The organism is Novosphingobium sp. Leaf2, from assembly GCF_001421325.1.
In the GTDB taxonomy this organism is placed as follows: domain Bacteria; phylum Pseudomonadota; class Alphaproteobacteria; order Sphingomonadales; family Sphingomonadaceae; genus Novosphingobium.
The window spans coordinates 7,501-62,288 of sequence record NZ_LMJY01000001.1 but is presented as its reverse complement, the minus strand read 5'-3'; the positions used below and the strand labels follow the sequence as shown (position 1 = coordinate 62,288).

The following is a 54,788-nucleotide window of genomic DNA, read 5'->3' as shown; positions in this document are numbered from 1 at the left end:
ATTTTCGAACTCGCGCCGTGCGAGGTCGATCTGGTGACGACGATGGAGTTTGATGGATAATGCTAGGGAACATGCACAGTAGGACCGCCGCTGAATCGGGCGATCCGCTACGGCTGTTTCACCTCAGCGATATTCATTTCGGCCTGGAAGATACCCGGGCGCTGGACTGGGCCAAGGCCTGCATTGAGCAGGAACGCCCTGATGCAGTTGCGATCACTGGCGACCTGACGATGCGTGCGCGCCACCCGGAATTTCGCGCCGCCTGCGCATGGATCATGGCGCTGGATATCCCGGTGACGGTCGAAGTGGGCAACCACGACATCCCGTATTTCAATTTGTATGAGCGGTTCTTCGCGCCGTATAAGCGTTTCAAGGTGATTGAACGCGTACTGGAAACGCAGCTGGATCTGCCGGCGCTGGCGATCGTGCCGCTGCGCACTACCACCCGCGCGCAGTACCAGCGTTTTCCCTGGTCCAATGGCTGGGTGACGGATCATGCCCTGCACCAGACCTTGCGGGCGATCGATGCGCTGCCGGCGGGTACGCGCGTGCTGGTTGCCGCGCATCATCCGCTGACCGAGCGGCGCGCGGATGGCAAGTTGCTGACCATCAACGGAACGCACGCGATGGAGCAATTGGCGAAACGCCGGGTGCTGGGCATCCTGAGCGGTCATATTCATGACCCGTTCGATCTGACCGCGCAAACGCCGTCCGGCCCTCTACGCATGATCGGGGCGGGCACGTTGTCTTTGCGCATCCGCTCCACCCCGCCCAGTTTTAACGAGATCGTCGTTTCGGGCGATCAAGTAAAAGTCACCGCGCGCAATCTCGATGAATTACCTAGCGAGGCGCTGCAGATCGACCGGGTTCCCGAAAATGCGCTGCCGCCCCGGGCGCCGGGCGAACCGGTTGCGCCCGTTGGCAATGTGCCAGCTACCGATCCGCCGGTGCATTGATTTGGGTAATAAAAAAAGGCCGCACCGTCGGATGACGGCGCGGCCTTTGTTGGTGTTCCACGTGTAACTTAGTAATCGTGATCGACGCTGCCGATGCCGTTCATCCGGCTGCGCAGCACTTGCGGCTTCCGCACCAGCGAGACGTTGCCCGCACCGTTCACTTCCACGTCCACAGTGCCGGTGGCGCCGATGGTGACGTCGCCCACGCCATCGATGCGGATGGTGGCATCGCGGCCCTGCACTTTGCCCAAGTCCAGGTTGCCGGCCCCGGCGGAGGTCACGAACATGCGATCCACCTTGCCGTCCGCGTCCAGATCGATCGCGCCGCGTGCATCGATCCGCAAGGACTGCTGGTTGAGGTTGTGCAGGTTGACGTCACCGGGCGCATCCATGTCGAGCCCCGCTATTTCCGGCGCAGTGATCCGGACTTTCAGGGTCTTGTGAAACCGGGTGTTACCGTTGAGGGACAAGCGACTGCCATCCCACACCAGCCGGTCCACGACCTCGGACGGACCTTCCACGGTCATCTGGGTTGTGTCGCCGCGAACAAATTCCAGGTCCACCGGAACGGCCATGGCGAGCTGGCTGCCGGATTGCAGCGCGAAGCTGCGGGTCTTGCGGGGGCCGTGAGCGACGGCGGCGTCATCATCGTCGAACGCCCACGACCAGTTCTTGCCGTTGGTAATGTCCTGGCGCAGACGATCGCCGCCGGCCAGCCATGCTCCGCTGAACGCGACGATCGAGAGGATCACGCCGCTGGCGAATACGATGAGCAGTTTCCTGAGCATCTTAAGGGTCCTTCTTTCTTGGCGTTCAATTGTCGGAATGAATGGCAGGTTCGAGCACCCGGTAGTGCAGGCGACCGAACCACATCAGGGCGTTGACGATCCAGATGCTGACCAGGGTCAGCAGGGCAGCGACGGCAACCGACGCACTCATCAGGCCAAGGCCGCCCAGGATCGCAACCAGCGGTCCACCCGGGAACCCGCTGAACGGCCCGGCGATCAGCACGAAGCCGCCGCCGATGAAGCAGGCCAGCACGGCCACGAACAAGCCGAACATGACGCCCAGTATCGGCAGCACGATCGGCAGCAGGATCAGGATGTCGATCGTGGCCAAGCCCATGAAAGCCAGGATCGCGGCCCACGCCGAGGAGGGCGAGGCTTCAGTTTTCCAGTTGCGAAGGCCTGCCTCGAAGCGCAGTTCGCGCGCCAGCCGGCTGGGATTGCCCAGGGCGGCGGCTACTTCGTCCTCACTGCGCCCTTCGGCGGCGCCGGCTTCGAAATGCTCCTGATAATCGGCGACGATCTCGTCGACGACGTCGGTCGGCATGCCTTTCAGCCCGGCTTTCAGGCGCCGGATGAATTCATTACGCTTCATGGCTTGTTTCCCCTTCCTGCGCTTGCGTGTCGGTAGTCTGGGCGGTGGCGATCAAAGCTTCGACGGCCTCGGTGAAGCTGCGCCATTCCCCGATCTGCCCAGCCAGACGGGCACGTCCGGTTTGCGTGATGCGATAATACTTGCGCGACGGGCCCGAGGGCGATTCCTCAAGATACGTCGCCACCAGCCCTTCGGACTGCATGCGGCGCATCAGCGGGTAGATCGTCCCTTCGCCCATATCCACGGCATCTGCCATGCGACTGGCTATCTCGTATGCGTAACTGTCACCCTTGGACAGCAGGGCGAGCACGCACAGCCCGAGCACCCCTTTCTTCAACTGGATTTCGATTTCAGACATCGAATCACCTCCTGCGATGACCCAGTGTATATGGACAGCTACTGTGTAACGCAAGATACCATGCACAAAATAATACATGCCGCCGCAAGGTACCTTGCGGTGCGCTTGTGCCGCAAGATTAAAGGCTGGCGGATGTGGGCTTTCGAAAGGACAGAACGCGCTTGCACGGTGGGCGGCCAACGGTAGGTTCGGCGCCATGCCGACGCCGTATCACCCGCCCGTAAAGCGCTCCGTCGAGATTGCCGGGCACAAAACGTCGATCAGCCTGGAACCGATTTTCTGGGATATGCTGTGCGAAGCCGCGCTGGCCGAGAGCGTGCCGATCAACGCGCTGGTCGCGCGGATCGACGTGGAAAGGCTGGAGGTGGACCCGCTTCCCGGATTGGCGGGCGCAATCAGGGTGTGGCTGGCGGCGCGGCTGCTACGGTAGCGGTCAGGCGGCTTGGCGAAGGGCGACGCCGGTGCGGGTCAGGTCATCCAGGCTGATCGGACCCCACTCATTGCGGGACGCGCAGACACACACGATTCCCGCGCGCTGCCACGCCGCGTCAGCACGTCCGTGCAGCACGCCAACACCGTCTTCTATCAAAGCACGTACAGGATCGCTCACCAGATCGAACCGTCCGGCAGGCGTTTCCAGTCGCGTAAATTCACATACGGATGCATAGCGACCGGTGGACAGGCAGTCCCAAGGGCGCGGATCGTTTGCAGAGCGGACCAGATGCTTGATGCCCGGCAGCCCCGCAAGATGCACGGGATTGCCGACGTTCCCCAGGATCCACACGGTGTCTGCCGCATCTACACGGCGGTGCCAGGTTTCGCAGATGCGGCGAGTAAGTTCGGCAGTGTGGGAAACGCCGGCGGCAGCTTCGCGGCGTGCATCTTCGCAATCGAAATGCAGATTCGCCACGAAATGTATCGCCATCACCAACTCCCAACGCGGCACAGCACCCGTCCCAAGCGTTTCAACGACTTACTTGCGGGATTCGTTCCACTGGGATCAACGGTTCAGCCGATTTGCGGTGTCTGACGCGCACAAAAAAGGAGGGAGCAGCGCCCCCTCCTTTCGTAACTCATTTTCTTTGCGTCAGTACGTCGACGGGGGATCGCTAGCTGGGAAGCTTTCGTCGATCGCCTCGTCGGTCTTGCTCCAGGACTTGGGCGGCGTGGTCATATGCTCCGGCCCGGAATCGCGCACGGTAGCCCGATCGCCCGCCGTCACTGTTTCCGGCTGGTTCTGCGTGGCGTACTTGTACAGCGCGTAGCCTATCGCCCCTGCGGCCGCCAATTTGATCAGGCCCATGTCGATTCTCCTCTCGGTGGTTCGATGGGGGCAACGCGCGATGGGCAAGTAAGGTTTCGCGCTCCTATCAATCGCCCACACGTTCGATCTGGGCGCCGACGAGGGCCAGCTTTTCCTCCAGCCGCTCGTACCCGCGATCCAGATGGTACAGGCGGTGCACCTGGGTCTGGCCTTGCGCGGCCAGGCCCGCGATCACCAAGCTCATCGAGGCGCGCAAGTCGGTCGCCATCACGTCGGCGCCAGTGAGGCCGGACACCCCGTGGACGATGGCTGTTCGGCCCTTGGTTTCGATGTGCGCGCCCATGCGGTTGAGTTCGGGAACGTGCATGTAGCGGTTCTCGAAGATCGTCTCGGTCAGCACGCTTGATCCTTCGGCCATGCACAAAAGCGCCATCAACTGCGCCTGCATGTCGGTGGCAAAACCGGGATAGGGCGCGGTGGACAAGGTGACCGGGCGCAGCTTGCCGTCGGCCGCCACGTGTAGCCCTTCGGCGCGCGGTTCGACATGGACGCCGGCATCGCGCAGCGCCTGCACGGTGGCTTCCATGTCCTCGATCCGGGCGCCTTTCAGCACCACTTCGCCACCGGTGATTGCGGCCGCGCAGGCATAGGAGCCGGCCTCGATACGATCGGGCATCACCATGTAGGTGGCCCCGTGCAGCCGCTGCACGCCGTGAATGGTGATGTCGCTGGTGCCGATGCCTTCGATCTGCGCGCCCATGGCGACCAGCAGATTGCACAGATCGACGATCTCCGGCTCACGCGCGGCATTGTGCAAGGTGGACTTGCCGTTGCACAAGGCTGCCGTCATCAGCGCGTTCTCGGTCGCGCCGACGGAGACCACCGGGAAGGAATAGCGTCCGCCCGGCAGGCCGCCATCGGGCGCAATGGCCTTTACGTAGCCCGCCGCCAGCTCGATCGTCGCGCCCAGGGCTTCCAGGGCTTTGAGATGCAGGTCGATCGGGCGGTTGCCGATGGCGCAGCCGCCGGGCAGCGACACCGTCGCCTCGCCCATGCGGGCCAGCATCGGGCCCAGCACCAGGATCGAAGCGCGCATCTTGCGCACCAGATCATACGGCGCGACCGAACTGGTGATGCGCGTGGCCTGCAGGGTCATAACCCGGCCGAAATCTTCGGGGCGCGACCCGGCGATGGCGGTGGATATGCCAAACTGGTTCATCAGGTGCTGGAACCCGTCGATATCGGCCAGACGCGGCAGGTTGCGCAGCGTCAGCGGCTCGTCCGTCAGCAGCGCGCACGGCAGCAGGGTGAGCGCCGCGTTTTTCGCGCCGGATACGGGAATGGTGCCGGAAAGGCGCTTGCCGCCTTCGATGATGATCTTGTCCATCGCGTCGCTTTAACGCGAAAAAGCACGCGGGCAACGCCAGCAGGGTGAAAATCACGACGGATTAAACGAACAGTAAGGTTAATATGGTGCTGTTGCGTGGGTAGCGGTTAGACGCTTTAACGCAGTTGCAACATGAGGGAGGCAGTTTCGCGCGTATGAGTGACCACCAGTTCAGAAAGCCGGTCCGCAAGGCCGTGTTTCCCGTCGCCGGCCTCGGCACCCGTTTCCTGCCAGCCACCAAGGCGATCCCCAAGGAGCTGCTGCCCGTCGTCGACCGCCCGCTGATACAGTATGCAGTGGACGAAGCGCGCGAGGCGGGGATCGAGGAATTCGTGTTCGTCACCGGGCGCGGCAAGACTGCCATCGTCGAGCATTTCGACACCGCTTACGAGCTGGAAGCGACGATGACCGGGCGCGGCAAGTCGCTCGACCCGCTGGAGCCTACGCGCATCCAGCCGGGCAATCTGGTCACCGTGCGCCAGCAGGTGCCGCTGGGGCTGGGCCACGCGGTGTGGTGCGCGCGCGCGGTGGTGGGCGATGAGCCTTTCGCCATCTTCCTGCCGGACGAGCTGATGTATGGCACGCCAGGCTGCATGAAGCAGATGATCGACGCATACAACGAAGTGGGCGGCAATCTGGTGTCGGTGCTGGAAGTGCCGAACGAGGAAGTGTCCAGCTACGGCGTAATCGCGCCGGGCGAGAGCCGGGGCAACCTGACCGAGGTCAAGGGCCTGGTCGAAAAGCCGAAGGCGAGCGAGGCGCCTTCCAACAAGATCGTGTCAGGCCGCTACATCCTCCAGCCCGAAGTGATGGGCCTGCTCGAAACGCAGGGCAAGGGCGCGGGCGGCGAGATCCAGCTGACCGATTCGATGGCCAAGCTGATCGGCCAGCAGCCGTTCCATGCCGTGACGTTCAACGGGCGGCGTTTCGATTGCGGCTCGAAAGTGGGCTTCGTGGAAGCAACGCTGGCGATCGCGCTGGACCGCGAGGACATGCGCGACGACGTGCGCGCAATTGCCCAGCGCTTGCTGGGGTGATGGGGCAGGGGGCCTTGCGGGGCCCCCTTACTGCCGCACAGGGTCCGTCAGACGGGCCATGATGGCGGCCACGTAGGCTTTGGTTTCCCGGATTTCCGGCACGCCGCGCGCGCGGGTGACTCGGCCCGGACCCGCATTGTAAGCTGCCAGGGCATTCTCGATATTGCCGCCGAACGCGTCCAGCTGCATGCGCAGATAGCGCGCGCCGCCTTCCAGATTGGCGAGCGGGTCCGCCGCGTTCACGCCCATCTGCGTGGCGGTGCCGGGCATCAACTGAGCAAGACCGCGCGCGCCCACGGGCGATACCGCGCGTTCGTTCCAGCGGCTTTCCTGCCACACCACCGCTTCGAGTAGCGCCGGGCTGATATCGTACTTGCGCGCCAGCAGCGCCACGCTGGCGCGCCACTGCGCCGGCCCTGCCGCGTCCAGCGCATCGGTGACCGATTGCGGATGCAGCCCGGCGTCGATCTGGAGAGGTTCTTCTTCAACCTGTGAGGACGGCCCTGCCAGGGACGCCGCCGATGCCGGGCCGCCAGCGATCCATTGCGCGCCGTCGCTGTCGATCTGCAGCACATCGGCGCAGGCGACACCGGGCAAGGCGGCGCACAGCGCACCAAGCATCACTGCGCCGACCTTAGCCCGCCCCATAGATCCGATTCCCCACGCCATCGGCGACGGCTTTACCCTGTTTTCTACTGCATTCCCAGCGCGGTGCGGATCGCCTGCCAGGACACCAGCTTGAAGTTCTGGGCCTTGGGCGCGTTGTCGCCGTCCTGCGCCATGAACACGCCTTCGGGAAACTGCGGCCCGAAATCGCCCAGCACCACTTCGATGCCGTCGGTATCGCTGGTGCCGCCGATCGCACCGCCGTTGATGCGAAAGCGCCCGGCGGCCTGGCCTGTCATCAGGTCGAACAGCGCGTAGGCATTGTCACCCTGGCTGGAGGCAACGAGCCATGCGGTGCCGTCCGGCTTGCGGGCGATGGCCAGCCCCTCCACGTCGTCCACCAGGCCGTCCGCCGGGCCAACCCTGGCAAAGGGGCTGGCCTGCAGCGCGGCGCCCGCCAGCGGCACTTTCCAGATGCCGACGTCTTCCTCGGCTACGAAAAGCGTGTGCGTCGCATCGTCTACCACGCAGCCTTCGGACTGGGTTGCGAACTTCACGTCGCGCACATGCTGCGCGGTGATCGCGCCGCCACTTTCGACCAGCCGGCTTTCGGCCACCGTGCCGTCCTTGAGCACCACATACGCCCGGGCCGCTTCGCCCGCGGCCAGCGGTGCGCCCATGCAAAAGCCGTAGGCTTCGGCCGGCGCATGGCCGGCTTTCAGAAACGCCTGCGTGCGCAGCGCGGTGAGTTTTCCGGTGCCGCCATCCAGCGTGAACAAGGCGATGCGCGGTTCGGCTCGGTCGGTGCGGTCGCTTGCACCCACCAAGATGCGCTGCCTGCCATCGGCCGTGCGCACTTCGCGCAAGTCCGCATTGTTGAGCGCGCCGGCCGGTGCAAAATCGCGGACTTTGCCGTCCAGCCCATAGACGTAGAGGCCGGCCTTCTTGTCCGTGCCCAGCAGCAGGCTGGCCGCGGGATTGGCGGCATTGCGCCAGATCGCCGGATCGTCCGCCGCATCGGCATTGCCGGTGCCCACCGGCGTGGTTTCGCCCTGCGCCGGCACATCGATGGCGGCATAGCGCGGGCGCGGCGCGCCGTCTGTCACCGCTGTGGTGGCGCAGCCGGCCAGCAGGAGCGCGGGGAGCAGGCTGGCGGCGCCGAGTTTCAGGAGAGTACGGACCTGCATCAGAAGGTCACCCGCGCGCCGAATTTCACGGTGGATCCGTATTCCTCGTACTGCAGCAGACGCTGGGCCCCGGCGTAGTTCTGGTACGCGTAGTACTTGGCGTTGTTCACGTTCACCCAGTCCGCAAACAGGCGGATGTTTTCGGTCAGCTTGTACTTGGCCGAAAGGTCCAGCTGGAAGTGGTGGTTGACGATCCGGTCGGTGTCGGCGGATCCGCCTACTTCATCCAGATACTTGTCGCGGAAAGTGCCCGCCGCGCGCAGCGATACCGGCCCCTTTTCATACCCCAGCACCACGTTGAAGGTATTCTTCGACGCGTTGGGCAGGTCGATCCGGCGCGCCAGCCCGTCCTCGTCCAGCACCGTGCCGCGCGCATACGTGTACGTGTAGTTCAGCTGGGTCAGCAGGCCGTCCAGCGGCGAGGGCAGCATCGAGAACACCTGGCTGTAGCTGACTTCGAGCCCCGAAATTTCCGCCTTGTCGCCGTTAACCGGGATGGTCAGCTCGGTGTAGTCGATGCCGTTGAACGTGCCTTCCACGCTGGAGAAGCTGGAGTACGTATAGTCCTTGATCGACTTGTAGAACGCCCCCACCGACAGTGCACCGTTGTTGGCGAAGTAGTATTCGAACCCGGCATCGAAGTTCCAGGCCTGGTAGGGTTTCAGCGCGGGGTTGCCGAATTCGGCCTCGCCGTCCTCGTTGATCGAATAGCGCGGGGCCAGCTGGCCCAGCTTGGGTCGCACCACCGTCTTGTAGCCGGCAAAGCGCGCCACCAGGTTCTGCTGCGGGCTGTAGCGCACCGTCAGGCTGGGCAGCCAGTTGGTGTAGCTGCGCTTGTAGGCAACCGGGGTGACCGACACGATCGTGTCGTCATCGTCTTCCGATACCGCGACCAGATTGCCGGTCATTTCGTTGTGCGTGCGCTCCACCCGCACACCGCCGATGATGCGCAAGGTTGCCGAATCCCAGCGGCCCAGCAGGTAGGCAGCGGCGATGTCTTCCTTCACCGCATAGTCGGCGGTGGAACTGTCGATCAGGCTGTTGGCCGGGTTGCGCTCGAAGCCATCGGCATTGGCAAGGTAGAAGTCCGCCGATCCGCCCTTGTTGGCGACCGGGCCCATGTCGAGCAGGCGATACGTCTGGCTGCCCAGAACGTCTGCCAGTGTCAGGTCGCCGTCGTAATCGTCGAAGCGGCTCATCTCGAAATCGTAGGACTTCTTGCGCCAGCGCGCCTTGACGCCGCCCTGCACGGTGAAATCGCCATCGTCGCCGGCAAAGGTGCGCGCCAAGTCGGCCTTGGCGGCCCATTCGCGGTCCTGGCTGTTCGACAGCGTGGTCAGCTCAAGGCGGTCGAACGCGTAGTTCGAAGCATCGTTCAGCGTGCTGGCGCCGCTGGTTACCGCATAGGTCGGATAATACCGCCCCGAATTGTCAATATCGACCGCCACGCCTGAGGCGCGGCCGAAGTCGGCGGCGAAGCGCATCGGGTCGAGCGAGAACGTCTCTTTCTCGCTCGATTTGGCGTAGCTCGCCTGCCAGTTGAACTTCCAGGTGCCGGTATCGGTGTCGCTGCCGATCGAGACCGAGCGGATGCGCTGGCGCTCGAACCGGTCCTTGAGATCACGCTCGACAGTGAGCGCGTCCTTGGACCCCAGATCCGCGGTATCGAAGCTGACGGTGGAACCGCTGGCGCCGCTCGCCTCGTCGAAATCGCCGAAGTCGAACGTGGTGCGGCGGCGATATTCGTGGTCGTCAAACTGCGACCAGTTGCCGCGCACATAGGCCTTGGTGGTGTCCGACACGCGCCAGTCGAACGAAAGCGCGGCGTTGATGCGCGTGCGCTCGACATCGTAATCGCGGTATTCTAGGGTTTCGGCATACGTGTTGCCGTTGTCGTCGGTCTTCCAGTCGCTCGCCTCGACGTTATCGGTCTCGAACTTGCGCTTGTAGTAGCTGACCGAGCCGGCCACGCCGAAATTGTCGCCCAGCTTCTGGGTGAAGTCGAACGCGCCCTTTGGGGTCACTTTGCCCGAATAGTCGTTCCAGCTGCCCTCGCCGCTGATCGAATAGCGGTTCTTCTTGGTATCGAATGCGCTGGTGGTGTGGATTTCCACCGAGGCGCCGATGAAATCGCCGTCCATGTCGGGCGTGAAGCTTTTCTTCACGTCGATCGATTCGATGGTGTCGGAGGAGATGACATCGAGCGCCACCGAGCGCGCTTCCGCTTCGGGCGCGGGCAGGCGCACGCCGTTCACGGACGTGCCGTTAAGGTCCGGGTCAAGCCCGCGCACCGACACGTAGCGGCCTTCGCCCTGGTCGTTGAGGATGTTGACGCCGGGCAGGCGGCGCAGCGATTCCGCCACGTTCTGGTCGGGAAACTGGCCGACCGCGTCGCGCGTCAGCACGGACTCGATGCCGTCGGCAGCCTTTTGCCGGGACAGCGCGCTGGACAGGTTGGCGGTCTGTCCGGTCACCACGATTTCGCCGCCGCCGAACGCCGCCAGGTCGAAATCGCCCGAAACCTTGCCGGTGGCCGGCACGGTGACCGTGCGCGTCGTCACTTCGGCGCCCACATAACGCGCTTCCAGCGTGTAGGTGCCTGCCGGGACATCGCCGAACACGTAGCTGCCGGCGCGGTCGGTTTCGACCTGCCGGTTCAGCTCGACGATCCGCACGCTGGCCGATGCGAGCGCGCGATTGCCGGTGGTGTCGTTGACGTGGCCGGCGATCTCGCCAGCCTGGGCGATGGTGGCGAACGAGGCCGAGGCGAGCAGCCCGGCAACGAGCTGGAGCGAACGGGTCATGATGTGGAATTTTCCCTGTAGAAACGAATGCGTGTTCTCAGGGGCGCCGCCTAGGCGCGTTCAATGACGGTCACATGATGTAACGAAGACAGTTCGATGACAGGGCGTGCAGCGTCAATACGCTGGACGCGATGCCGCGCGCACGGGCGGCAGATCGACTATGCGGGAATGCGGAAAGAATGGTGCTGCTAGGGAGGATTGAACTCCCGACCTCGTCATTACCAATGACGCGCTCTACCACTGAGCTACAGCAGCGCCGTTCAGGCCCCGGCAGGCGGGGCGTCAGGCATTCGGGCCGAATGACCCGGTGCAGGGGGGCGCTAATGTCTGCGCGCGCCACGATTGTCAAGCGCCGCTTGCGCTTTGCGGGCGGCGGCGGCAAGGATTCCAGAATGAGCGAGGATCAACGTCCCTCCGGCGGCCAGCCACCCAAGCTTTCGCGCGAAGAGCGGCTGGCGGCAAAGCTGCGCGAAAACCTGCGTCGTCGCAAGGCACAGGCGCGCGCGGTGGCGGACTTCGACGGCGATCGCACCACGGAATCGCGCGGGCTTTCCAAAGCGCCACCGGAAAGCTAGGGGCAGGCCCCTGAACCCGTTCGTTTTCCGGTCCAGTCATTAAGGGAGCACCATCTTGCCTCGCCTGATCCTTCTTCGCCACGGCCAGAGCCAGTGGAACCTGGAAAACCGCTTCACCGGCTGGTGGGACGTCAACGTGACCGAAAAGGGCGAGGCCGAAGCCCGTGCCGCAGGGGCGCTGCTGAAGGCCAAGGGCATGCTGCCCGACGTCGCCTTCACCTCGGTGCAGACGCGCGCGATCAAGACGCTGCATCTGGCGCTTGAGGAGGCCGGCGTGCTGTGGATCCCCGAGACCAAGGACTGGCGCCTGAACGAGCGGCATTATGGGGGCCTCACTGGTCTGGACAAGGCGGAGACGGCGGCCAAGCACGGCGACGATCAGGTGAAGATCTGGCGCCGCAGCTTCGACATTCCGCCCCCGGTGCTGGAAAAGGGGAGCGAGTTCGATCTGACTGGCGATGTCCGTTACGCCGGCATCGATGTGCCGATGACCGAAAGCCTCAAGGACACGATCGCACGCGTGCTGCCGTATTACGAAGGCTCCATCGTGCCGCACCTGAAGGCCGGCTCCACGGTGCTGGTGGCCGCCCATGGCAACTCCCTGCGGGCGCTGGTGAAGCATTTGTCAGGCATTTCGGATGACGAGATCACCGGGCTGGAAATCCCCACCGGCCAGCCGATCGTTTACGATCTGGACGACGATCTGGCGGTACTTGATCGCTACTACCTGTCCGAGCGCTGATCGCCATGACGCCGCCCGATCCCTCAGCTAAGGCTCTCGTCGCGATCGTGATGGGCAGCCAGTCGGACTGGCCGACGATGGGCAAGGCCGCGCAGATGCTCGATGCGCTGGGCGTTGCCTACGATGCGCGCATCGTCTCGGCGCACCGCACGCCGGATCGGCTGGTGGACTTCGCCAAGGGCGCGGCGGACGAAGGGTTCAAGGTGATCGTAGCCGGGGCCGGGGGGGCAGCCCACCTGCCCGGCATGGTCGCGTCGATGACGCACCTGCCGGTGCTGGGCGTGCCGGTGCAGAGCAAGGCGCTTTCGGGGCAGGACAGCCTGCTTTCCATCGTGCAGATGCCCGCCGGGATCCCGGTGGGCACGCTGGCGATCGGCGAGGCGGGCGCGGCCAATGCGGGCCTGCTGGCCGCCGCTATCCTGGCGACGGCGGACGATGCGCTGGCGGCGCGGCTCAAGGCCTTCCGCGCGGCGCAGACCGCCAGTGTGGCCGAGCGGCCCGAATGACCGCGCAGGACCAGCGCGCATGATCGCTCCGGGTGAGACGATCGGCATCCTGGGCGGCGGGCAGCTGGGCCGGATGATCGCGATGGCGGCGGCGCAGCTGGGCTATCGCTGCCATGTCTACGCGCCGGAAGCCGATGCGATCGCCGCCGATGTGTGCGCCCAGTTCACGTGCGCCGCGTGGGACGATGCCGCTGCGATGGCCGCGTTCGCTGCCGACTGCGCAGTGGTAACCTACGAGTTCGAGAACGTGCCAGTGGCCCCGCTCGCCGCACTGGGGGATACGCCGCTGCTGGCGCATGCCCGCGCGCTGGAAACCGCGCAGGACCGGCTGGTCGAAAAGCGCTTCGTGGCAGAGCTGGGCGGCACCCCGGCGCCTTTCATGCCGGTGGATACGCCCGCAGACCTTGCCGCCGCCGTGGCCGCGATCGGCGCGCCCGGCATCCTCAAGACCCGGCGCGACGGGTATGACGGCAAGGGCCAGTGGCGGATCATGACGCCCGGCGATGCCGCCACGCTGCACCTGCCGGCCACGGCGCTGATCTACGAAGGCTTCGTAGATTTCTTCGCCGAGTTTTCCGTGATCCTGTGCCGCGGCGCGGACGGGGACATCCGCTTTTTCGATTCCGCCCATAACGTGCATGAAAACGGCATTCTGGATACCAGCACGCTGCCCGCCCCCGCCGATCTGCAGGCGCAAGTGTCCGCCGCCCGCGATCTGGCCGGCAAAGTGGCGGCGGCGCTGGACTATGTCGGCGTGCTGACGCTGGAGTTTTTCGCCACGGCGCACGGGCCCGTGTTCAACGAAATGGCCCCGCGCGTCCACAATTCGGGCCACTGGACGATCGAGGGGGCGATCACCAGCCAGTTCGAGAACCACGTGCGCGCGATCTGCGGCCTGCCGCTGGGCGATACCCGGCTTGCCGCCAAGGGCGTGGTGATGCGCAACCTCATCGGCGATGACGTGCATGACTGGCAGGCGATCCTGGCGGACCCGGCCAACCACCTGCACCTGTATGGCAAGGCCGCCGCCCGACCGGGGCGCAAGATGGGCCACGTGACCCGGCTTGTGCTGGACTGATGGCGCAGGACATTTTCCTGATCTATGCGCGCGCGGCCAATGGCGTGATCGGGCGTGACGGCGCACTGCCTTGGCGGCTGCCCGCCGACCTCAAGCGGTTCAAGGCGCTCACCATGGGTAAGCCGATGGTGATGGGCCGCAAGACCTTCGAAAGCTTTCCCGCGCCGCTGCCCGGCCGCCGCCATATCGTGCTGACCCGCGATGCCGGCTGGCAGGTGCCCGGTGCCGAAGTGGCGCATAACGTGGATCAGGCGCTGGCGCTGGCAGGCGGCGGGGAGATTGCGGTGATCGGCGGCGCGCAAGTCAACGCGCTGTTCCTGCCGCTGGCGCATCGCGTGGAGCTGACCGAAATCGCTGGCGATTACGAAGGCGATACGCTCATGCCGCCGCTGGGACCGGGCTGGCATGAAGTGGCGCGCGAGGACCATGGCGCGCAAGGGCCCTTTCCGGCGCATGCTTTCGTCACGCTCGTGCGCGCCCTATAGCCGCCGCACCGATGATTCGCCTCGACAACCGCCTGCCTATTCCCGATTCGCTGCGCGGCGCCGTGCTGGCGCTGGGCAACTTCGACGGTTTTCACCGGGGCCATCAGGCCGTGGTGGGCGAGGCTATCGCTTGGGCGCGGGCACAGGGGCGGCCCGCCATCGTCGCGACCTTCGATCCGCATCCGATCCGCCACTTCAAGCCGGACGCCGCACCGTTCCGGCTCACCACGCTGGACCAGCGGCAGGAACTGTTCGCCGCCGCCGGTGCCGATGCGATGCTGGTGCTCCACTTCGATAGCGCGATGGCCGCGATGCCCGCGCCGCAGTGGGTGGAGCGCATGCTGGTGCAGCACATGGGCGCGGTGGGCGTGGTGACGGGTGAGGATTTCACCTTCGGGCGCGCGCGCGGCGGCAATTCCCAGATCCTGTCCGCGATCGGCGCGGCGCATGGCCTTGAAGCGCGCACGGTGGGCCCGGTGAGCGACGATGAAGGCACGATCTCCTCCAGCCGCATCCGGCAGGCGCTGAAAACCGGCGATTGCGAAACGGCGGCGCGGCTGATGACCCGGCCTTTCGCGATTCGCGGCCGGGTGCAGCATGGTGACAAGGTGGGCCGCACCATCGGCTATCCCACCGCCAATCTGGACATGGGTTCCTACCTGCGCCCGCTGTACGGCATCTATGCGGTCACTGGCCGGATGCCGGATGGACGGGTGCTGCAGGGCGCGGCCAACATGGGCATCCGCCCCACCTTCGATCCGCCCAAGGAACTGTTGGAGCCGCATTTCTTCGACTTTACCGGCGACCTGTACGGCCAGGAGATCGAGGTTACGTTCCACCACTTCCTGCGCCCGGAAGCCAAGTTCGATTCGCTCGATGCGCTGATCACGCAGATGGACGCCGATTGCGTACGCGCCCGCGAACTGCTCGCCGCGCTGTAAGCGGGCGCCGCCGCGCTATCGCGCGCACTTCCAACGCTTCGCCATTTGCTCTAGTGCGCGTGCCGTCATGACCGAACAGCAGCGCCCGCAGTCTCCGGACTATCGTAGCACCGTCTTCCTGCCGAAGACCGATTTCCCCATGAAGGCGGGCCTCCCCCAGAAGGAGCCGGGCATTCTGGCACGCTGGCAGGCGGAAAAGATTTACGAAAAGACCCGCGATGCGCGCCGCGGTCGCGAAAAGTTCATCCTGCATGACGGCCCGCCCTACGCCAACGGCGATATGCACATCGGCCATGCGCTCAACCACATCCTGAAGGACATGGTGGTGCGCACCCAGACCCTGCTGGGCAAGGACGCGCCGTATGTGCCCGGCTGGGACTGCCACGGCCTGCCCATCGAGTGGAAGGTCGAGGAAGAATACCGCAAGAAAAAGAAGAACAAGGACGAGGTTCCCGCAGAGGAATTCCGCGCCGAATGCCGCGCCTATGCCGCCAACTGGGTGAACGTCCAGCGTGAGCAGTTGAAGCGCCTTGGCGTGAACGGAGACTGGGACAACCCGTACCTGACGATGGACTTCCAGGCGGAAGCCACCATCGTGGGCGAACTGCTCAAGTTCGCGCAGAACGGAATGCTCTATCGCGGCGCCAAGCCGGTAATGTGGAGCCCGGTGGAAAAGACCGCACTGGCCGAAGCGGAGGTGGAGTACGAGGACATCACCTCGACCCAGATCGACGTGGCGTTCGAGATCACGGAATCGCCCAAAGTGCCCGAGTTGAAGGGCGCGTATGCGGTGATCTGGACGACGACACCGTGGACGATCCCAGTGAATCAAGCTTTAGCTTATGGGCCGGAGGTTGATTATACGGTTGTTCACTTCGGTGATGAACGGTTCATCGTCGCAGCCAAGCTTGCTGAAGAATTTGCAAGCCGCACTAATCGGGTTGTGACAGGAACAAGTTCTCCAGCCGCTGGCATTTTTGGCGGTTCAGAGTTCGCGTGGCGTACCTTCAAAGGCTCCGACCTCGAAGGCACCATCGCGCGCCACCCGATGCACAAACTTGGCGGCTTCTTCGCCGCGCCACGCCCGCTGTTGCCGGGTGATTTCGTCACCACCGACAGCGGCACCGGCCTTGTCCACATGGCGCCCGATCATGGTGAGGACGACTTCGAGTTGTGCAAGGCCCACGGCATCAACCCCAAGTTCGTGGTCGAGGCCGACGGCAAGTACCGTGAGGACTGGCCGTGGCTGGGTGGCCAGGGCTCGGTCATCAACCCCAAGTTCAACGCGCCCGACGGCCCGATCTGCACCGCCTTGCGCGAAGCCGGCGCGCTGCTGGCGGCGTCTGCGGACTACAAACACAGCTACCCGCACTCGTGGCGGTCCAAGGCCAAAGTGATCTATCGCTGCACCCCGCAGTGGTTCGTGCCGATGGACACGGCGATGACGCACATCTCCCCCAAGACGCGCGGCGAGAACCGCTGGGAAGGCGAGGGCGGGGCGGTGAACCCAGCCGAGGAAGCCGCGTGCGCCGCGCCTACGCTGCGGCAGGCCGCGCTCGGCGCCATCGCGGATACCCGCTTCGTGCCGGACAAGGGCCGCAACCGCATTGGCGCGATGGTGGAAGGGCGGCCCGACTGGGTGCTTTCCCGCCAGCGCGCGTGGGGCGTGCCGATCACACTGTTCGTCCATCGCAAGACGGGCGAATACCTCGTCGACGAGGCGGTGAACGACCGCATCCGCGCGGCGATCCTGGAACGCGGCGTGGATGCGTGGAGCGATGATGCCGCGCAAGGCCTGCTCGGGCGGGACTACGACGCGCAGGATTACGAGCGCGTGGCCGACATTCTGGACGTGTGGTTCGATTCGGGCTCCACGCATGCTTTCGTGCTCGAATCAGGTCGCTGGCCCGATCTGCTGCGGCCCGAAGGCTACACCGGCCCCACGGCGGACCTGTATCTCGAAGGGTCGGACCAGCATCGCGGCTGGTTCCAGTCTTCGCTGCTGGAAAGCTGCGCCACGCGCGGCCATGCGCCCTACAAGGCGGTGCTTACCCACGGCTTCACGATGGATGCCAAGGGCTTCAAGATGTCGAAGTCGCTCGGCAACACGATCAGCCCATTGAAGGTCATGGAAACCAACGGCGCGGACATCATCCGGCTGTGGGCGCTCTCGGTTGACTTCACCGAGGATCACCGCATCGGTGATGAAATCCTGAAAGGCGTGGCCGACCAGTATCGCAAGCTGCGCAACACCTTGCGCTACCTGCTGGGCGCGCTCGACGGGTTCGACGAAGCGGAGCGGTTGCCGGTGGACCAGATGCCCGAGCTGGAACGCTATGTGCTGGCGCTGCTGGGCAAGCTGGACGCCACCTTGCGCACCGCCATCGATGCGTTCGATTTCAACACCTACGTGCGGGCGTTGCTGGAATTCTGCAACGAGGACTTGTCGGCGTTCTTCTTCGATATCCGCAAGGACTGCCTCTATTGCGATGCGCCCACGGACACCAAGCGCCGCGCGTATCGCACCGTGCTGGATACGTTGTTCCACGCGCTGATCCGCTACGCCGCGCCAGTGATCGTGTTCACTGCCGAAGAAACCTGGGCCAGCCGCTATCCCGATGCGGACAGCGTGCACTTGCTCGAATGGCCCGAAGTGCCGGTGGCCGAGGCGGACTTTGATCGCTGGGCCGCGTTGCGCAGCCTTCGCCAGCAGGTGACCGAAGCGATCGAGCCGCTGCGCCGGGACAAGATCGTGGGTTCCAGCCTTGCCGCGCAAGTCACCGTGCCGGCGTCTGCTCCCGAAGCGGACCTGGCCGAACTGTTCATCACCGCTCAGGTTACGCGCGGCGCGGGCGATCAGGTCAGCGTGTCGCCCAGCCCGGATCACAAGTGCGGCCGCTGCTGGCGCCACTTGCCCGAGGTGAAGGAAGACGGCGATCTGTGCGCGCGCTGCGAAGACGTGGTGGAGGTCGCCGCGTGAGCAATCCGTGGGCCAAGCGCGGGATCGGCCTTGTCGTCGCGCTGGCGATCCTGGTGATCGACCAGGCACTCAAGACTTGGGTCGTGCACGGGTTGTTGCTGGAGCATATGGGCCAGGTTTACGTGACCCCGTTCTTCAACTTCACGTGGACGCGCAACTTCGGCGTATCGCTGGGCCTGTTCACTGCAGGCTCGCCGGAAGGGCGGTGGGCGCTGGTGGCGATGACGGCGGCGATTGCCGCATTCGTCTTCATCTGGCTGCTGCGCGAACGCAAGCTGCCGGAAATCGCGGCGTTGGGCCTGGTGCTGGGCGGCGCGGCGGGGAATATCTGCGATCGGTTCAACGTGGGCTACGTGATCGATTACGCCGATCTGCACTTTGGACAATGGCGTCCGTTCCTGATCTTCAATCTGGCCGATGCGGCGATCACCATCGGCGTCCTGATTATCCTTGCCCGTTCCCTGCTTTCGCGCGAAAAGCCCGATGCAGCGGCGCAGGCCGACCCCAAGTCTCAAAAGAATGCGAGTTGAATTGATGCGCATGAAGAAAACCGGTGCCCTCATCCTCGTCGCGACCGGCGCCGTCATGCTGTCCGCTTGCGGCAGCACCGGGCTGTTCAACCGCGGTCGCCCGGACGAATTCGCGGTCCAGCGCCAGACCCCGCTGGTCGTGCCGCCAGATTTCTCGCTCGCCCCGCCCAAGGAAGGCCAGCCCCGCCCCACCGACGATTCGCTGCAGCAGCAGACGCTCGATGCGCTGTTCGGTGGCCCGCAGGCCCGCAGCGACATCGAAAAGTCCACGCTGGATCTGGCCGGCCCCGCAGAACCCGCCATCCGCTCCAAGGTGGGTGATCCGGGCACCTATACGGTCGCGAAGGGCCCGATTACCCGCGCGATCCTGTCCGCCCCCGAAGGCGACGGACGCGATGCGCAGACCTCCGTGGGCACCTGACCCGCTGACGGCTTGATCGCAGACAAGGGGCCGGGCGAAAGTCCGGCCTTTTTGCGTTGGGATGCCGGTTTACGAACGCGCCCGTTGTGCCGTTTCCAGCTGCGCCGTGCACTGCGCCCGGCGCTGATCCCGCGCATCCGATAGCGACCGTGCGGCCTGAGCGGGCAGCGCGCAGTCCTGCGCAGGCCGGATCGGGTGCTTGGCAAGGCAGCCGCTGCGGGTGCTGAACAGGTCGTCGGCGCAATCCTCGAACGCGGACTGGTCGGCATCGTGCATGGACTGGCAGGCCTGCGTCCAGCGCTGTCGATACCCGCTTTCGGCCAGCCCCATGCACTGCGCATAGTCGGCCTGCGCGGCCTGTTCGCGCTGCACCCGCCGGGCCAGCGCCAGCGCCTGCTGCGCCTCCCGGTCCTGCTTCGCGGTCATCTCCAGCCGCTGGCGGCGCACGTCCTGCGTGGGGAGGTAAATGCCGTAGTAATAGCCGATACCAGCCCCGGCCAGCAGCACGGCCAGCGCAAGGCACAGCTTCAGGATCGGGTCTGCGCGCTCAAGCATGTTCGCGGGCCACTTCGCGCCAGCCGATGTCGCGGCGGCAGAAGCCGGTCGGAAAGTCTATCGCATCGACCGCGGCATACGCCGTCGCCTGCGCCTCGCTCACGCTGGCGCCGCGCGCGGTGACGGCAAGCACCCGTCCGCCGCTGGCGACAAGGGTATCGCCCTGACGCGCGGTGCCGGCGTGGAACACCTTGGCGCCCAGCGCTTCCGCCACGTCGATCCCCGAGATCGCGCCGCCTGTTTCCGGCGTGCCGGGATAGCCGTTGGCGGCCATCACCACCGTCAGCGCCACATCATCGGAAAAGCGCGGTGGATCGATCGCGGCAAGGCGGTTTTCGGCGCAGGCGTGCAGCAATTCGACCAGATCGGATTCGAGCCGCATCAGCATGGCCTGGCATTCCGGATCACCGAAGCGGCAGTTGTATTCGATCAGTTCGGGGCCTTTGGCGGTCAGCATCAGGCCCAGGAACAGGACGCCGGAATACGGCATGCCTTCGTTCGTCATCGCCCGCACGGTGGGCACGATGATCCGGGTCATCGCCTGCGCCTGCAACGCGGGCGTCAGTACCTTTGCCGGGCTGTAGGCGCCCATGCCGCCGGTGTTGGGCCCGGTATCGCCATCGCCCACGCGCTTGTGATCCTGCGCGGAGGCGAACGGCACCACGGTGGAGCCATCGGTCAGCGCGAAGAAACTGGCTTCCTCGCCCTCCAGAAATTCCTCGATCACCGCTTCCGCGCCGGCTTGGCCAAAGCGCCCGGCGAAGATATCGCGCACGGCATCTTGCGCCTCGGCGATCGTCATGGCGACGGTGACGCCCTTGCCCGCCGCAAGCCCGTCAGCCTTGATGACCACGGGTGCGCCGAACTTTTCCAGCGCCGCAAGGGCGGCAGCCTCGCTGGTCACCCGCTCGTACCCGCCGGTTGGGATGCCCGCGCGCGCGCACAAGTCCTTGGTGAACCCCTTCGAGCCTTCCAGCTGCGCCGCCGCCTTGCTGGGGCCGAATACGGCGAAGCCTTGCCCGCGCAGCGAATCGGAAAGGCCATCCACCAGCGGCGCTTCGGGGCCGATCACGATCAGGCCGATCACGTTCGCTTCGCAAAACGCCAGAACGGCGGCATGGTCGGTGATGTCCAGCGCGGCCAGCGTGGCCACTTGGGCGATGCCGGGGTTGCCGGGGGCGGCCCACAGGGTATCGCAGCGCGGGGATTGCGCCAGCTTCCAGGCCAGCGCATGTTCGCGCCCGCCAGAGCCCAGTAGCAGGATGTTCATTTCCCGTGCCTTCCGACCATTTCTTCCAAGACGATGACGCTGCCAACGGTTCCGGGGCCAATCGTTCCGGAGGGCTGGTAGCGAAGGAGACCGCCGGGGACAACGCCGCGCCGCTTTCCATCAGCGAGATTTCGAACCTGCTCAAGCGCACGGTGGAGGATCGCTTCGGCTTCGTGCGGCTGCGCGGCGAACTGTCCGGGGTGAAGCGGGCGGCGTCCGGGCACCTGTATTGCGCGCTTAAGGACGACAAGGCGGTGATCGACGGGGTGATGTGGAAAGGCGGCGCGCAGCGTCTGGCCTTCCGCCCAGAAGACGGCGTGGAGGTGATCGCCACCGGCAAGCTGACGACATACCCCGGCCGCTCCAAATACCAGATCGTCATCGAGACGATGGAGATCGCCGGCGAAGGCGCGCTGCTGGCGCTGCTGGAAAAACTGCGCGCAAGACTGGCCGCCGAAGGGCTGTTCGCGCCTGAGCGCAAGCGGGCGCTGCCGTTCCTGCCGCGCGTGATCGGCGTCGTCACCTCGCCCACCGGCGCTGTCATCCGCGACATCCTGCACCGGCTGGCGGACCGGTTTCCCACCCATGTGCTGGTGTGGCCGGTGCTGGTGCAGGGCGAAGGCAGCGCACAGCAGGTGGCCAATGCCGTGCGCGGTTTTTCGGCGCTGCAGGCCGGTGGCCCGGTGCCGCGCCCCGATCTGGTGATCGTGGCGCGCGGCGGCGGCTCGATCGAGGACTTGTGGGGCTTCAACGAAGAAGCCGTGGTGCGCGCCGTGGCCGAATCGACCATCCCGGTCATTTCGGCGGTGGGCCACGAAACCGACACCACCTTATGCGATTATGCCGCTGACCGCCGCGCGCCGACACCCACGGCGGCAGCCGAAATGGCCGTGCCGGTGCGCGCCGATCTGACGCTTCAGCTGGAAGAACTGGCCTTGCGCAAGCGCCGCTGCGCGCTGCGTCCGGTGGCGCTGGGGCGTGAGCGGCTGGAGGCGCGCGTCCAGCGACTGCCCCGGCCCGAAGCGATGCTGGCGGCGGGAACGCAAAAGCTGGACGATTTGTCCGAACGACTGCGCCGTGCGCTGCGGGACGAAGCGCGGCGCAAGGAGCGGCAGTTGCAGCAGGTGGCGGGCAGCTTGTCCCTGCCGCTGCTGCGCCACCGCGTGCAGGCCGGCGCGCGCGATCTGGCGCGGGCGGGCCTGACGCCGCGCGTGCTGAGCCAGCGGCTGGACCGCGCGCGGCACGGTTTCGCGCCGTGGGACCGGGTGCTCACGCAGTTGAACCCCCGCCTGCCATTGCAGCGCGGGTACGCGCTGGTGAAAACCGCTGGCGGCGCGGCGCTGACCACCCGCGCCGCCGCCGCGTGCGAGCCTGCCCTGACGATCGAATTTCGCGATGGCGAACTGGCAGTCGTCGTGGGGGAGGGGCCCGGCTCGGCGCCCGTGCGCAAGCCGGTGCGGCCAGCGCCCGCCATGCCGGGACAAGACGATTTGTTCAGCCGCTAAGGGTCTGCTAGAGATCACGTCATGTTGATGTCTTCCGCAGACCGCCCCGCCAAGCTTGCTTACGGCCCCAATGGCTTTCGGGTGCTTGCGCCCGGCCATTACGTGGCCTGTGCGGTTACGGGTGAGAAAATTCCGCTGGAAGCCTTGCGCTATTGGAGCGCCGATCGGCAGGAGCCTTACGCCAGCGCCGAAATCGCTACGCGGCGCTTGCTCGGCCAGGCCTGAAATTCGCGCCATGAAAACGTTGTCGCGGCCCCTGCTGGTGGCTGCTGTTTGCGCTGCAGCCTTGGTTCCGCTGGTTGCTCTGCGCGCCGCGTCTTATGGGGCCAAGACCGCCCCATCGACCCCCGCCTCGCCGGTATCACTCAGTTTCACCGGTGAATTGACGCAAGGTGGCTGGATCCGGGGCGTGTTGCCGGCAGGCGCGCAGACGCTGTCGATCAATGGCACTGCGCTGCCGGTGACCAGCGATGGCAGCTGGTTCGCCGCGTTTGACCGGGATGCCGGCCCCCAGGCAGTGCTGCGGGTTTCCTACCGCAACGGCGCGATCGGCGAGCAGCGCATTTCCGTATCGCCGCGTGCCTGGCAGATCGAAAACGTCAACATCGCACGCACCCCCGGCGGGCCGAGCGAAGCGTTCATGGCGCTGCGCCGCCCCGAACTCGCCCGGATCGACGCGGCACGTACTCTGGTTACCGATGCGCAAGGCTGGCGGCAGCACTTCATCTTTCCGGTAAAGGCCCGCATTTCCGGCCGCTTTGGTTCGCAGCGCGTCTATCGCGGTGAGCCGGCGGCTTATCATTCCGGGCTGGACCTGGCCGGCGGCGCCGGCACCGTATTCGTGGCGCCGGCCGATGGCGTGGTGATCCTGGCGGCGCAGGCACCGTTCACGCTAGAGGGTAACCTGCTGATGCTGGACCACGGCATGGGCCTAAACAGCGCCTTTCTGCACTGCTCGCAAATTCTCGTGCGGCAGGGTGAGCATGTGAAGCAGGGCCAGGTCATCGGGCGCATCGGCATGACCGGACGCGCTACGGGGCCGCACCTGCACTGGTCGATCAAGTGGCACGACGCCCGGCTCGATCCGCTGCTGTTCACCGGGCCGATGACGTAACGGCTGGCGGCAGCGTCCCGCCGGTTGCCTTCGCGCCCGATTGCCCTATCCGCCCCAGCCATGTTCCTGCGCCACCGCATTTGCCTTCTGATCGCCGGTCCCGCCCTGCTGTGGCTGACTTGGGGACGCGGGCCGGTGGTGGAAGAACACGAAGCAGACGATCCGCATTTCACGATCGCGCCCGAGCGGCTGCCCGATCGCGCCACGATGGCGCGATACCTCGGGCCGTTCCGCTTGGAAGGCGCGTGGGTGATGCGTTCCAACAACGTGCGCTTCTTCGGCTATTCGTCGCTCGTGCCGATGGAGGGTGGCCGCCAGCTGCTGGCTTTCAGCGATTCGGGCGATGTGCTGTCCTTCGCGCCGCCTGGCGAACCGCCGCGCCCAGGCGCCGTATGGCCGCTGCCGCTGCGGGAACGGGCGCGCGGCAAAGTGGACAAGGACGTGGAATCGTCCACCCGCGATCCGGTGTCTGGTCGCTACTGGTTCGGGCTGGAAGGCAGCAACACCATCGTGCGGTTTTCCCGCGCGTTTCGGGAAACCGGGCGGGTGGCGCCGCGCGGCATGGCGGCGTGGGATACCAACACTGGCGCGGAAGCGATGGCGCGGCTGCCTGACGGGCGCTTCGTGGTGATTCGCGAAGTGACGCCCGGCTGGTCGGAAGCGCGCCTGCACGATGCATTGCTGTTTTCCGGTGATCCGGTGCAGCACCCCGATGCTGCGCCATTCCGATTCGACGGACCTGACAATTTTTCGGTGGTGGACATGACGGTGCTGCCGGACGGGCGGGCGCTTATCCTGATGCGCCGGTTGCTGTGGCCGTATCCAATGCGATTCGCCGGGCGCATCGTGATCGCCGATACCGCCCGGATCCGTCCCGGCGCGGTCTGGCATTCGACCCCGCTCGCCTCACTGGCGTCAATTCTGCCGGTCGACAATTTCGAGGCAATCACGGCGGTGCCGGCAAAAGACGGGCGGCTGACGGTGTGGATCATGTCGGACGACAACCACATGCGCACGCTGCAGCGGACATTGCTGTGGAAGCTGTCCGTCGATCCCGCCCAGCTGCCTTGGCCCAAGTGAGCGACGCCAGTGATTGGCCCAAGTGGTCGGGCATCACGCGAAAAAGCGCGCAAAGCCCAAGGCTTGCGCGCTTTTAAAGCGGTTGTGATCACGCCTCCCGAAAGAGACGATCGATCAGGCGGCCTGCTTCTTCTTCAGATCGCGCTTCACCTTCAAGGCGCGCGCGCTGAGCTTGGAATCAGTTGCCTTAAGAAGCCAGTTGTCCAGCCCGCCGTTGTGCTCGACCGAGCGCAGGCCGTGGGTCGATACGCGGAACTTGAAGCTGCGCTCCAGACCGTCGGACAGGAGCGTTACGTTCTGCAGGTTGGGCAGGAACACGCGCTTGGTCTTGTTGTTGGCGTGGCTGACGTTGCAGCCAACCTGGCGGCCCTTGCCGGTCAGTTCGCAGATGCGGGACATGTTCTTTCTCGCTCGAAAATTGCTGTGCCGTGTTAACGGGAAGGCGCGCCCTTACCGAGTCCCTCAGCCAAGGTCAAGTTGCGCTGGGGTTTTTCGCAAGGTAGCGAGGGTGCATGACCCGCTGGCCGCTTCCCCCCTACATGGCGCTTGCCCTGGCGCAAGCCTGCCAGGCGGCTGCTGCTGGCGAAGTGCCGATCGGCGCGGTGGTGGTGCGCGATGGCCAGGTCCTGGCCACGGGACGCAACCGCCCGCGCGAACGACACGATCCCACCAGCCACGCCGAAATCGAGGCGATTCGCGCGGCCGCGCAGGCGCTGGGCAGCGAACGGCTGGAGGGATGCGAATTGTGGGTCACGTTGGAGCCTTGCGCGATGTGTGCTGGCGCCATCGCCCACGCACGGATTGCGCGGCTCTATTATGCCGCGTCCGATGAGAAGGGCGGGGCGGTGGAGCATGGGGCGCGGGTGTTCGATCATCCGCAATGCCTCCACCGGCCGGAGGTGTACGCCGGGATCGGTGCCGGGGAAGCGGCGGCGCTGCTGCGCGCGTTCTTTCAGGCGCGGCGATAACCGGCACAAGACCGGCCTTTACAGCCCGCGCCAGATCCGCAGCAGGGTGGCGTCTGCCGGCCCGTATTGCCCGGCGCGGCATGGGCCGGGTCGGAAGTCCTTGCGGTAACACAAATGCATTTCGCGCAACCAGCCGGTGCGGCTGGTCTCCAACCCTACTGCGGCGCGGGGCCAGCCGGGATTGGCAGCGAGAAATTCGCTGCGCAGGTCGCCGGCGGTCAGGTCTTTCTTGCGAGAGAGGCGATCGGCGTCCGGCCAGTGGACGGAGCGCCACAGGATCGCGCTGACTTTGAAATACTGTTGCGGCGTTGCGGCCATGCAGGTGCCGTGGCGTGCCCACTCATGCGCCAGTAGGCCGGGCGAGGGGGTCATGCACAGATGGTCACGCAGCACCTGCGGCGCGGGCACGCCGGCACTGGCGCACCATTGCGGGGAGGAGCCGGCGGCGGCTTCCGGCCACAGGCCGTGCAGCACGAACCCGAAGCGTCCGTTGGTGCCCGCGCACTGCATCGCGCGCGTGTCGCCGCTGGTTTTGCAATACTCGGGCGACCAGCTGGCCGCCAGCGTGTACCCGGCCACCGCAGCGCGCCGCACCGGGCCGTCCGGCGTCACCGGGCGCACTGGACGAAGGTTGTGGGGCGGCGCGCACTGGTAGGCCTGTCCCAGCGCCGGCAGCGGCAGGAGGATAAGCGTCGCCGCCAGGGCGTACGCGGGTTTCACAGCGGCGTGAAGTCCAGCCCGATGTCGGCCGCGGGCGCAGACTGGGTCAGGCGGCCGACGGACACATAGGTAACGCCGCTGGCCGCGATTGCGCCGATGGTGTCGAGGTTGACGCCGCCGGATGCCTCGGTAGGCACGCGCCCGGCCACCAGCGCCACCGCCTCGCGCAGCAGGTCTGGGCCCATGTTGTCCAGCAGCAGGTGATGGGCGCCAGCCGCGATCGCGGGTTCGATCTGGTCCAGCCGGTCAACCTCGCAGATGATCTGGGCGACGCCGGCATCCCGCGCGCGGGCCACGGCGGGGCCAACGCCGCCGGCCACCAGCACGTGGTTGTCCTTGATCATCGCTGCATCCCACAGGCCCATGCGGTGGTTCTGTGCGCCGCCGGTGCGGGTTGCGTATTTTTCCAGATGACGCAGGCCGGGGATGGTTTTGCGCGTATCGAGGAGGGTCGCGTGCCCGTTCATCGCATCGACATAGCGGCGGGTCAGCGTGGCGATGCCGGACAGGTGCTGCACCGTGTTGAGGGCGCTGCGCTCCGCCGTCAGCAGTGCCCGCGCATTGCCCGCCATGCGCATGAGCAGCGTCCCGCCGGGCACCTGCGCGCCTTCATCGACCAGGATTGCGATTTCCATCGCCGGGTCCAGCGCGCGGAAGAACGCCGCAGCGATGGGCAGGCCGGCAACGGTGATCGCATCGCGGGTGTCCATCACGCCCGCAAAGCGCGTGTCCGATGCGATCACGCTTTCGCTGGTGACGTCACGCCCGCCGCCCGGCAGGCCGGTGCCAAGGTCTTCGGCCAGGGTGGCGGCCACGAACGCGGACAGATCGAAGTTGGGGATCGCAAAAGTCATGGCGGCGTCTTTCGCGCGATCGGGCGATAAAGTCGAGCCGTGCGTAGTGGCGCGGGTTACCAGATCAATGGACGAAGCGGGCGATCACATCGCGATACGAGCGGCTGACTTTGACCTGCGCGCCCGAATCAAGCACCAGGAAGCATTCGCCGTTGGTATGCGGCTTCACCTGGCGGACCTGGTTGAGGTTGACGATGGTGGAGCGGTGCACGCGCTGGAACACGCGTGGATCAAGGCGGCGTTCCAGATCCTTCATGGTTTCGCGCAGGATTAGCGAATTGTCGGCAGTGCGGATGCACATGTAATCGCCCGCCGCCTCAATATGTTCGATCGAATCGACGTCAATGCGGAAGATCTGGCCGCGATCCTTGATGTTGATCAGCTTTTCGTAGCGGTCCGAATTGGGATCGGTTTCCTCAGGCATGTGATCGACCGCATCGGGCGCCACTTCGGCCAGCACCGTCTTGAGCTTTTCCGCTTCTTCGGACGAACGCTTTTCCGAAAGCCGCTGGCGTACGCGGGCCAGGGTATCGTCCAGCTTGCTCTCTTCCACCGGCTTCATCAGGTAATTTACCGCGTTGGCTTCAAACGCGCGAACGGCGTGTTCCTGATACGCGGTGACGAACACGAACAGCGGAGGCTCGATCTCCATCACGCCCTTTACGACGGAAAAACCGTCAAAACCGGGCATCTGGATGTCGAGGAAAACGAGATCGGGCTTTTCGGTCTTGATCTTGCGGATCGCTTCGCGCCCGTTCGCGCAGGTATCGATAATCTCGACATCGGGGTATTTTTCGAGCCGAAGTTGCAGGCCTTGGATGGCGAGTTTCTCGTCGTCGACAAGGATCGTGCGAATTGTCATGTTTCAATTTCTCCGGCCCGGCTAACGCGCAAGGGCCAAATTTGTTTCATCGCGCCATGAAAGCCGGTTGGCGCGCGGCATCTGGCATATCCTCGGTGGTTTCCCAGCGGTCGAAAGGAAGCTCGATCACGACCGCGAAACCGCCCTCCGGCGGCTCCACGGTTTCGAAGCGGTGATTCTCGCCATACGCCTGCGACAAGCGATCGCGGATGTTCGATAATCCCACTCCGGTGGAAACCGGCTCCCCTCCATCGTAGGTCATGCCCGACAGCCTGTTGTCGGTCGTGGGACTTTGCAAGCCCGGCCCGGTATCCGAGACGGTGATGCGAAGCATCGGCCCGACGAGTTGCGTGGCCACCGTGATCTCCGCCCCGGCCTCCTGCTGGCTGACGGCATACTTGATCGCATTTTCCACCAGCGGCTGCAGTAGCAGCGATGGCAACAGCCCGCTTTCGGTGGCGGGATCGATGTTGAAAGTGGTGCGCAGCCGCTCTTCGAATCGCATGCGTTCGATGTCGAGATACAGCTGCAGCGTCTCCACCTCCTGCGCCACCGTGACCCGCGCCGAAGGCTTGTTGACCAGCGTATAGCGCAGGAACGACGACAGGCGGCTGAGCATGGCGTTGGCGGGCTCGGTCTGCTTGAGCAGCACCAGAGTGGAGATGGAATTGAGCGTGTTGAACAGGAAATGCGGGTTGAGCTGATAGCGCAGCATCGCCAGTTGTGCGCTGGTGGCCTGGTTTTCCAGCCGGATCAGTTGATCATTCTGTTCTTCCACCTGCAGGTAGAAGTTGACCATGAAATACAACGCGGTCCACGCACCCAGCAGCGTTGCGTCCAGGTAGAACACGCCTACGAACAGCTGGGCGAAGCTGGTGGTATTGTCGATCCGCCACAGCGAAATCACCCACGCGTCAATGAAGGCGTGCAGGCCCACCGCCAGCGGCAGGACCAGCACCGTCAGCCCCCAGGTAACGAGGGTGCGCCGCTTGATCAGCGCGCGGTAGATGACCGACAGCACCAGCGATATGGAAAAGCCGGTGATCGTGGCGATCAGCACCTGCACCAGCGAACTGAGCGGCAGGTCGTTTGCCAGGAACGACATCGAGCGCAGGATGAACGCGCCGCCCCACCCTACGAATTGGAGGCGCCAGAAGGCGCGGTCCTTGTCGGCGAAGAACGGGATGGGCTGGATGGGCAGGACGCTCATCGGCTCAACTTAGTCCACTTGGCCGGCATTGCAAAATCGGCGGGGCACAACATGGCGGCTCACGATCCGCGCGCGGCGCTGATGGCGGCGGAAAGCTGGTCGAAGCCCACGGCGCCGGGTATCAGCCGGTCGCCCACGATCCAGCTGGGCGTGCCGGAAAAGCCAAGCCGCTGCGCGATTTCCAGATTGCGCCCGATTTCCTGGGCAACCGTGGCGCTGGAGGCCACGCGCCGCGCCCGCGTCAGGTCGAGGCCGGCCTTGGCGGCGGCGGCGGCGATCGCGGCGTCATCCACCTGGCCGGCGGCATACATCGCATCGTGGAACTGCGCATATTTGCCCTGCTCGGCGGCAGCCAGTGCCATGCGCGCGGCGTCCGGGCTGTGCGGGCTGATGATCGGCAATTCGCGAACGATGATTCGCAGGTCCGGGTTCTTCGCGATCAGGTTGGCGACGTCGGGCAGGCTCTGGCGGCAATACCCGCAGGCATAGTCGCTGAATTCCACCAGCGTGACCTTGCCGTTGGGATTGCCCAGCACCGCGCCGGGAAACGGCGTTTCCACGGTGGAGCGGATACCGGCAAGCGCCTGGGTGGCCTGGCGGCGCTGCAGGTTCTCCATCGCTTCGGGCAGGATCTCGGGATGGCTGAGGATATAGTCGTGCACCACATGCTCGATGGCGGCGCGGGCGCCATACCAGCCCCCCACGCCAACCACGGCGAGGCCGGCGACGGCGATGAGTGCGAACTTGGCGGGGTTGCCCATGGTCTGGTTTGCTATCCGTATATGATCGGGTGGGAGGGTGGTGCCGGCGCCTTCAGCGCCGTTTCTTGCCGCGTTCCAGCTGGGCGCGGGCCTGCATTTCGATGTCCTGCGCGCGCAGCCAGTCCGGCGTGTTGGCCGTCAGCCCTGCTTCGGCGGCCTGCGCGCTGCGCAAGGCTTCCTCGGCGCGGCCGGACAGGATCTGCTGCTCGGCGCTGGCCAGATAGGCGCGCGGCATGTCGCCGTTGGCCGCATAAATCACGCCCAGCTGATACCAGGCGAACGGGTTTTCGCGATCGCGCGCAACCGCGTTTTTCAGCACCTCCTGCGCCTCGCGGAAATTGGCGGGGTCCTCGGTAGCGATCAGCGCGTGGCCGAACAGCGTGGCGATCAGCGGCGTGTTGCCCGAAAGCGCGGTCGCCTGCCGCAAGGGGCCCAGCGCTTCGGCGGGTTTGCCGGCTTCGAGCAGGATCTGCCCGTCCAGTTCGAGAAAGTAGGGATCGCGCGGGTCAGTGGCGATCAGCGCCTCGGTTTCCGCCCGCGCCTGCGCAAACAGCGACTGGCGGTGATAGGCATAGGCCCGGGCATAGCGGGCGGGCACGGACGTGTCGGTGACGGGGTAGCGACGCATGACTTGCGCGGGGTCGGCCAGAAACCCGTAGAGCTTGGCCTTGGCCCGCACGAACCGCTGTTGCAGCTTCGCATCGTCCGGCTTGTTCCAGGCAGGGTCTTTTTCATACGTATCTTGCAACGTCGCGATGCGATCGCCGGTCAGCGGATGGCTGGAATAGAACTGGTCCCCGTCCTGCGGCCGATAGCCATAGCGAAACTCCATGTTCTGCAGCTTCTTGAAAAAGTCGAGCGAGCCGCGCCCGCTGATCCCGGCTGCAGACAGGTACTGCGCGCCCGCCGCGTCGGCAGAGGCTTCCTGCGAGCGGGTGTAGGCCAGATAACTGCCCATCGCGGCCTGCTGGCCGGCCATCACCACGCCCATCGCCGCTTCCGCCCCGCCGGCAGCAGCGGCGGCGGCGCCCAGCAGCAGGGAAAGCAGCGAGATGTTGGTGGCGCTTTTGCCGCCCATGTTGAGCACGACATGCCCGCCGGTCACGTGGCCCAGCTCATGCGCGATCACGCCTTGCACCTGGGACGCGGTATCCGCCTCGTCGATCAGCCCGGAATTGACGTAAACGGCCTGGCCGCCGGCGACGAACGCGTTCACCGTGTGATCGTTAACCAGCACGATATCGACGTTACCGGGCTGCAGCCCGGCGCCTTTGGCCAGCGGCGCGGCCATGTCATGCAACAGCGCCTCGGTTTCCGCATCGCGCAGGATGGACTGCGCCGCGGCCGGGACGGTGGACATGCCCAGCAGCACGGGAACCATGACCAGCAGGGCGGGTAGTCGCAAGCTCGGCATCGATCCTCTAGGTGGCGTGGGCCGCTGAACCGGGGATGAAGCCGGGATCCACCTGATGCCGGGACCGGGGCCGGGGATCAACCCGCGATTGCACGCTGGCGCCGCGTGAGCGATCAGCCGAGCAGGCGGCGCGCGGCGCGGACAAGCAGCGCATCGTCGTCCGCCACCTCGCCCACCAGCAGGACCTGGCCGTCCGCAGTGCGGCGCGCGACCAGTACGGTGAACTCCGCGCCGGTAGTGGCCGTTTCCGCCAGCGGGGCTGCCGGCAGACCACGCAAGTCGTGGACCAACTTATCGCGCACGCCCATTGAGTTCTTGGCCGGATCATCCGTCCTGCGAAGCCGGCGCTCCTCGCGCACCACCGCCTTGAGGCCACCGGGCGTGTTTGCCAGATGGCCACCCAGCGCGCCGTTTTCCAGCCCTAGCCGCTGGGCATGGGCGATCGCGGTGGCGAACTCCGTCAGCCGGGTCTTGTCGTACGTTGCGCCGAAAACCAGCTTCACCAGCGGGATCAGGGGCGCGCGGCTTTGCGTCTTGAGGCCCGCGTCGCTGACCAGAGCGGCGAAATCATCCGGTGCGTCCTGCGCGGCCAGCGCGCAATCGTATGCCCGCCCGATCGCGTCATACAGCGCCTGGTGCGAGCGCTCCTCGCTGTGGCTGGCAAGCTGCGCCAGCTCGCGCGCCGAGGCCAGCCAGTCAGCCACGCCCATCGCATCGTCAGCGAAAGCGGTGGGTTCCGCATCTTGCGCAAAGCCAGGCCGGGGGATCTCGACAGGCGTGTAAGGCAGGTCCGCCGTCACACCAAAATCCCCGGTGGCGAAATCAGCCGGCCCATCGGCCCATTCGTTGAGCATCTCCGGCACGCGCATCAGCGCCGGCGTGTCGCTTTGAAGCGCTGCCGGCACGGCGGCATCGGTCGCGCGTTCCTTCCAGTTGATCACGCCGTAAATGAAGTCGATGCGGGCGCCGCTGGACCCTTGCGTGCGTGAAAAGGGCAGCAGGATGCCCCGGTACAGGATGGCGACGCCCTGATGGTTTGTGAACTCGGCCTCGAAGCCGATCGGCGCCTCGTTGGCCAGGATCTGCATGTAGTGATCGGTGATGCGCGAGAGCAGCGACCGGCTGGGCACATCCTGCAGGCGCATCCCATCCTTAGCGCCGCATTCCGCTGCCAGCATATCGCCCAGCCAGCCGATACGCGGGTTTTCGATGCCCTCAGCGAAATCGAGCAGTACGCTGCGAGGGCCGAAATCGGGCAAGGCGGCAGGGTCGAGCGCGGCGATGTCAGGGAACGCGTTGTCTCCCAGCAGCCCGGCCCAGAAATTATAGGCGCGCACCTGCATGCGCCGCTCGTCATTGCCCAGGGATGCGGCGTCTAACGGGCCGGCGTCCATCGCCGCATCGGCTGATCGCTGGTCGTCGTGGCCGGAAAGCTCGCCGTGCATCGTGTCCATGTCGCCTTCGTCCGACTCGCCGCTGTTGCCGTGGTTTTGGCGCAACTGCGTGAATTAAGCTTTAAGTTGCGCCTGTGCCGCTTCAGGGCGCATCGATCACCCCTTCGCCCGGGCGCGGCATCGGCGCGACGATGCGCAGCACCGCGAACGAGGCGATCAGCACGGCGGCGCCTGCATACATTGCGGTGGGCAGGCTTTGCCAGTCCGCCACCATGCCCCATACCCACGATCCGAGCGCCATCCCCCCGAAGGTCACCGCCTGATAGATCGACAGGCACCGGCCCAGGATGGCTTCGGGCGCACGTAGTTGCACCGCAGTGTTGAGCGTCGTCAGGATCATCACCCAGGCGAGGCCAGCCACGAACGCGGCAGGCAGGGCATAGAGCACCCGATCGCTGGCCGCGACGAGGATGAGCGAAAACACGAACATCGCCGCGCCCACCGCCAGGATCCCTTCCAGCCCGATCTTCCGGCGAATGGGACCAGTGAAGGGCGCGGCGGTGATCGAACCGATGCCGAACAAGCCCAGCATGATGCCATAATCCAGTTCGCCGCCGTGCATCTGCCCGCTGACCACGGACGGCAGCAGGGATTGGTATGCAGCGAGGCTGAAGCCCAGCGCCAGTCCGCGCATGAGTATTCGGCGCACCGGTCCATTGGTGGCGCAAAAGCGCAGGCCAATGGCGACGGCCGGCAGGATCGGGCGTCGCTCTATCAGGCGGACTTGCGGCTTCCACCACAACAGCACGCAAATCAGGCCGACGTAGCTGATCGCGTTGATCGCAAACGCGAACGACGGGTTCCAGATCGAGATCAGTATGCCGCCAAGGGCGGGGCCGATCGAGCGGGCGATGTTGAACGAGATCGAATTGAGGGCGATGGCCTGGGGTATCTCGCTGCGGTCAACCTGCTGGCGGACCGAGGCCTGCCATGCGGGTGAGTTCAGCGCGGTGCCCACCCCTACGCTGAGCGTAAAGGCCAGCAGCAGGTCCGGCGTCAACCAGTGGGCATAGGCCATCACCGCCAGCGCTGCCGAGACGATCAGCATGCCCACTTGCGCGGTCAGCATGACCAGCCGGCGGTCGAAGTTGTCGGCGATGGCGCCGGCGAATACACCCAGCAGCATGATCGGCACCGTGGCCGAGGCCTGGACCAGCGCCACCAGCTGGTGCGAGGTCGTAAGCTCGGTCATCATCCACGCCGCGCCCACGCCTTGCAGGGTGGAGCCGATGTTCGAGAACAGGTTGGCGATCCAGATCGCCCGGAACACCGGATAGCGAAACGGCGAAAACGCGCCTGCGCGCGGCGGCGGTGCCAACCCCGTCGTGGCCACCGCAACGGCCTGTTCTGCCACGCTGTCTTCCGTCTTCACCCCGCCCGCCTAAAGCCAGCGGGCAGGTGCGGCAAGCGTCCTACAGCAGATACTTCATGCGTATTTCCAGATGCACCGCTTCGCCCTGCACGTCGAACGCGGCATGTTCGAACTTGGGCGGACCCATGACGACAGGGGCATTGTTGGAAAACGCGAACCCCTCACGCGGGATGAACAGGCGGGTGTCCAGCTTGCCGTTACCGTTCTCGTCGTGGATCAGCGATACCGCGTAGCGACCGGCGGGTACGCGGCCGAAGTCCAGTTCCACCGTGCCGTGATGGGCCGGCACTTTCAGCTTGCGCGCCTGCGGGTCCTTGTCGCAATCGGGAAAGCTGTCCGCGCGGGTGGTCAGGCACGCCAGCACCTGGCCATTGGCATTGCGCAGACCTGTCACCGTCACCGTCACGCCGGTTGCGGCGGACGGCGCGGCATCGGCAGGTGCACCAGCCCCGGTCATCGCGGCGATGCAAACGAGGAGGAGATCCCGCTGTCTGTGCCGCACAGGTGATCCCAGTGCCGGAAATAAAGGCCGTAATTGCATCGATAACTTTCGTGATGCCGCTGGTGATGGCTGGCGGTTATCAGCCAGCGGCCTGCCCGCGAATGAACAAGGGCCTGCGGAAACAGCTCCCAGCCCATATGGTTGGTGATGCCCATGACGGTCATGATCGTGAGCACGACGCTGAGCGCGGCGATGTGGATGGGCACCAGCAGGACAAGGGCAGGGATCACCACCGCGCCGGTCAGCGCCTCGATCGGATGGAAGCTCATGGCCGCCCAGGCGGTGGGGGGGCGGCTGGCATGGTGCACGGCATGGGCCAGCCGGAACGCGCGCGGCTGGTGCATCCAGCGGTGCGTCCAGTAAAACCAGGTGTCATGCAGCAGCAGGTAGACCAGCACCGAAACCGGCAGCCACCACAGGGGATAGGCGTGAACGTCTGAGTAGATGCGCGTCCAGCCGTGTGCCTGCCAGCCCCAGGCCACCAGACCGGCGGGGATGCCGTAAATCGCGGCGGACAGCAGCGACCAGGCGATCTCCCGCCGGATCTGCTTGTCCAGCCCTGTGTAATGCCCGGGCCGGGTGCGATGGGTGATCCACGCGAATAGCCCGGAGGTTATCAGATAACGCACGCCCACGATCGCCGTCATGGCAAGAGCGGACGCGGTCACTGCCACGAGGGGACCATTAGGTGCCATGGCGTGGGCACTATGCGCTTGCGCGGGCAAGGGGAAGGACAAAAGAAAGCCCCGGGGTTTCGCCCAGGGCTTTCATGGTATCGTTTGAGGGGAAGCCGATCAGCTGGCGCGGCGCACGGCGCCCTTGTGGGCGCCCAGGCCCTTGGGGCCGCGCGGGCGGAAATGGCGCTTGCGCTCACCCTGATCCTCACCGGCGGCGGCGCCTTCACGGCGATCGCCACGCGGTGCGTCCGAACGGCTGCGATCGCCTTGCGGACGACCACGGCCACCGCCCTGGCCGCCAGCGCGACCGCCACCGCGCCGGTCGCCCTGCGGTGCGGCGGGAGCAACGCGAGCCGGGGCAGGCAGGCGCGCGGCCTGGTTCTGGAAATCCGCCGGCAGCGGCAGCAGGTCCAGCTTGACGCGGGTCAGGCGCTCGATGTCACGGATATAGGGCTTCTCATCCGCTGCGATGTAGCTGATCGCAACGCCGGTAGCGCCGGCGCGCGCGGTGCGGCCGATGCGGTGGACGTACTGTTCGGCAACGTTGGGGATCTCGAAGTTGTAGACGTGGCTCACGCCGCTGACGTCGATGCCGCGCGCAGCAATGTCGGTAGCGACGAGGACGCGCACGGTGCCCTGGCGAAAGCCGCCCAGCGCTGCGGTGCGCTGCGCCTGGCTCTTGTTGCCGTGGATCGCGGCAGCCGGGATGCCGGCGGCGACGAGGTGGCGCACGATGCGGTCCGCGCCGTGCTTGGTGCGGCTAAACACCAGCGCCCGGTCGATCGCGCCATGCGTGGCCTTTTCGGCGGCATCGTCAGCCAGCCCGTCGCGCAGCGACAAGGTCAGCAGCGCCTGCTTTTCGGCCTGGTTGATGTGGATGGCGAACTGCTCGACGCGCTCTGCCGTGGTGGACTGCGGGGCCACTTCGACCCGGACCGGGTTGTTGATGAACTGGCGGCCCAGTTCCGCGATCGCCTGCGGCATCGTGGCCGAGAAGAACAGGCTCTGGCGGCCGGCGGGCAGCATGTTGGCAACGCGCTTGAGCGGCACGATGAAGCCCAGGTCCATCATCTGGTCGGCCTCGTCGAGCACGAAGATTTCCACGTGCTTGAGGGTGAGGGCGCGCTGGTCGATCAGGTCGAGCAGGCGGCCCGGGGTGGCGACCAGGATATCGACGCCGCGTTCCAAGGCGCGGGCCTGCTTGCCCACGGGAACGCCGCCGAAGATGCACTGGATCGTCAGGTTCAGGAACTTGGCGTAGCCGCGCATGTTCTCGGCGATCTGGGCGGCCAGTTCGCGGGTTGGCGACAGCACCAGCATGCGGCAGCCGGCGTTCTGGCGCGGCTTGGGGTCCTGTGCCAGGCGGTGCAGCGAGGGCAGCGAGAACGCGGCGGTCTTGCCGGTGCCCGTCTGGGCGATGCCGAGCAGGTCGCGCCCTTCGAGCAGCGCGGGAATCGCGTCGCGCTGAATGGGTGAAGGATCGGTGTAGCCCTTGACGGCGAGAGCGCGAAGAATGGGCTCGGCGAGGCCAAGTTCAGAAAAATAGGACATGCGTCACTTTCAAAAGTGCACGGGGGCGCGCACGGTCAAAAGGAGAGGCGCACGCACACGGCAAGGTGTCGTTGGCGACCCTGCGTGAGGAAGGAAGCTTCATAGGTGCAGTCGCTCATCCGGGCCGGCCTTGGCTACTTGCGCCCTGGCCTCACGCTGCTCTCGGATTGCGGCGGGTAATCCCGCGCGCCGTCTGCTGGAAGGCTACATAGGATGCGTTGCAGCAAAACGCAAGAAAATTGCGCTTGGCAATCGTGACTACGTGATTCTACGTGTGCTCGATGGTGAGTATGTCGGCACTGCAGGGTCTATGCGGGGTGCGGACCCGGGTCGATACGCCGCGCCTGTTCGCGCAGTTGTTTTCGCGGCCCTGGGCGCTGGCGCTGGCGCTGATGCTCGCAACTTTCCTCGCCCGCGCGGCCACGATGGGCGATCCCGGCTATTACGTGGACGAGACGTTCTACCTGCTGGTGGGCGAGCGAATGCGGGCGGGCGCGATGCTGTACGTCGATATCTGGGATCGCAAGGCGCCGGGGCTGTACCTGTTCTACGCAGGCATCACTGCCGGTGGGGGCGGGATGCTGCGTGTGCATCTGGTGGCCGCGCTGTTCGTGTGGGGCACCGCGCTGCTGGTGGCGCGCATGGCGCTGCACCTGCTGGGAGCCGGGCGCTGGGGTTTACAAGGCGCGGTGCTGGCGGCGCTGGTGTACATCGCGCTGACCGGGCCGCTGGGCGGCGGCGGCGGGCAGTCACCGGTGTTCTACAATCTGTTCGTCGCCTTTGCGGCGTGGCGCCTGATGCGCGCCGACGCGCTGCTGGTGCGCGCCGCGATTCCACGCGGCGTCGTGCTGGCGATGCTGTCACTCGGGCTGGCCGTCACCTTCAAGCAAAGCGCAGGCGCCGAAGCGATGTTTTTCGGCGGGTGGACGGCGTGGCGCATGTGGCTGGGGCGCACAAGCGCGCCCCGGTGGGCCGGGCAAGTGACGCTGCTGGCGGCGTGCGCCGCGCTGCCGCTGCTGTGCTGCGCCGGGTGGTATGCGGCTGCCGGTCACTTCGATGCGTTCTGGACTGCCGTGGTGGGCTCTAACCTGCGGCGCGGTTACGCCTTTATTCGCGCCACCGGCATGGCCTCGCACGTGATCGCCGCACTGGCGATCCCGATCGGGTTTGCGCTCGTCAGCCTGATCCTGTTTCGCGATCGCCTGAACAGCCGACCGGATTGGCAACTGGCTTACGCCTGGCTGGCCGTGGCGGCGCTGGCCATCGCGCTATTCCCCAACAAGTCGGAGCATTATTTCCTCCCGCTGGTCGCCCCGCTTGCGGTGTGCGGCGCGCCGTTTCTGCAGCGCGGCATCATCGGCCCGCTGATGGGGCTGTGGCTGCTGGCGCTGCTGACCATCAACGGGGAGCCGGCGCACTGGCGCCTGCGCACCGCATCGCGTGCGCAGATGCAGACGCTGGTCCAGTATCTGCACCGCGAGGATCCGGCGAACCGCGTGTTCATCGCCAGCGGCACGACCTGGCCCTATCATGCGCTGAACGTGCAACTGCATTCACCCCTCGTCTTCCCGATGCATCTGGTTGACGCCAGCGAGCGCAACGTCAGCCAGTTCAATACGCGGCGCGAACTGCAGCGCGTGCTCGCCGCCAATCCCGCGATCGTGCTTACCGGACCACCCGAGCTCGAACTCGCCCCCGATCCTGAACTGACCGGTATGGTGGCACGCTATATCGCAGTGCATTGCCGACGGGACATCCGCCTGCCGCTGACCAACATGTACGGCACTTTCCCGGTGACCGTGCATTCGCGCTGTGCACCACCGGCCGGGCAGTAGCAGGCCGAAAGCTCAGTCCTCGCCGCCCCACTGCACGGTATGCGGATCGCCAAGGTTTACCAGCCGGCGCAGCGATGCGCGGGCGAGCCGCTCGGTCTCCACCTTGCGGCGGGCGGCGGCCATTTGGCGCAGCGGCGCGGGACGCAGGATTTCTGCGTCGTACCCATCCGCCACGATCACCCCGCAGCAGTCCGGCCTGAACACCTCGGTTTCCAGCGGTGCACGATCCAGCGCGGGCGAAAGGCCCCAATAGAACCGGTCGCAATAGTCCAGATAATCGGTCCATTTCGCATCGCCGAGGAGGTCGGCGCGCGCGACCTTGATCTCCACGATGATGACGTGCCCTTTCGGGTCCACCCCCATCAGATCGGCGCGCCGACCGCAGCGCAGCGGCATTTCAGGCATGCACCAGATCCCGTTGCGCGCGAACAGGCGACCAATCCCGCGCGCAACATCGGCGGCGGCGTGGGTAAAGGAAAAAGAATCGGCTTCGGCCATGGCGCCCTTTTAAGAACATATCAGGAACTTGCAACCGGGTATCCGGACTTGGCCCTGGTCCATGTCACGGCTCATCAAATTGGCGCTGGAAAGGGCGCGCGCCCTCTGCTAACCGCAGCCGCACTGCACCCGTAGCTCAGCTGGATAGAGTGTCGCCCTCCGAAGGCGAAGGCCACTGGTTCGAATCCAGTCGGGTGCACCATTTCCCCTCATTTCAGACGTAGCGGCAGCCCGGCGGCAATGAACTGCGCTTCGTCGGCCTGTGCCGCGATCGCCTGATTCAGGCGGCCAGCCTCGTCGCGAAAGGCGCGTGCCAAGGCGTTGTCCGGCACGATGCCCAGGCCCACTTCGTTGGATACCAGCACCAACGGGCACGAGCAGGCGGCGATGGCGTTCTCTAATGTTTGCGTCGCCTGGCGCAGGTCGGCCTGCGCCATCATGAGGTTCGACAGCCACAAGGTCAGGCAGTCCACCAGTATGGCGTCCGCCTGGCTGCTTGCGCGTTCGATAGCGCCAGCCAAGTCGAGCGATTCTTCGAGGGTGATCCAACGCGGGCCGCGGTCCTGACGGTGGCGGGCGATGCGCGTCGCCATCTCGCCGTCCAGCGCCTGCGCGGTGGCGATATAGGCCAGCGTTCCGGCATGGGCTTCGGCCCGCGATTGCGCGTAGCGGCTTTTGCCCGAGCGCGCCCCCCCCAGCACCAGCAGCGTGTGTCTCACGATTTAATCCCGGCAAGCGCCAGCAGCCCATCGATGTCCAGCGCGGCTTCCATCGCCGCCGCCAGGTCATCGAGCGCGGCGTCCACCCGCGTATCATGGTCTGCGCCGTTGGATCTGGCGCCGAGCCTTGTGAGTAACGCGCGGCGCATTCCGGGCTTTGCCAGCAGCCCGTGGCAATATGTCCCCATCACGTTGCCGGTGGCAGCGATCGCGCCATCGGTGCGCCAGCTGCCGTCCCGGTCTTCCAGCGTGGCAAAGGGGCGGGCGGTGTCAGGCCCGTGCGTCACGCCCATGTGCATTTCGTATCCGGTGAAGGCCTGCCCCAAGGCGCGGCCCGCAACATGCGTCAACGTCTTGCGTGTGCCCAGTGTGGTGTGAACGTCGAGAAGCCCAAGACCGGGCGCGCTGCCCGGTGGTCCTTCGACGCCGTCGGGATCGGCTATGGCGCGGCCCAGCATCTGGTAGCCGCCGCAAATGCCCAGCACCACGCCGCCGCGTCGATGGTGGGCCAGCACGTCGATGTCCCAGCCTTGCGCGCGCAGGAAGGCGAGGTCGGCCAGCGTGGCCTTGGAGCCTGGCAGGACGATCAGGTCCGCGTCCGCAGGGATGGGCTGCCCGGGCGGCACCATTGCCACCGCAATGCCAGGCTCGTGGCGCAAGGGGTCCAGATCGTCGAAATTGGCGATGCGCGGCAGGATCGGGCAGACCACCAGCACTTTGCCGGACCTTGCCTGCAACGGACGCTCCAGCACGACCGCGTCCTCGCTGGGCAGGCGGCTGACGGCGCTGACCCAGGGCAGCACACCGAAGCCGCGCCAGCCGGACAGCCGGGCGATGGCGTCGTAGCCATCAGTGAACAGGGCGGGATCACCGCGAAACTTGTTGATCACGAAGCCGCGAATCATCTGCGCGTCGGCCGGGTCGATCACCGCGCGGGTGCCGACGATAGCCGCGATCACGCCGCCCCGGTCGATGTCGCCCACCAGCACCACCGGCACGTCGGCGGCGCGGGCAAAGCCCATGTTGGCGATGTCCCCGCTGCGCAAGTTGATCTCCGCTGGCGAGCCTGCGCCTTCGACGATGACCAGATCGCAGCGCGCTTCCAGCCGCCGGTAACTTGCAAGGACTTCGGGCAGCAGCGGCCGGCGCGCCTCGCGAAAGTTGGCCGCGCCCAGCGTGCCGCGAACCTGGCCGTGGACGATAAGCTGCGCGGTGCGATCAGCCTGCGGTTTGAGCAGAACGGGGTTCATGTCCACATGCAACGGGGCACGCGCCGCCAGCGCCTGCAGTGCCTGCGCCCGGCCAATCTCGCCCCCCTCGGGCGTGACGGCGGCGTTGTTCGACATGTTCTGCGGCTTGAACGGCAGCACGCGCAAGCCCCGGTTGGCGGCGGCGCGGCACAGGCCCGCCACCAGCACTGACTTGCCCACATCGGACCCGGTTCCCTGCAACATCAGCCCAGCCATACGGCACTCATCGCAAGAACTCCCACCAGGACGCAGGCGCGCCGATAGAGCGTGAGGGCGCGCGCGAGATCGGGCGCGCCCAGGGTCTGTCGGCCATCCCCGATCCACGCCTTGTCGGCAAGCGCGCCGTCGTAGGCCGCCGGGCCGGCCAGCCTGACGCCAAGCGCGCCGGCCATCGCTGCTTCCGGCCAGCCCGCGTTAGGGGAGGCGTGGGCGGCATGATCGCGCGCCAGGATGTGCCAGCCTCCGCCCCCGGCAAGACACAGCAGGACGGCGGACAGCCTTGCCGGCACCAGCATGGCCAGATCGTCCAGCCGCGCCGCCGCCCAGCCATAGGGGCCGTATGGTGCCTCGCGATGGCCAATCAGGCTGTCGGCGGTGTTGATCGCCTTGAGCGCCCACGCGCCGGGCAGGCCCAGCACCATGAGCCAGAACAGCGGCGCGACGACGCCGTCGCAGAAGCTTTCCGCCAGGCTTTCGATCGCTGCGCGGGTGACGCCGGCCTCGTCCAGCGCAGCGGTGTCTCGTCCTACGATCATCTGCACGGCGCGGCGGGCGCCCGGCAGGTCATCACGGCGCAGCGCGGCATGGATCGGGCGGACGTGATCGTCCAGACTGCGCACGGCGATGGCGGGCCAGGCAAGCAGCGCCAGCAGCGGCCAGGCCCATGCGCCGGCGATCGCGCGCACCAGAAATTCTATCGAGATAGCCGTGGCGATGATGATCGCCATCAGTACGATCATCGCCATCAGTCCGGCTGCGCGCCGGGCGGTATCGGACCAGCGCTGGCGGTTGAGGCGTTTTTCGCACCAGCCAATAAGGGCGGCGAACGCGCCCACCGGGTGGCCGATGATCGCGTGCACCCGCCCCGGCCAGCCAAGCAGTGCTTCGATGCCGAGTGCGGCGGCAGCCACCGGTTCAAGCATGGGTCAGCGCCAGATCGAGGCGGTGCAGGGCTTGCGGGGTGGCGGGAACGCCAAGGCGCAGCGCATCGGAGTACGCCTCGAACGGTCGCACCAGGATGTGCGCTTGTGCCAGCGCATGGAACAGCGTTCCCGCATCGCACCCGGTAACGTAGCGAAACAGCGGGCAAGCACCGTGCGGGCGCAGCCCGTGGCGATGCAGCACGGTGTCCAGCGCTGCCGCACGCGTGGGAAGCTGTGCCCGGGTGCGGTGGATCCAGGGCTCGTCTGCATACGCTGCAGCGGCGATGGCGAGCGCAGCGCTGTGGATCGGCCAGCTTCCCAGCAACCCGCGCAACCGGCCCAGGATGGCCGGCGGGGCGATCGCGAAGCCCAGGCGCAGGCCTGCCAGCCCGAAGAACTTGCCGAACGAGCGCAGGACGATCACCCGGCCCGCCGAGCTGACATGGGAGGCAACGGTGTGATCGGGGTGGCAGTCGGCAAACGCCTCGTCGATCAGCAGCCAGCCCCCTGCGGCCCCAATGCGTTCACCCCATTCCAGCAGCGCGGCTGGTGCGCGCAGGATGCCGTCCGGGTTGTTGGGGTTGGCGATCGCTACCGTTTGAGCGCCATCTGGGGCCTCAGCAAAGCTGATGGTTCTGGTCCGGTCGAAGGCTTCAGTATGGCTGCGATAGGCCGGCGCCAAGGCGCGTCCAGGCAAGCCGAGCAGCGGGGCCAGCAGCCGCAGGGCCACTTCGCTGCCTGGCACCGCACACACCAGCGCAGGGTCTGCGCCGAAATACGCAGCGGCGGTATGCTCCAGCCGTTGCAGCAGCGCCGGGTCGGGCAGGGCGGCCCAGTCGGCGAAAGGGGGCACGGGCCACGGCACGGGGTTGAGTCCGGTGGACAGGTCCAGCCAGTCGTGCCGGTCACCGCCATAGACGCGCATCGCCTCGGCCAGCCTGCCGCCATGATGGAGGAAGGCGGCGTTCATCGGGCCAGCACCAGCGCGGCCAGCAGGCAGGTTTCCAGCAGTTCGATGCCCGCGCCGTGCCCATCGCCGGAAATACCGCCAAGCTTCGCGCGCAGCCACCAGCCCCACACGGCCATTGCCGGAAACAGGGCGAGCAGCGCGGGGTGCAGCGCCGCCGCCGCCGCCAGCGCCGCCGCACACCACACGGCAAGGTGCGTGATGCGCACGCCGCTGCGAAACCGGGTGCCCAACCCTTCGTGCAAGGGCGGCAGAAACAGGGTCCACGCAATCGGCGCGATGCGGGCAAGCGCCGGGACCAGTATCAGGACCGGGATCATCGCGCGGTGAACGGGCAGGGCATGGAGCAGCACGAGCTTGGCGGCCAGCTGCAACACAATCGCCACCACCGCAAAGCTGCCGACGTGCGGATCGGCCATCACCGCGTGCAACCGTTCTGGCCCCGCGTGGGCGGCCCCGGCGCCATCGGCAACATCGGCCAGACCGTCCAGATGCAGCGCGCCGGTTATCGCCACCCACCCGGCCAGCCCCGCCAGCGCGGCGGCCCACGGATCGCGCGCGTGCAGGAACCACCACGGCGCGGCCACCGCGCAACCCACCGCCAGCCCGGTCACCGGAAACCAGCCCATCGCGGCAGCGAAATCCTGCGCGTCGGCGCCCACTGCCGGCAGCGGCAGCCGGGTCATGAACTGAAAGGCCAGGATCACGCGGCGCATGGATCGCCTGTCAGGTTGACGATCTGCGCGGTCGGCAGGCCGCTGTCAGGCCACAGCCGCAAGGTCAGCACACAGGAATAGGGCAGGTCGAACGCCCAGACCTGGCGGTTTTCCATGTGGAACAGTACCGCCATCGCCGCCCGCATCGCGCCGCCGTGGGTGATGATAAGGGTGGGCTGGTCAAGCTCCCGCAAGGCTGCGGCCACGCGTTTTTTCAGGTCGGACCAGCGCTCGCCGCCAGGTGGGGCGGCGGCATCGGGATCGTCCCAGAAACGCGCATAGGCAGCCGGGTCCACCTCACTGGCGGCAAGCCCGGTCCAGTTCCCGAAATCGAGTTCGCGCCAGCGCGTATCGATGGCATGGGGGATAGTGCGCAAGTCGGCAATCTGCCGGGCCGGCACGGACGCGCGCGACAGGTCGGACGAGATCACGCGGGCAAACGCCAGCGGCGCCGCGCGGGCCAGACACAGCTGCGTGCCGGCGGGCAGGGGCGGCGCGTCTGCATGGCCCAGCAGCAGCTGCGGCGTGACCGGTGCGCCGTGCCGCATAAGGTGGACGCAAAATCCGCTCATGCCGCGCTGGCAACGCCCGCTTCGTCGAACGTCGCCATCTCGTTGTGGACGGCAAGCGCCGCCTGCACGATCGGCACCGCCAGCGCCGCTCCGGACCCTTCGCCAAGCCGCAGGCCCAACTGCAGCAGCGGGTCCAGCCCGAGTAGATCGAGCGCCCGGCCGTGCGCGCCTTCGGCCGAGCGATGCGCGGCCAGGCAATGGGCGGCGATCAGCGGATTGTCTGCGGCCAGCGTCGCAAGGGCCGCCGTCACGATGAAACCATCGATCAGGACCGGAATGCGGCGCAGGCGCGCGGCCAGGATCGCCCCTGCGATCGCGGCGATCTCTCGCCCACCCAGCCGGCGCAAGCTTTCGAAGGCATCCGGGCACATCGCGCCATGCAGGTAGATGGCAGCGTCGATGGCCGCGATCTTGCGCTGGAGACCGGAATCGTCCACCCCGGTGCCGCGCCCGGTCCAGTCTCGCGCGGTGCCCCCCAGCGCTTGCACGCACAAGGCGCTCGCCGCCGTGGTATTGCCGATGCCCATTTCGCCCACCAGCAGCAACTGGGTGTCCTCGCGCAGGGACGCGGCGCCCTGGTTCAGCGCATCGAGGCACTCGTCCACACGCATCGCCGGGCCCTGGGTGATGTCCGCAGTGGGGCGTTCCAGATCGAGGGCGATTACCGCCAGGTCAGCACCGCAGGCGCGGGTCAGCGCGTTGATCGCGGCGCCCCCAGCCGCGAAGTTGGCGACCATCTGCGCGGTGACGGCGGTCGGAAAGGCGCTGACGCCGCGCGCCGCCACGCCGTGGTTACCCGCGAAGATAACCGCCTGCACCACGTCAACGGCAGGCCGCGCGCGCGCTTGCCACCCGGCCATGAACACCGCGATCTCCTCAAGCCGGCCAAGCGAGCCCGCTGGCTTGGTCAAGCGGGCCTGCCGGGCAAGCGCGGCCTCGCGCGCGGCACCGTCCGCTACAGGAAGCGCAGCCAGCGCGGCTGCGAACGCCTCGGGGTTTGCGAAAGCGGTCATGGGCACACGAACCCTTCGGGCGGGGTGCGGGTGATGAAGTGCCCTTTCACCCCCTCGGGCCAATCGCGGTACGGCACCTGCCCTTCGGCGCTGGCTGCGTGGTGCGCGGCATATTCCAGGATGGCGCGGGCGGCCTCTACGTCCGGCGCAAAGTCGCCCAGCACGTAGCCGACCTTGCCCGGCGCGCGGATATGCACCGCGCAGTGCCGGGTGCAGGCGAACAGGCACGCCATCGGCTGCACCGTCACGCCGCGCAGGCTTGCGTCGTCTGCCTGGACGGCGTGCAGGGCCTGCTCCAGCAACGCCCCGCCGCGCCGCCCGGCGCTATCCTCCCGCGCGGCGGCGCTGTTGCGGCAGGTCACGCAAACAACCACCGACGGACCCGGTTCGACCGCGCGCAGCATCAGAACTGACTGCGCAAGCCGACGTAAACGGTGCGGCCCAGCGTGCCGTAACCGCTCACCGTCTCGTAATGCTTGTCGGTCAGGTTCTCCACCCGGCCCTGCACCATCAGGCTTTTGGCGACCTGCCACTGGGCACGCAGGTCGAACAGCCAGTAGCCGTCCAGCTTGGCAGTGCCGCTTGCCGCATTGTAGCTGTCCCCGGCATAGCGCGCAGCGGCGCTGGCGCGCAGGCCTTGCGGCAACTCGATGCCCGCTTCGGCATTGGCCAGGTGGCGCGGCACGCGCTGCAGCTGGCGGCCATAGCTGGCACTGCCGGGCGTACGATCCTGCGCCTCGATCCAGCTGTAGTTGCCGTTGGCGAACAGGATGCCAAGGCGCCCCGATGCGGCAAGCTCCAGCCCGCGCGCCTTGGCTTTGCGGACATTGGCGTAATAGCCAAACCGCGTGGTGGTGGTGCCCGGAATGAAGCACTGCGCGGGCTGCACGCCCGATGTCGGGCAGTAAGCGAAGTCGATCAGGTTATCGGTATCGCGCTGGAACCACGTGGCCGACAAGCGCAGAGCCTCGCCGAAGTTCTGTTCCGCGCCGGCCTGCCAGCCCTTGGCTTTTTCCGGCGCCAGGCCGGCTGTGCCATAATCGCTGAACAGCTGGTACAGCGAAGGGGCCTTGTACCCCTCATCATAGCTGGCGCGAACCACGGTGCGGCCCTGATTGGGAGTATAGACCGCGCCGGCGCTGACCACGGTGTTGCCGCCAAAGCGGGACTGGTGATCGTATCGCACCCCGCCATCGAACGTCAGCCCGGTCACCGGGGTCACCCGCAGCTGGCCGTACACGCTGTTGGTGTCGACCGCATAAGGCGTCAGCACATAAGGCGCAGTGCTGTTGGCGGGCGACGCGGTGGTCATCCGCTGCTCCTCGCGTTCGGCGCCGAACACCGCCTGCACCGTATCGGAGAAGGTGTAGGTACCCTGATACTCGAAGCGGCGGACGCGGCCATGCGCATCGAAGGTGATCTGGCGTACCTTGCGCGCCGGATCGTAGTTGGCCCGGTCGGTTTCGGTCTGCAGCACGGCAAGGCGATTGTGCAGCCTTTCGTCCAGCAGCGCGAAGTTGAGCCCGGCATAGCCAGACCATTCGCGGGTGCGGCCATAGGCCAGCGAATCGCCGGACGTGGCGTCGAAATCGTTCTTCGCGTCCGCCCAGTAACCGCGCAAATCCAGCGATACGCCCGGCGCCACGCGCACCGTCACGGTGCCGCTGGCACCGCTGCGGGTGTAGCCGTCAGCCTCGGTACCATTGTCGCGCGCAGAGATGCCATCGGTGGTAAAGTGCGAGGCGGCCAGCCGCCAGTCGATCGCCTCGGACGTGCCGCCCACCCCGGCGCGGGCATTCACCGTGTCATGCGTGCCGGCCTCCAGCGCGAAGCTGCCTTCGAACGGCTCGGTCGGGCGACGGGTGCGCACGTTGACCACGCCGCCGATCGCGTCGCTGCCCCACAAGATCGATTGCGGCCCGCGCAGGATCTCGATCCGGTCGATGTCATCAAGCAGCAGGTTTGAAAACGCATAGCCCCCGGCGGTGGACGAAGGATCAGCCAGGCGCATGCCGTCGATCACCATCACCGTCTGCCCGGCGTCCGCGCCGCGGATGCGCAGCGATGTGGCGGTGCCATAGCCGCCGTTGCGCGAAAGGCTGATGCCGGGGGTGCGCAGCAGCGCATCAGTCAGGGCGATGGGCTGCAGGGCGACGATCGCCGGCGCGTCCAGCACGGTGACGGTGGCCGATACCCGATCGGCGGCCACCGGCGTGCGCAGCGCGGTGACGACGATGCGCTCGCCCTCGCCGGCATCGTCTGGCGCGGCCGGATCGGCCTGTGCGAAGGCGGGGCTGGCGCACAGAGCGAGGGCGAGGGTGGCGGAGGCGGTCAAAGTTGATTTCACACGTCGATCCTTCAAGCAAACGGCGTCGACCCCGCCGGCCCGGACGATGCGTGAAGGATGCGCGATGGCGTACCGCCCCTGACGAGGCGGACTAACGACACACGATACCCTTCGCGCGCCGCACAAGGCCCACGAGGTTATGGCTGTCGTTGCGCGAGGAATTTGCCCCCTCGTTCGTCCGGCACACCCTGTCCGGTCGAAGAACGACGGCGACGGGCAGGTCTCCTGGCTCACGGGTCAGCGCCGTTCCGGCCGCCTTCTCAGGACCGTATGGTCCCAATGGCAAAATGGCCGGATGGCTCGCCGCTTACAGTTGCAGGGGCAGCCCGGGTCTTTCACCCGAGTTCCCTTTTCATCCCCTTGCGGGGAACCTGTCGCGGCGCGGCAACTATCGTGCGAACGCAGGGCTGGCAAGTGGCAGATGCTTGCGCCGCATCCGCAACTGGCATAGATGCCGTTCTGCTACGGGTGCCCGCAAGGGCTTAATCGGGAAGTCCGGGGGGCGGGGAAACCTGCCCGATCCGGCACTGCTCCCGCAACTGTGACCGGGGAAGCGCACCGCCACGATGCCATTGGGACCACAAGGTCCCGAGAAGGCGGCGGACCAGCGCGATGATCCGGTAAGTCAGGAAACCGGCCCGTTGCCGTCGATCCTTCGCGCGGGCGGGATGTACCGGGCGGACGAGGGCAACGCTTTTTTCCGAAGCCGGGAAAAGCTCCTTCGCGTGACGACAATCGTGTGTCGCGGCGAAGGGAGATCGAACAGCTTTCGCATTATTGCCAATCTGTTGACCGGGCACATGCCCCGGTTCTTCCGTGCGTCCGCTTTTCGGCGGGCGCGCCGCGATTTTCCCATGTTGTCCCTTTTTGGAAAGATCACCGATGATCCGTGCCGAACATGCCGCAGCGTTGCCCCGCTCCCGTGCCTTGCAGTCCTGCGTGCTTGCCGCGCTTGCCGCCGTCATGCTGGCAACGCGCACGCATTCGCTCAGCAATTACATCCATCTGCCCGATACCAGTCTCGCCAGCTTTTTCGTGCTAGGCTATTTCGTCCGCCAGCCGCTGGGCTTTGCCGCGCTGTTCGCGCTGGGCTTCGCCATCGACATAGTAGTGATCTACGTACTGGGCGGGTCGGGCTTCTGCTTCACCCCGGCGTACTGGATGCTGGTCCCGGCGTATGGGGTCATGTGGGGCGCGGGGCGCTATGCCGCAGAACGGCTGGGCGAACGCGCGGTTGACCTGCTGCCCGCCGCTGCGCTGCTGGTCGGGGCAACGGTGGTCTCGCAACTGCTGTCCAGCGGGGGCTTCTATTTCCTGGGCGGCCGCTATCCCGACGCCAGCCTTGCCGGGTTCGCGCCGCGCATGGAGCGCTATCTTCCCGCCGTGCTGATCGCCACGCTGGTATGGACCGGTCTTGCCGCCGCGATCTGGACCGCCGTGCTGGCGGTTGCGCCTGACATGCGCCGCCAGCGCCAGATCCGATGACAGACGCGGACGAGGCAAAGCGCCACAAGGAGCGCACCAGCCGTCACAAGGCCGTGGTCGATGCGCGCATTGCCGCCGCGCAGATCGACAAGGGCCTGCTGCTGGTGCTGACCGGCAATGGCAAGGGCAAGTCCTCCAGCGCATTTGGCATGGCCGCGCGGATGCTGGGGTACGAGCGCCGGGTGGCGGTGTTCCAGTTCATCAAGGGCAAGCAGCACGTGGGCGAACGTGCCTTTCTGGAGCGTCAGCCCGGCCTGACCTGGGAGGTTTGCGGCGAAGGCTTCACCTGGGATACGCAGGATCGCGCGCGTGACATCGCGTTTGCCCGCGGAGGCTGGGCCAAGGCCTGCGCGGCGCTGGCCAACCCGGCGATCAGCCTCGTCATCCTGGACGAGCTGACCTATCTGGTGACCTATCGCTACCTCGATATCGAAGAGGTAATGGCCCCCATCCTTGCCCGGCCGCCGATGCAGCACGTGGTGGTGACGGGGCGCGCGGCCCATGCCGCATTCGAGGACGCGGCCGATACGGTCAGCGCGATCCGCGACGTGAAGCATGCTTTTCGCGCCGGCGTGCGTGCCCAGGAAGGTATCGACCGGTAGCGGCCCGGGGCGGCTGCTTCAGACTTCCGCAGCCGTCTTGGTGCGCAGTTCGGGCTGGGGATCGTTGCCGGGCGCACTTGGCGCTTCGATGATTTCCGGCTCGGGCACCTGGAAGATTCCGGCCCTGCCGGCGCGCATCCCCAGCGCCTCGCTTGAGGAAAACGCGATCAGCCAGGGCGATGCGAACAGCCCCACGATGATCGGGGCAAGCCACAGCGCGGTCGTGCGGTCCAGCCAGAAGGTCGCGATGAGCGCGGCGCCGAGCAGCAGATGCTCGCGCAGGTCAGGCAGCACTTCGCGCACGGTGATACGCCGGGCATCGCGGGTCTGGGTGTTCCACCCCGCCGAAATGCCCAGCAGCAGGCCCAGCAGCGCCTTGGTCTGGGTAACCATGGTGATCGGCGCCAGCAGCATGCTCAGCACGATTTCCAGCATGACTGAACGGACGATGCCGACCGGGCCGCCAAAGCTGCGCCGCCGATCGCGGTCCGCCATCATCCAGGTCAGGCCCATGACTTTGGGGCCGAACAGCAGCACCACCGTCAGCGCCAGCACGCTGGGCGGGGCGAGGGTTACGAAACCGTCGCCATCGCGGCTGAACACTTGCGCGATCATGGTCAGAATCAGCAGCAGCCAGCCGGGCGACGTCAGGTAGGCCGATGCGCCGATCAGCAGGTGCAGCCGGCTGGTCCAGTGCAGCCCGGACGTGCCCAGCAGTTGCAGGTGCTGCAGGTTGCCCTGCATCCAACGCCGGTCGCGGATTGCCATGTCGACGATGGTGGGCGGAAATTCTTCGTACGAGCCGCCGATCATCACCATGTGCACCGCCCAGCCGCGCCGGCGTAACAGCGCCGATTCGAACATGTCGTGGCTCAGGATATGGCCACCGAACGGGGCTTTGCCGGGCAGTTCGGGCAGGCCGCATGCCTCGGCGAACGCGCGGGTGCGTACGATCGCGTTATGGCCCCAGAAGTTGGCTTCCGATCCCGACCACCACATCAGCCCGGCGCTGGCGATCGGGCCGTAAGCCTCGCTGGCGAACTGCATCCAGCGCTGGAACAGGGTGCGCGCGTTGGTGATCATCGGCACCGTCTGCAGCAGGCCGATCGACGGTCGTTCCTCCATGATCGAGGCCATACCCACGATCGTGTCACCGCTCATGATCGAGTCAGCGTCGAGGATCAGCATGTTCTCGTAAGCCGCCCCGAACCGGCGGACCCATTCCGCGATGTTGCCCGGCTTGCGGGCGGTGTTCTGTTCGCGCCGGCGATAATAAACCGCGATCGGCGCGTCCTGCACCAGTTCGCGCCACGCGGCTTCCTCACGCTTGCCGTGGAACGGGTTCGAATCGCTCAGGACGAAAAAGTCGATCCACGGCGCGCCGCCCGATTCGGCGATCGAAAAGGCCATCGCCCGCACCCGTGCAAAAACCTCTTCCACGCTCTCGTTGTAGACCGGCATCAGAACGGCGGTACGATGGCGCAGGCTGGAGGCCGGGCTGGGCAGTGCTGTGAAGCCGGGATGCTCGCCGGTGATCAGCTTGAAAAAGCCCATCGTAGAAGTGACGAAACCGAACGAAATCCAGCAGAACAGCGGCACGAAGAAGGCCAGCAACACCACTTCCACCCAGTCCAGCCCATCGCGCGACAATTCCATGCGCACGGTGCTGGAAGCGGCAAGGCCGATAACCGCGGTCAGGGCAATCAGCAGCAGCCGCTTCACCAGCATCCCATGCGGCGCGGTCAGCACCTCACGCGCGCCGGGAGGATTGCCCCACAGGTTCTGCACGGGCATCGCCAGCGGCGCCTCTTCGGGCAGCATGACGTGCGAGGGAACCACGGTCAGGCTCATGTCTCGATCGCCTTGATCACCGTTTCGCTGAGCGCTGCGTTACCGCGTTTCAGAAACAGGCGGAATTGCGGCTGGTTCACCGCTTTCATGCGCACATCGATCATCGCGCGCCAGCGCCCGTCGCTCCGCGCGATCGGATAGGCGGTGGCAGCGGCAATAGCAGCGGAGGGAAGATCGGTTTGCGCCGCGACCCCGCTGGAACGGTCCAGCCCGGCCAAGGACGATCCGGCAAAGTCGAACACGAACTTGCGCACCCCCTCGATCGGCGGTGCACCGGGGATGCCGCCCGGTCCTTCGAACACGTCCGCGCAGCGCGCCGTGCCGTCGATCGTGGGATCCTGCGATGACCACGTCAGGCGATAGGCGATGTCGCGACGCTCCCCGGCCTTGGCCGGCCGGTCCGCCTTCCAGAAGATCGCCACATTATCCAATGTCTCGCTGGTGGTCGGCATTTCGAACAGGCCTACCGCGCCCGGTCCCCAATTGCCCTTCGGTTCGATCCACAACGATGGCCGCCGATCGTAGAACGCGCCATCGTCCTGATAATGATCGAACGCCTGGTCACGCTGGAGCAGACCAAACCCGCGGGGCGAATCGGCACGCATGGCATGCAGGCGGGGCGACGAGGGGTTCTCCAGCGGGCGCCACACCCGCTCGCCATTGCCGGACCAGATGGCCAGCCCGTCCGAATCGTGGATTTCCGGTCGCCAGTCGGGCCGGGCGCGCGGGGTGGACTGATCGTACCAGAACATGCTGGACACAGGGGCAAGCCCCAGCTGCGCCACATTCTTGCGCAGGAACAGCGCGGCGGTCACGTCTTGGATGACCGCGCCTTTGGTGTTGCGGCATTCGAAAGCATAGGCACCGCACAGGCTCGGTCCATCCAGCAGGGCGTGGACGCGTGTCGTATCCGGCCCGGTCTGCTCGACCCAGAAACGCGTGAAATCGGGAAATTCCTCGCCGCTCGAAAGCCCGGTATCGACAGCTATGCCGCGCGCGGAAAGGCCATACTGATCGCGCGAGCCGGACGCCCGGAAATAGCTTGCGCCCTGAAAGGCTAGCCAGTCGCTGCGCCCGGTGTCATCCATCACGCGAAAACCCACCGGATCTATGGCCCGATGCCCGGCGAACAGGCCGCTCGTGTCGATGATTTCGCGTGCCTGGCCAGTGGCCACGATGGCGATGCGCACCGGCTTCGGCGCGTTGATCCGGGCGGCAGGAAACAACCGGATGTTGCCCGCGATCGCCGGCAGATCGCCATAGGTCAGGCGCACGGCCTCGTCGAAGTCGGCGGCAGCATGCGTTGCGGTGGCCGGTGCCACGTAAGGCTTGGCTGCCAGGCTGCGCGCCTGCGATACCAGCATGTCCCACGAAAAGGGCGTGGGCGCACCCAGGCGTCCGTCCTTCGCGGCAAAAGCCGCGCCCGGAAATACACCCCCCGCAACAAGGCTTGCGAGGATCCCCACGGCGCCCCGCCGCGAAATCTTTGCATCGTCGATAGAAATAGCAGATCCTTTGTCGGCGAACATGATCACAGCCCATACGCTTGGGCAGGCATATTGTTTCAGCCGCAACCTTTCACTGGCCTGACCGGGCCGGTCCGCTCATCGCATCGCGCCAACCAGTTATCACCTGATCGCCGGGTTTGAGCCCCGGTGCGAAGACTTCGGTGCGTTTCCCGTCGCTGCCGCCTACCTGCACGTACACGCGGCGCGGCTCACCCCCGTCGAGGATGTAGATGCGCGCGCGCTGGCGACCGGTTTGGCCCGCCGGATCGAACTTGAGCGCGGCATCGGGCACCAGCAGCACATTGTGACGGCGGGGTAATTCGATATCCACGGTCGCGGCCATGCCCGGGCGCATGTGCGGGCCCGGATTGGCGATGGTGAACACTGCGCGGGGCGGTATCTCTTGCGGAGACGGGCTGAGCCGCAGCAAGGTCATCGTCGCGGCCTGCGGCGTATCGGGCGACGAATCCGGTCGTACCTGGGCAAGGGTGCCGGCCTTGATCGGACCGGTGGGAAGGGCGCCGAGCGGAATTTCCACGCTCATCGGGGCGATGCTGGCCGCGAGTATGAACAGCGGATCGTGCGCGCTCACCTGCTGCCCTGCCTGCACGCGGCGCTCCACCACAAGCCCGGCAAACGGCGCTTTCACCGCGAAGCCGGCCATCTGGGCAAGGTCCTGCTTCAAGGCGAGCGAGGCCGCCTGCACCTCTGCGCGCGCGCTGGCCACCACCAGCGCCGTGCGCGCCGCCTCGGCCCTGGCCCGCTCCATCTCGTTGAGCGACGGCGCCCGGCCGCCCGAGCGGCGCCACACGGTTTCGAATCGTGAAAGGCGCGCGGCAGCATCCTGCGCGGCAACTTGCGCCGCGTCCAGAGCCGCTTGGGCGGCAGCGGCACGCGCCCGTTCCACGGCCACCGAACTGCGTTTTTCCGGATCATCGAGCCGGGCCAGCACTTCGCCGCGTGCTACCGGGCCGGTGGATTTGTCGGACGCCCAGGTGATCCTGCCATCTGCAGGTGCATATAGGGTGATTTCGCCGTTGCCATGCAACTCGCCGCGCTCCGATACGAGCGGCACAAGGTCGCCCTGCTCTATCGTTGCGGAGTAATAGGGGGTGTCCTCGCCATTAACGAAGCGCACAAAAAACGCCGCAGCACCCAGGCCAGCAAGCGCCAAGAT

General features: G+C 66.2%; 57 protein-coding genes, 2 tRNA genes and 2 riboswitches (2 of these 61 only partly in view). Of the genes, 22 read left to right on the top strand and 37 right to left on the bottom strand.

Translation table 11 applies throughout. From position 1 onward, the window contains the following. Together ASE49_RS00330 and ASE49_RS00325 are read left to right on the top strand one after the other, a co-directional pair. Positions 1-60, top strand: partial view of a diacylglycerol kinase family protein gene (locus ASE49_RS00330; RefSeq protein WP_056767301.1) — the 3' portion only. The gene continues 813 nt to the left of window position 1, outside the view; the window shows 60 of its 873 coding nt (coding positions 814-873); its start codon lies off the left edge, out of view; its stop codon occupies positions 58-60. An 11-nt stretch (positions 61-71) separates the two neighbouring features. Beyond that, a complete protein-coding gene (locus tag ASE49_RS00325) occupies positions 72-956 on the top strand; it encodes a metallophosphoesterase family protein (RefSeq protein ID WP_056767296.1) in 885 nt (294 codons plus the stop codon). 68 nt (positions 957-1,024) lie between these two features. On the opposite strand, the gene ASE49_RS00320 is transcribed toward ASE49_RS00325, so the two are convergent. From ASE49_RS00320 to ASE49_RS00310, 3 genes are read right to left on the bottom strand one after another with little or no spacing between them, the layout of a single operon-like run. Beyond that, the gene (locus tag ASE49_RS00320; protein WP_056767293.1) at positions 1,025-1,744 is read right to left on the bottom strand and encodes a GIN domain-containing protein; all 720 of its coding nucleotides are present in this window, start codon (positions 1,742-1,744) and stop codon (positions 1,025-1,027) included. Positions 1,745-1,769: 25 nt separating this feature from the next. Then, the gene (locus tag ASE49_RS00315) at positions 1,770-2,336 is read right to left on the bottom strand and encodes a DUF1700 domain-containing protein (RefSeq protein ID WP_056767290.1); all 567 of its coding nucleotides are present in this window, start codon (positions 2,334-2,336) and stop codon (positions 1,770-1,772) included. Further along, the gene (locus ASE49_RS00310) at positions 2,326-2,694 is read right to left on the bottom strand and encodes a PadR family transcriptional regulator (protein WP_056767287.1); all 369 of its coding nucleotides are present in this window, start codon (positions 2,692-2,694) and stop codon (positions 2,326-2,328) included. Before ASE49_RS00310 ends, ASE49_RS00315 begins: the two co-directional genes overlap by 11 nt. 196 nt (positions 2,695-2,890) lie before the next feature. Here ASE49_RS00310 and ASE49_RS00305 point away from each other — a divergent pair, with 196 nt between their 5' ends. Beyond that, positions 2,891-3,124: a ribbon-helix-helix domain-containing protein gene (locus ASE49_RS00305; RefSeq protein WP_056767284.1), complete on the top strand. Its 234-nt coding sequence runs from the start codon at positions 2,891-2,893 to the stop codon at positions 3,122-3,124. Between the two features lie 3 nt (positions 3,125-3,127). Here ASE49_RS00305 and ASE49_RS00300 read toward each other — a convergent pair whose 3' ends face one another. The 3 genes from ASE49_RS00300 to murA form a co-directional block, all read right to left on the bottom strand. Beyond that, a complete protein-coding gene (locus ASE49_RS00300) occupies positions 3,128-3,619 on the bottom strand; it encodes a hypothetical protein (protein WP_056767282.1) in 492 nt (163 codons plus the stop codon). 162 nt (positions 3,620-3,781) lie between these two features. Continuing rightward, the gene (locus ASE49_RS00295) at positions 3,782-3,997 is read right to left on the bottom strand and encodes a hypothetical protein (protein WP_056767279.1); all 216 of its coding nucleotides are present in this window, start codon (positions 3,995-3,997) and stop codon (positions 3,782-3,784) included. 67 nt (positions 3,998-4,064) lie between these two features. Further along, positions 4,065-5,345: a UDP-N-acetylglucosamine 1-carboxyvinyltransferase gene (murA, locus tag ASE49_RS00290; RefSeq protein ID WP_056767277.1), complete on the bottom strand. Its 1,281-nt coding sequence runs from the start codon at positions 5,343-5,345 to the stop codon at positions 4,065-4,067. A gap of 155 nt (positions 5,346-5,500) precedes the next feature. On the opposite strand from murA, the gene ASE49_RS00285 reads away from it, so the two are divergent. Next, positions 5,501-6,382 (top strand): UTP--glucose-1-phosphate uridylyltransferase, encoded by an 882-nt coding sequence (locus ASE49_RS00285; protein WP_056767274.1) that lies wholly within the window; start codon positions 5,501-5,503, stop codon positions 6,380-6,382. Positions 6,383-6,409: 27 nt separating this feature from the next. On the opposite strand, the gene ASE49_RS00280 is transcribed toward ASE49_RS00285, so the two are convergent. From ASE49_RS00280 to ASE49_RS00265, 4 genes are all read right to left on the bottom strand, one after another. Continuing rightward, on the bottom strand, positions 6,410-7,051 hold the full coding sequence (locus tag ASE49_RS00280; RefSeq protein ID WP_235522768.1) for a lytic transglycosylase domain-containing protein: 642 nt from the start codon (positions 7,049-7,051) through the stop codon (positions 6,410-6,412). 23 nt (positions 7,052-7,074) lie between these two features. Next, a complete protein-coding gene (locus tag ASE49_RS00275) occupies positions 7,075-8,175 on the bottom strand; it encodes a phytase (protein ID WP_056767267.1) in 1,101 nt (366 codons plus the stop codon). Then, on the bottom strand, positions 8,175-10,979 hold the full coding sequence (locus tag ASE49_RS00270; protein ID WP_056767264.1) for a TonB-dependent receptor: 2,805 nt from the start codon (positions 10,977-10,979) through the stop codon (positions 8,175-8,177). Before ASE49_RS00270 ends, ASE49_RS00275 begins: the two co-directional genes overlap by 1 nt. Positions 10,980-11,159: 180 nt before the next feature. Then, a tRNA-Thr gene (locus tag ASE49_RS00265) sits at positions 11,160-11,234 on the bottom strand. 137 nt (positions 11,235-11,371) lie between these two features. Here ASE49_RS00265 and ASE49_RS00260 point away from each other — a divergent pair. The 9 genes from ASE49_RS00260 to ASE49_RS00220 all read left to right on the top strand — a co-directional run bounded on the left by ASE49_RS00260 (position 11,372) and on the right by ASE49_RS00220 (position 19,237). Then, the gene (locus ASE49_RS00260) at positions 11,372-11,554 is read left to right on the top strand and encodes a hypothetical protein (protein WP_056768602.1); all 183 of its coding nucleotides are present in this window, start codon (positions 11,372-11,374) and stop codon (positions 11,552-11,554) included. A gap of 55 nt (positions 11,555-11,609) precedes the next feature. After that, positions 11,610-12,296 (top strand): 2,3-diphosphoglycerate-dependent phosphoglycerate mutase, encoded by a 687-nt coding sequence (gene gpmA / locus ASE49_RS00255; protein ID WP_056767261.1) that lies wholly within the window; start codon positions 11,610-11,612, stop codon positions 12,294-12,296. Between the two features lie 5 nt (positions 12,297-12,301). Further along, positions 12,302-12,802, top strand: coding sequence for a 5-(carboxyamino)imidazole ribonucleotide mutase (gene purE, locus ASE49_RS00250; protein WP_056767259.1), 501 nt, complete (start codon positions 12,302-12,304; stop codon positions 12,800-12,802). A gap of 19 nt (positions 12,803-12,821) precedes the next feature. Then, entirely contained in the window at positions 12,822-13,880 is a 1,059-nt protein-coding gene (locus ASE49_RS00245; protein WP_056767256.1) for a 5-(carboxyamino)imidazole ribonucleotide synthase, read from the top strand. Continuing rightward, the gene (locus ASE49_RS00240; RefSeq protein ID WP_056767254.1) at positions 13,880-14,365 is read left to right on the top strand and encodes a dihydrofolate reductase; all 486 of its coding nucleotides are present in this window, start codon (positions 13,880-13,882) and stop codon (positions 14,363-14,365) included. Before ASE49_RS00245 ends, ASE49_RS00240 begins: the two co-directional genes overlap by 1 nt. An 11-nt stretch (positions 14,366-14,376) precedes the next feature. Then, positions 14,377-15,306 (top strand): bifunctional riboflavin kinase/FAD synthetase, encoded by a 930-nt coding sequence (locus tag ASE49_RS00235; protein ID WP_056767250.1) that lies wholly within the window; start codon positions 14,377-14,379, stop codon positions 15,304-15,306. 67 nt (positions 15,307-15,373) lie between these two features. After that, positions 15,374-18,286 (top strand): isoleucine--tRNA ligase, encoded by a 2,913-nt coding sequence (ileS, locus tag ASE49_RS00230; protein WP_056767247.1) that lies wholly within the window; start codon positions 15,374-15,376, stop codon positions 18,284-18,286. Further along, positions 18,283-18,816: a signal peptidase II gene (lspA, locus tag ASE49_RS00225; RefSeq protein WP_056767244.1), complete on the top strand. Its 534-nt coding sequence runs from the start codon at positions 18,283-18,285 to the stop codon at positions 18,814-18,816. Before ileS ends, lspA begins: the two co-directional genes overlap by 4 nt. Positions 18,817-18,820: 4 nt before the next feature. Beyond that, positions 18,821-19,237 carry a DUF3035 domain-containing protein gene (locus tag ASE49_RS00220; protein ID WP_056767241.1) on the top strand — a complete coding sequence of 139 codons (417 nt, stop codon included), beginning with the start codon at positions 18,821-18,823 and terminating at the stop codon, positions 19,235-19,237. A gap of 69 nt (positions 19,238-19,306) precedes the next feature. Here ASE49_RS00220 and ASE49_RS00215 read toward each other — a convergent pair whose 3' ends face one another. Further along, positions 19,307-19,792: a hypothetical protein gene (locus tag ASE49_RS00215; protein WP_056767238.1), complete on the bottom strand. Its 486-nt coding sequence runs from the start codon at positions 19,790-19,792 to the stop codon at positions 19,307-19,309. Then, positions 19,785-21,062, bottom strand: a complete 1,278-nt coding sequence (purD, locus tag ASE49_RS00210; protein WP_056767235.1) for a phosphoribosylamine--glycine ligase — start codon at positions 21,060-21,062, stop codon at positions 19,785-19,787. The genes ASE49_RS00215 and purD overlap by 8 nt, the downstream gene beginning before the upstream one ends. A 5-nt stretch (positions 21,063-21,067) precedes the next feature. On the opposite strand from purD, the gene xseA reads away from it, so the two are divergent. Genes xseA through ASE49_RS00190 form a run of 4 tightly spaced genes read left to right on the top strand, consistent with a single transcriptional unit; the run spans position 21,068 to position 24,761 of the window. Beyond that, positions 21,068-22,567, top strand: coding sequence for an exodeoxyribonuclease VII large subunit (xseA, locus tag ASE49_RS00205; RefSeq protein WP_056767233.1), 1,500 nt, complete (start codon positions 21,068-21,070; stop codon positions 22,565-22,567). Positions 22,568-22,588: 21 nt separating this feature from the next. Then, on the top strand, positions 22,589-22,792 hold the full coding sequence (locus ASE49_RS00200; protein WP_056767229.1) for a DUF2093 domain-containing protein: 204 nt from the start codon (positions 22,589-22,591) through the stop codon (positions 22,790-22,792). Positions 22,793-22,802: 10 nt separating this feature from the next. After that, positions 22,803-23,681 (top strand): M23 family metallopeptidase, encoded by an 879-nt coding sequence (locus ASE49_RS00195; protein WP_056767227.1) that lies wholly within the window; start codon positions 22,803-22,805, stop codon positions 23,679-23,681. 60 nt (positions 23,682-23,741) lie between these two features. Then, entirely contained in the window at positions 23,742-24,761 is a 1,020-nt protein-coding gene (locus tag ASE49_RS00190) for an esterase-like activity of phytase family protein (protein WP_156369997.1), read from the top strand. Positions 24,762-24,875: 114 nt separating this feature from the next. On the opposite strand, the gene rpmB is transcribed toward ASE49_RS00190, so the two are convergent. Continuing rightward, entirely contained in the window at positions 24,876-25,160 is a 285-nt protein-coding gene (gene rpmB / locus ASE49_RS00185) for a 50S ribosomal protein L28 (protein ID WP_056767224.1), read from the bottom strand. Positions 25,161-25,273: 113 nt separating this feature from the next. On the opposite strand from rpmB, the gene ASE49_RS00180 reads away from it, so the two are divergent. Next, positions 25,274-25,729, top strand: a complete 456-nt coding sequence (locus ASE49_RS00180) for a nucleoside deaminase (RefSeq protein ID WP_056767222.1) — start codon at positions 25,274-25,276, stop codon at positions 25,727-25,729. Between the two features lie 18 nt (positions 25,730-25,747). On the opposite strand, the gene ASE49_RS00175 is transcribed toward ASE49_RS00180, so the two are convergent. The 11 genes from ASE49_RS00175 to ASE49_RS00125 all read right to left on the bottom strand — a co-directional run bounded on the left by ASE49_RS00175 (position 25,748) and on the right by ASE49_RS00125 (position 37,106). Continuing rightward, the gene (locus ASE49_RS00175; protein ID WP_056767219.1) at positions 25,748-26,449 is read right to left on the bottom strand and encodes a ribonuclease T2 family protein; all 702 of its coding nucleotides are present in this window, start codon (positions 26,447-26,449) and stop codon (positions 25,748-25,750) included. Next, positions 26,446-27,303, bottom strand: coding sequence for a carboxylating nicotinate-nucleotide diphosphorylase (gene nadC, locus ASE49_RS00170; RefSeq protein WP_056767216.1), 858 nt, complete (start codon positions 27,301-27,303; stop codon positions 26,446-26,448). The genes ASE49_RS00175 and nadC overlap by 4 nt, the downstream gene beginning before the upstream one ends. Positions 27,304-27,367: 64 nt before the next feature. Further along, a complete protein-coding gene (locus ASE49_RS00165) occupies positions 27,368-28,165 on the bottom strand; it encodes a LytR/AlgR family response regulator transcription factor (RefSeq protein ID WP_056767214.1) in 798 nt (265 codons plus the stop codon). Positions 28,166-28,211: 46 nt separating this feature from the next. Continuing rightward, positions 28,212-29,375: a sensor histidine kinase gene (locus ASE49_RS00160; protein WP_056767211.1), complete on the bottom strand. Its 1,164-nt coding sequence runs from the start codon at positions 29,373-29,375 to the stop codon at positions 28,212-28,214. A 59-nt stretch (positions 29,376-29,434) separates the two neighbouring features. After that, complete coding sequence (locus ASE49_RS00155; protein ID WP_056767209.1) at positions 29,435-30,136, bottom strand: DsbA family protein; 702 nt, start codon at positions 30,134-30,136, stop codon at positions 29,435-29,437. Positions 30,137-30,188: 52 nt separating this feature from the next. Further along, complete coding sequence (locus tag ASE49_RS00150) at positions 30,189-31,550, bottom strand: M48 family metalloprotease (RefSeq protein WP_056767206.1); 1,362 nt, start codon at positions 31,548-31,550, stop codon at positions 30,189-30,191. 113 nt (positions 31,551-31,663) lie between these two features. Beyond that, positions 31,664-33,004, bottom strand: a complete 1,341-nt coding sequence (locus ASE49_RS00145; RefSeq protein WP_056768600.1) for a hypothetical protein — start codon at positions 33,002-33,004, stop codon at positions 31,664-31,666. 82 nt (positions 33,005-33,086) lie between these two features. Continuing rightward, on the bottom strand, positions 33,087-34,376 hold the full coding sequence (locus ASE49_RS00140) for an MFS transporter (RefSeq protein ID WP_082456222.1): 1,290 nt from the start codon (positions 34,374-34,376) through the stop codon (positions 33,087-33,089). Between the two features lie 40 nt (positions 34,377-34,416). Continuing rightward, the gene (locus tag ASE49_RS00135) at positions 34,417-34,833 is read right to left on the bottom strand and encodes a DUF2141 domain-containing protein (protein ID WP_056767202.1); all 417 of its coding nucleotides are present in this window, start codon (positions 34,831-34,833) and stop codon (positions 34,417-34,419) included. Further along, positions 34,830-35,573: a sterol desaturase family protein gene (locus tag ASE49_RS00130; protein ID WP_056767200.1), complete on the bottom strand. Its 744-nt coding sequence runs from the start codon at positions 35,571-35,573 to the stop codon at positions 34,830-34,832. The genes ASE49_RS00135 and ASE49_RS00130 overlap by 4 nt, the downstream gene beginning before the upstream one ends. A 99-nt stretch (positions 35,574-35,672) precedes the next feature. Further along, a complete protein-coding gene (locus ASE49_RS00125; RefSeq protein WP_056767197.1) occupies positions 35,673-37,106 on the bottom strand; it encodes a DEAD/DEAH box helicase in 1,434 nt (477 codons plus the stop codon). A 290-nt stretch (positions 37,107-37,396) separates the two neighbouring features. On the opposite strand from ASE49_RS00125, the gene ASE49_RS00120 reads away from it, so the two are divergent. Further along, entirely contained in the window at positions 37,397-38,941 is a 1,545-nt protein-coding gene (locus ASE49_RS00120) for a hypothetical protein (RefSeq protein ID WP_056767194.1), read from the top strand. A gap of 12 nt (positions 38,942-38,953) precedes the next feature. On the opposite strand, the gene ASE49_RS00115 is transcribed toward ASE49_RS00120, so the two are convergent. Further along, positions 38,954-39,439, bottom strand: coding sequence for an MmcB family DNA repair protein (locus ASE49_RS00115; RefSeq protein WP_056767191.1), 486 nt, complete (start codon positions 39,437-39,439; stop codon positions 38,954-38,956). 125 nt (positions 39,440-39,564) lie between these two features. Here ASE49_RS00115 and ASE49_RS00110 point away from each other — a divergent pair. Next, positions 39,565-39,641: transfer RNA gene (locus ASE49_RS00110), tRNA-Arg, on the top strand. A 7-nt stretch (positions 39,642-39,648) separates the two neighbouring features. On the opposite strand, the gene cobU is transcribed toward ASE49_RS00110, so the two are convergent. The 9 genes from cobU to ASE49_RS00065 are packed head-to-tail and all read right to left on the bottom strand — an operon-like array spanning position 39,649 to position 48,165. After that, positions 39,649-40,158: a bifunctional adenosylcobinamide kinase/adenosylcobinamide-phosphate guanylyltransferase gene (gene cobU / locus ASE49_RS00105; protein WP_235522767.1), complete on the bottom strand. Its 510-nt coding sequence runs from the start codon at positions 40,156-40,158 to the stop codon at positions 39,649-39,651. Continuing rightward, positions 40,155-41,624, bottom strand: coding sequence for a cobyric acid synthase (locus ASE49_RS00100; protein WP_056767188.1), 1,470 nt, complete (start codon positions 41,622-41,624; stop codon positions 40,155-40,157). Before ASE49_RS00100 ends, cobU begins: the two co-directional genes overlap by 4 nt. Next, the gene (gene cbiB, locus ASE49_RS00095; protein WP_056767185.1) at positions 41,612-42,550 is read right to left on the bottom strand and encodes an adenosylcobinamide-phosphate synthase CbiB; all 939 of its coding nucleotides are present in this window, start codon (positions 42,548-42,550) and stop codon (positions 41,612-41,614) included. The genes ASE49_RS00100 and cbiB overlap by 13 nt, the downstream gene beginning before the upstream one ends. Further along, on the bottom strand, positions 42,543-43,520 hold the full coding sequence (locus ASE49_RS00090; RefSeq protein WP_056767183.1) for an aminotransferase class I/II-fold pyridoxal phosphate-dependent enzyme: 978 nt from the start codon (positions 43,518-43,520) through the stop codon (positions 42,543-42,545). Before ASE49_RS00090 ends, cbiB begins: the two co-directional genes overlap by 8 nt. Next, the gene (locus tag ASE49_RS00085) at positions 43,517-44,233 is read right to left on the bottom strand and encodes an adenosylcobinamide-GDP ribazoletransferase (RefSeq protein ID WP_056767180.1); all 717 of its coding nucleotides are present in this window, start codon (positions 44,231-44,233) and stop codon (positions 43,517-43,519) included. The genes ASE49_RS00090 and ASE49_RS00085 overlap by 4 nt, the downstream gene beginning before the upstream one ends. Next, positions 44,221-44,805 carry a histidine phosphatase family protein gene (locus tag ASE49_RS00080; RefSeq protein WP_056767177.1) on the bottom strand — a complete coding sequence of 195 codons (585 nt, stop codon included), beginning with the start codon at positions 44,803-44,805 and terminating at the stop codon, positions 44,221-44,223. Before ASE49_RS00080 ends, ASE49_RS00085 begins: the two co-directional genes overlap by 13 nt. Further along, on the bottom strand, positions 44,802-45,818 hold the full coding sequence (cobT, locus tag ASE49_RS00075; protein ID WP_056767174.1) for a nicotinate-nucleotide--dimethylbenzimidazole phosphoribosyltransferase: 1,017 nt from the start codon (positions 45,816-45,818) through the stop codon (positions 44,802-44,804). The genes ASE49_RS00080 and cobT overlap by 4 nt, the downstream gene beginning before the upstream one ends. Next, positions 45,815-46,222, bottom strand: coding sequence for a DUF1636 domain-containing protein (locus tag ASE49_RS00070; protein ID WP_056767171.1), 408 nt, complete (start codon positions 46,220-46,222; stop codon positions 45,815-45,817). The genes cobT and ASE49_RS00070 overlap by 4 nt, the downstream gene beginning before the upstream one ends. Next, on the bottom strand, positions 46,222-48,165 hold the full coding sequence (locus ASE49_RS00065) for a TonB-dependent receptor plug domain-containing protein (protein WP_156369993.1): 1,944 nt from the start codon (positions 48,163-48,165) through the stop codon (positions 46,222-46,224). The genes ASE49_RS00070 and ASE49_RS00065 overlap by 1 nt, the downstream gene beginning before the upstream one ends. 198 nt (positions 48,166-48,363) lie before the next feature. After that, positions 48,364-48,555: riboswitch (cobalamin riboswitch) on the bottom strand. A 59-nt stretch (positions 48,556-48,614) separates the two neighbouring features. Next, positions 48,615-48,821, top strand: a riboswitch (cobalamin riboswitch). Positions 48,822-49,047: 226 nt separating this feature from the next. Between ASE49_RS00065 and ASE49_RS00060 the strand changes: the two genes are divergently transcribed. Beyond that, positions 49,048-49,650 (top strand): hypothetical protein, encoded by a 603-nt coding sequence (locus ASE49_RS00060; RefSeq protein WP_056767165.1) that lies wholly within the window; start codon positions 49,048-49,050, stop codon positions 49,648-49,650. Further along, the gene (gene cobO / locus ASE49_RS00055; RefSeq protein WP_056767163.1) at positions 49,647-50,252 is read left to right on the top strand and encodes a cob(I)yrinic acid a,c-diamide adenosyltransferase; all 606 of its coding nucleotides are present in this window, start codon (positions 49,647-49,649) and stop codon (positions 50,250-50,252) included. The genes ASE49_RS00060 and cobO overlap by 4 nt, the downstream gene beginning before the upstream one ends. Before the next feature lie 18 nt (positions 50,253-50,270). Here cobO and mdoH read toward each other — a convergent pair whose 3' ends face one another. From mdoH to ASE49_RS00040, 3 genes are all read right to left on the bottom strand, one after another. Beyond that, positions 50,271-52,103, bottom strand: coding sequence for a glucans biosynthesis glucosyltransferase MdoH (mdoH, locus tag ASE49_RS00050; RefSeq protein WP_200921932.1), 1,833 nt, complete (start codon positions 52,101-52,103; stop codon positions 50,271-50,273). Continuing rightward, positions 52,100-53,569, bottom strand: coding sequence for a glucan biosynthesis protein (locus ASE49_RS00045; RefSeq protein ID WP_327195736.1), 1,470 nt, complete (start codon positions 53,567-53,569; stop codon positions 52,100-52,102). The genes mdoH and ASE49_RS00045 overlap by 4 nt, the downstream gene beginning before the upstream one ends. Before the next feature lie 112 nt (positions 53,570-53,681). Further along, positions 53,682-54,788, bottom strand: the 3' portion of a protein-coding gene (locus ASE49_RS00040) for an efflux RND transporter periplasmic adaptor subunit (RefSeq protein ID WP_235522766.1). It continues 102 nt past the right edge of the window; the window shows 1,107 of its 1,209 coding nt (coding positions 103-1,209); the start codon falls outside the window, past its right edge — the gene reads right to left on this strand; it ends in the stop codon at positions 53,682-53,684.

Excerpts from the sequence above, each read along its gene's own strand:
- ASE49_RS00315 (WP_056767290.1), bottom strand. The coding sequence starts at position 2,336 with ATGAAGCGTAATGAATTCATCCGGCGCCTGAAAGCCGGGCTGAAAGGC.
- ASE49_RS00180 (WP_056767222.1), top strand. The coding sequence starts at position 25,274 with ATGACCCGCTGGCCGCTTCCCCCCTACATGGCGCTTGCCCTGGCGCAA.
- ASE49_RS00120 (WP_056767194.1), top strand. The coding sequence starts at position 37,397 with ATGTCGGCACTGCAGGGTCTATGCGGGGTGCGGACCCGGGTCGATACG.
- ASE49_RS00295 (WP_056767279.1), bottom strand. The coding sequence starts at position 3,997 with ATGGGCCTGATCAAATTGGCGGCCGCAGGGGCGATAGGCTACGCGCTG.
- ASE49_RS00060 (WP_056767165.1), top strand. The coding sequence starts at position 49,048 with ATGATCCGTGCCGAACATGCCGCAGCGTTGCCCCGCTCCCGTGCCTTG.
- cbiB (WP_056767185.1), bottom strand. The coding sequence starts at position 42,550 with ATGCTTGAACCGGTGGCTGCCGCCGCACTCGGCATCGAAGCACTGCTT.
- ASE49_RS00260 (WP_056768602.1), top strand. The coding sequence starts at position 11,372 with ATGAGCGAGGATCAACGTCCCTCCGGCGGCCAGCCACCCAAGCTTTCG.
- ASE49_RS00130 (WP_056767200.1), bottom strand. The coding sequence starts at position 35,573 with ATGGCACCTAATGGTCCCCTCGTGGCAGTGACCGCGTCCGCTCTTGCC.
- ASE49_RS00160 (WP_056767211.1), bottom strand. The coding sequence starts at position 29,375 with ATGAGCGTCCTGCCCATCCAGCCCATCCCGTTCTTCGCCGACAAGGAC.
- ASE49_RS00070 (WP_056767171.1), bottom strand. The coding sequence starts at position 46,222 with ATGCTGCGCGCGGTCGAACCGGGTCCGTCGGTGGTTGTTTGCGTGACC.
- ASE49_RS00195 (WP_056767227.1), top strand. The coding sequence starts at position 22,803 with ATGAAAACGTTGTCGCGGCCCCTGCTGGTGGCTGCTGTTTGCGCTGCA.
- nadC (WP_056767216.1), bottom strand. The coding sequence starts at position 27,303 with ATGACTTTTGCGATCCCCAACTTCGATCTGTCCGCGTTCGTGGCCGCC.
- ASE49_RS00285 (WP_056767274.1), top strand. The coding sequence starts at position 5,501 with ATGAGTGACCACCAGTTCAGAAAGCCGGTCCGCAAGGCCGTGTTTCCC.
- ASE49_RS00305 (WP_056767284.1), top strand. The coding sequence starts at position 2,891 with ATGCCGACGCCGTATCACCCGCCCGTAAAGCGCTCCGTCGAGATTGCC.
- ASE49_RS00080 (WP_056767177.1), bottom strand. The coding sequence starts at position 44,805 with ATGAGCGGATTTTGCGTCCACCTTATGCGGCACGGCGCACCGGTCACG.
- ASE49_RS00165 (WP_056767214.1), bottom strand. The coding sequence starts at position 28,165 with ATGACAATTCGCACGATCCTTGTCGACGACGAGAAACTCGCCATCCAA.
- ASE49_RS00215 (WP_056767238.1), bottom strand. The coding sequence starts at position 19,792 with ATGCTTGAGCGCGCAGACCCGATCCTGAAGCTGTGCCTTGCGCTGGCC.
- ASE49_RS00090 (WP_056767183.1), bottom strand. The coding sequence starts at position 43,520 with ATGAACGCCGCCTTCCTCCATCATGGCGGCAGGCTGGCCGAGGCGATG.
- ASE49_RS00190 (WP_156369997.1), top strand. The coding sequence starts at position 23,742 with ATGTTCCTGCGCCACCGCATTTGCCTTCTGATCGCCGGTCCCGCCCTG.
- ASE49_RS00320 (WP_056767293.1), bottom strand. The coding sequence starts at position 1,744 with ATGCTCAGGAAACTGCTCATCGTATTCGCCAGCGGCGTGATCCTCTCG.
- cobO (WP_056767163.1), top strand. The coding sequence starts at position 49,647 with ATGACAGACGCGGACGAGGCAAAGCGCCACAAGGAGCGCACCAGCCGT.
- ASE49_RS00245 (WP_056767256.1), top strand. The coding sequence starts at position 12,822 with ATGATCGCTCCGGGTGAGACGATCGGCATCCTGGGCGGCGGGCAGCTG.
- ASE49_RS00280 (WP_235522768.1), bottom strand. The coding sequence starts at position 7,051 with ATGGCGTGGGGAATCGGATCTATGGGGCGGGCTAAGGTCGGCGCAGTG.
- ASE49_RS00310 (WP_056767287.1), bottom strand. The coding sequence starts at position 2,694 with ATGTCTGAAATCGAAATCCAGTTGAAGAAAGGGGTGCTCGGGCTGTGC.
- ASE49_RS00275 (WP_056767267.1), bottom strand. The coding sequence starts at position 8,175 with ATGCAGGTCCGTACTCTCCTGAAACTCGGCGCCGCCAGCCTGCTCCCC.
- ASE49_RS00220 (WP_056767241.1), top strand. The coding sequence starts at position 18,821 with ATGCGCATGAAGAAAACCGGTGCCCTCATCCTCGTCGCGACCGGCGCC.
- ileS (WP_056767247.1), top strand. The coding sequence starts at position 15,374 with ATGACCGAACAGCAGCGCCCGCAGTCTCCGGACTATCGTAGCACCGTC.
- ASE49_RS00235 (WP_056767250.1), top strand. The coding sequence starts at position 14,377 with ATGATTCGCCTCGACAACCGCCTGCCTATTCCCGATTCGCTGCGCGGC.
- ASE49_RS00150 (WP_056767206.1), bottom strand. The coding sequence starts at position 31,550 with ATGCCGAGCTTGCGACTACCCGCCCTGCTGGTCATGGTTCCCGTGCTG.
- ASE49_RS00100 (WP_056767188.1), bottom strand. The coding sequence starts at position 41,624 with ATGGCTGGGCTGATGTTGCAGGGAACCGGGTCCGATGTGGGCAAGTCA.
- ASE49_RS00240 (WP_056767254.1), top strand. The coding sequence starts at position 13,880 with ATGGCGCAGGACATTTTCCTGATCTATGCGCGCGCGGCCAATGGCGTG.
- purD (WP_056767235.1), bottom strand. The coding sequence starts at position 21,062 with ATGAACATCCTGCTACTGGGCTCTGGCGGGCGCGAACATGCGCTGGCC.
- murA (WP_056767277.1), bottom strand. The coding sequence starts at position 5,345 with ATGGACAAGATCATCATCGAAGGCGGCAAGCGCCTTTCCGGCACCATT.
- ASE49_RS00085 (WP_056767180.1), bottom strand. The coding sequence starts at position 44,233 with ATGCGCCGCGTGATCCTGGCCTTTCAGTTCATGACCCGGCTGCCGCTG.
- ASE49_RS00270 (WP_056767264.1), bottom strand. The coding sequence starts at position 10,979 with ATGACCCGTTCGCTCCAGCTCGTTGCCGGGCTGCTCGCCTCGGCCTCG.
- ASE49_RS00135 (WP_056767202.1), bottom strand. The coding sequence starts at position 34,833 with ATGACCGGGGCTGGTGCACCTGCCGATGCCGCGCCGTCCGCCGCAACC.
- ASE49_RS00200 (WP_056767229.1), top strand. The coding sequence starts at position 22,589 with ATGTTGATGTCTTCCGCAGACCGCCCCGCCAAGCTTGCTTACGGCCCC.
- rpmB (WP_056767224.1), bottom strand. The coding sequence starts at position 25,160 with ATGTCCCGCATCTGCGAACTGACCGGCAAGGGCCGCCAGGTTGGCTGC.
- ASE49_RS00125 (WP_056767197.1), bottom strand. The coding sequence starts at position 37,106 with ATGTCCTATTTTTCTGAACTTGGCCTCGCCGAGCCCATTCTTCGCGCT.
- ASE49_RS00300 (WP_056767282.1), bottom strand. The coding sequence starts at position 3,619 with ATGGCGATACATTTCGTGGCGAATCTGCATTTCGATTGCGAAGATGCA.
- ASE49_RS00115 (WP_056767191.1), bottom strand. The coding sequence starts at position 39,439 with ATGGCCGAAGCCGATTCTTTTTCCTTTACCCACGCCGCCGCCGATGTT.
- ASE49_RS00155 (WP_056767209.1), bottom strand. The coding sequence starts at position 30,136 with ATGGGCAACCCCGCCAAGTTCGCACTCATCGCCGTCGCCGGCCTCGCC.
- ASE49_RS00145 (WP_056768600.1), bottom strand. The coding sequence starts at position 33,004 with ATGGACACGATGCACGGCGAGCTTTCCGGCCACGACGACCAGCGATCA.
- mdoH (WP_200921932.1), bottom strand. The coding sequence starts at position 52,103 with ATGAGCCTGACCGTGGTTCCCTCGCACGTCATGCTGCCCGAAGAGGCG.
- cobT (WP_056767174.1), bottom strand. The coding sequence starts at position 45,818 with ATGACCGCTTTCGCAAACCCCGAGGCGTTCGCAGCCGCGCTGGCTGCG.
- purE (WP_056767259.1), top strand. The coding sequence starts at position 12,302 with ATGACGCCGCCCGATCCCTCAGCTAAGGCTCTCGTCGCGATCGTGATG.
- ASE49_RS00325 (WP_056767296.1), top strand. The coding sequence starts at position 72 with ATGCACAGTAGGACCGCCGCTGAATCGGGCGATCCGCTACGGCTGTTT.